This window comes from Marivita lacus (assembly GCF_014637725.1).
In the GTDB taxonomy this organism is placed as follows: domain Bacteria; phylum Pseudomonadota; class Alphaproteobacteria; order Rhodobacterales; family Rhodobacteraceae; genus Marivita; species Marivita lacus.
Window position 1 is genome coordinate 1 of sequence record NZ_BMFC01000014.1, and the last position, 54,887, is coordinate 54,887.

62 protein-coding genes and 1 other RNA gene are annotated in these 54,887 nt (G+C 61.8%); 20 read left to right on the forward strand and 43 right to left on the reverse strand.

The genetic code is table 11. The annotated features are described in order from the left end of the window. The 5 genes from IEV82_RS19135 to aat all read left to right on the forward strand — a co-directional run. Positions 1-712: AMP-binding enzyme (locus IEV82_RS19135; protein WP_188483688.1), on the forward strand; the 712-nt coding region annotated here is incomplete at its 5' end. Positions 713-864: 152 nt separating this feature from the next. Next, positions 865-1,110, forward strand: a complete 246-nt coding sequence (locus tag IEV82_RS19140; RefSeq protein ID WP_188483689.1) for a hypothetical protein — start codon at positions 865-867, stop codon at positions 1,108-1,110. A gap of 187 nt (positions 1,111-1,297) precedes the next feature. Next, positions 1,298-1,783 carry an acetyl-CoA carboxylase biotin carboxyl carrier protein gene (gene accB / locus IEV82_RS19145; RefSeq protein WP_188483690.1) on the forward strand — a complete coding sequence of 162 codons (486 nt, stop codon included), beginning with the start codon at positions 1,298-1,300 and terminating at the stop codon, positions 1,781-1,783. Positions 1,784-1,796: 13 nt separating this feature from the next. Continuing rightward, complete coding sequence (gene accC / locus IEV82_RS19150; protein WP_188483691.1) at positions 1,797-3,149, forward strand: acetyl-CoA carboxylase biotin carboxylase subunit; 1,353 nt, start codon at positions 1,797-1,799, stop codon at positions 3,147-3,149. Positions 3,150-3,195: 46 nt separating this feature from the next. Then, entirely contained in the window at positions 3,196-3,831 is a 636-nt protein-coding gene (gene aat, locus IEV82_RS19155) for a leucyl/phenylalanyl-tRNA--protein transferase (RefSeq protein WP_188483692.1), read from the forward strand. On the opposite strand, the gene IEV82_RS19160 is transcribed toward aat, so the two are convergent. The 5 genes from IEV82_RS19160 to IEV82_RS19180 all read right to left on the reverse strand — a co-directional run bounded on the left by IEV82_RS19160 (position 3,795) and on the right by IEV82_RS19180 (position 7,121). Continuing rightward, positions 3,795-4,157: a DUF2155 domain-containing protein gene (locus IEV82_RS19160; RefSeq protein WP_188483693.1), complete on the reverse strand. Its 363-nt coding sequence runs from the start codon at positions 4,155-4,157 to the stop codon at positions 3,795-3,797. The genes aat and IEV82_RS19160 overlap by 37 nt on opposite strands. A 34-nt stretch (positions 4,158-4,191) precedes the next feature. Further along, complete coding sequence (locus tag IEV82_RS19165; protein WP_188483694.1) at positions 4,192-4,575, reverse strand: NADH:ubiquinone oxidoreductase subunit NDUFA12; 384 nt, start codon at positions 4,573-4,575, stop codon at positions 4,192-4,194. A 64-nt stretch (positions 4,576-4,639) separates the two neighbouring features. Further along, positions 4,640-5,008: a RidA family protein gene (locus IEV82_RS19170; protein ID WP_188483695.1), complete on the reverse strand. Its 369-nt coding sequence runs from the start codon at positions 5,006-5,008 to the stop codon at positions 4,640-4,642. A 66-nt stretch (positions 5,009-5,074) separates the two neighbouring features. Next, positions 5,075-6,340: an ATP-dependent Clp protease ATP-binding subunit ClpX gene (gene clpX, locus IEV82_RS19175; RefSeq protein ID WP_188483696.1), complete on the reverse strand. Its 1,266-nt coding sequence runs from the start codon at positions 6,338-6,340 to the stop codon at positions 5,075-5,077. A gap of 151 nt (positions 6,341-6,491) precedes the next feature. Then, a complete protein-coding gene (locus IEV82_RS19180; protein WP_188483697.1) occupies positions 6,492-7,121 on the reverse strand; it encodes an ATP-dependent Clp protease proteolytic subunit in 630 nt (209 codons plus the stop codon). Between the two features lie 145 nt (positions 7,122-7,266). Here IEV82_RS19180 and IEV82_RS19185 point away from each other — a divergent pair, with 145 nt between their 5' ends. Beyond that, the gene (locus IEV82_RS19185; RefSeq protein ID WP_188483698.1) at positions 7,267-8,472 is read left to right on the forward strand and encodes an FAD-binding domain-containing protein; all 1,206 of its coding nucleotides are present in this window, start codon (positions 7,267-7,269) and stop codon (positions 8,470-8,472) included. Between the two features lie 143 nt (positions 8,473-8,615). Here IEV82_RS19185 and IEV82_RS19190 read toward each other — a convergent pair whose 3' ends face one another. The 11 genes from IEV82_RS19190 to IEV82_RS19240 all read right to left on the reverse strand — a co-directional run bounded on the left by IEV82_RS19190 (position 8,616) and on the right by IEV82_RS19240 (position 18,904). Next, the gene (locus IEV82_RS19190) at positions 8,616-9,881 is read right to left on the reverse strand and encodes an NAD(P)/FAD-dependent oxidoreductase (RefSeq protein WP_188483699.1); all 1,266 of its coding nucleotides are present in this window, start codon (positions 9,879-9,881) and stop codon (positions 8,616-8,618) included. Positions 9,882-9,930: 49 nt separating this feature from the next. Beyond that, complete coding sequence (locus IEV82_RS19195; RefSeq protein WP_373285251.1) at positions 9,931-10,614, reverse strand: c-type cytochrome; 684 nt, start codon at positions 10,612-10,614, stop codon at positions 9,931-9,933. A gap of 372 nt (positions 10,615-10,986) precedes the next feature. Then, positions 10,987-12,168 (reverse strand): c-type cytochrome, encoded by a 1,182-nt coding sequence (locus IEV82_RS19200; protein ID WP_188483700.1) that lies wholly within the window; start codon positions 12,166-12,168, stop codon positions 10,987-10,989. Next, the gene (gene soxC, locus IEV82_RS19205) at positions 12,152-13,426 is read right to left on the reverse strand and encodes a sulfite dehydrogenase (RefSeq protein WP_188483701.1); all 1,275 of its coding nucleotides are present in this window, start codon (positions 13,424-13,426) and stop codon (positions 12,152-12,154) included. The genes IEV82_RS19200 and soxC overlap by 17 nt, the downstream gene beginning before the upstream one ends. A 20-nt stretch (positions 13,427-13,446) precedes the next feature. Further along, positions 13,447-15,144, reverse strand: coding sequence for a thiosulfohydrolase SoxB (gene soxB / locus IEV82_RS19210; RefSeq protein ID WP_188483702.1), 1,698 nt, complete (start codon positions 15,142-15,144; stop codon positions 13,447-13,449). 95 nt (positions 15,145-15,239) lie between these two features. After that, a complete protein-coding gene (gene soxA / locus IEV82_RS19215; protein WP_188483703.1) occupies positions 15,240-16,091 on the reverse strand; it encodes a sulfur oxidation c-type cytochrome SoxA in 852 nt (283 codons plus the stop codon). Between the two features lie 59 nt (positions 16,092-16,150). Continuing rightward, complete coding sequence (gene soxZ, locus IEV82_RS19220) at positions 16,151-16,477, reverse strand: thiosulfate oxidation carrier complex protein SoxZ (protein WP_188483704.1); 327 nt, start codon at positions 16,475-16,477, stop codon at positions 16,151-16,153. 30 nt (positions 16,478-16,507) lie between these two features. Beyond that, on the reverse strand, positions 16,508-16,924 hold the full coding sequence (gene soxY / locus IEV82_RS19225; RefSeq protein ID WP_188483705.1) for a thiosulfate oxidation carrier protein SoxY: 417 nt from the start codon (positions 16,922-16,924) through the stop codon (positions 16,508-16,510). A 29-nt stretch (positions 16,925-16,953) separates the two neighbouring features. Beyond that, complete coding sequence (gene soxX, locus IEV82_RS19230) at positions 16,954-17,433, reverse strand: sulfur oxidation c-type cytochrome SoxX (protein ID WP_188483706.1); 480 nt, start codon at positions 17,431-17,433, stop codon at positions 16,954-16,956. Between the two features lie 128 nt (positions 17,434-17,561). Next, positions 17,562-18,137, reverse strand: coding sequence for a thioredoxin family protein (locus IEV82_RS19235; RefSeq protein ID WP_188483707.1), 576 nt, complete (start codon positions 18,135-18,137; stop codon positions 17,562-17,564). A gap of 29 nt (positions 18,138-18,166) precedes the next feature. Next, positions 18,167-18,904 (reverse strand): cytochrome c biogenesis CcdA family protein, encoded by a 738-nt coding sequence (locus IEV82_RS19240; RefSeq protein WP_188483708.1) that lies wholly within the window; start codon positions 18,902-18,904, stop codon positions 18,167-18,169. 69 nt (positions 18,905-18,973) lie between these two features. On the opposite strand from IEV82_RS19240, the gene IEV82_RS19245 reads away from it, so the two are divergent. The 4 genes from IEV82_RS19245 (at position 18,974) to IEV82_RS19260 (ending at position 22,092) form a co-directional block, all read left to right on the forward strand. Beyond that, complete coding sequence (locus IEV82_RS19245; protein WP_373285250.1) at positions 18,974-19,375, forward strand: thioredoxin fold domain-containing protein; 402 nt, start codon at positions 18,974-18,976, stop codon at positions 19,373-19,375. Between the two features lie 9 nt (positions 19,376-19,384). Further along, the gene (locus IEV82_RS19250; RefSeq protein ID WP_188483709.1) at positions 19,385-19,720 is read left to right on the forward strand and encodes an ArsR/SmtB family transcription factor; all 336 of its coding nucleotides are present in this window, start codon (positions 19,385-19,387) and stop codon (positions 19,718-19,720) included. An 82-nt stretch (positions 19,721-19,802) separates the two neighbouring features. Beyond that, the gene (locus IEV82_RS19255; RefSeq protein ID WP_188483710.1) at positions 19,803-20,864 is read left to right on the forward strand and encodes a YeeE/YedE family protein; all 1,062 of its coding nucleotides are present in this window, start codon (positions 19,803-19,805) and stop codon (positions 20,862-20,864) included. 163 nt (positions 20,865-21,027) lie between these two features. Further along, entirely contained in the window at positions 21,028-22,092 is a 1,065-nt protein-coding gene (locus IEV82_RS19260; protein ID WP_188483711.1) for a Hint domain-containing protein, read from the forward strand. Between the two features lie 37 nt (positions 22,093-22,129). Here IEV82_RS19260 and IEV82_RS19265 read toward each other — a convergent pair whose 3' ends face one another. Beyond that, positions 22,130-22,651, reverse strand: a complete 522-nt coding sequence (locus tag IEV82_RS19265; protein WP_188483712.1) for an SH3 domain-containing protein — start codon at positions 22,649-22,651, stop codon at positions 22,130-22,132. A gap of 118 nt (positions 22,652-22,769) precedes the next feature. Here IEV82_RS19265 and IEV82_RS19270 point away from each other — a divergent pair, with 118 nt between their 5' ends. From IEV82_RS19270 to speB, 4 genes are read left to right on the forward strand one after another with little or no spacing between them, the layout of a single operon-like run. Then, the gene (locus tag IEV82_RS19270; protein ID WP_188483713.1) at positions 22,770-23,756 is read left to right on the forward strand and encodes a 2-hydroxyacid dehydrogenase; all 987 of its coding nucleotides are present in this window, start codon (positions 22,770-22,772) and stop codon (positions 23,754-23,756) included. 51 nt (positions 23,757-23,807) lie between these two features. Beyond that, entirely contained in the window at positions 23,808-24,488 is a 681-nt protein-coding gene (pdeM, locus tag IEV82_RS19275) for a ligase-associated DNA damage response endonuclease PdeM (protein WP_188483714.1), read from the forward strand. A gap of 32 nt (positions 24,489-24,520) precedes the next feature. Then, on the forward strand, positions 24,521-24,928 hold the full coding sequence (locus tag IEV82_RS19280; protein ID WP_188483715.1) for a PaaI family thioesterase: 408 nt from the start codon (positions 24,521-24,523) through the stop codon (positions 24,926-24,928). 11 nt (positions 24,929-24,939) lie between these two features. Beyond that, positions 24,940-25,887: an agmatinase gene (gene speB, locus IEV82_RS19285; RefSeq protein WP_188483716.1), complete on the forward strand. Its 948-nt coding sequence runs from the start codon at positions 24,940-24,942 to the stop codon at positions 25,885-25,887. 38 nt (positions 25,888-25,925) lie between these two features. Here speB and folD read toward each other — a convergent pair whose 3' ends face one another. The 16 genes from folD to ruvC all read right to left on the reverse strand — a co-directional run bounded on the left by folD (position 25,926) and on the right by ruvC (position 41,479). Next, on the reverse strand, positions 25,926-26,819 hold the full coding sequence (gene folD / locus IEV82_RS19290) for a bifunctional methylenetetrahydrofolate dehydrogenase/methenyltetrahydrofolate cyclohydrolase FolD (RefSeq protein WP_188483717.1): 894 nt from the start codon (positions 26,817-26,819) through the stop codon (positions 25,926-25,928). 131 nt (positions 26,820-26,950) lie between these two features. Next, positions 26,951-28,627 carry a formate--tetrahydrofolate ligase gene (locus IEV82_RS19295; RefSeq protein WP_188483718.1) on the reverse strand — a complete coding sequence of 559 codons (1,677 nt, stop codon included), beginning with the start codon at positions 28,625-28,627 and terminating at the stop codon, positions 26,951-26,953. A gap of 148 nt (positions 28,628-28,775) precedes the next feature. Next, positions 28,776-29,372, reverse strand: coding sequence for an MOSC domain-containing protein (locus IEV82_RS19300; RefSeq protein ID WP_188483719.1), 597 nt, complete (start codon positions 29,370-29,372; stop codon positions 28,776-28,778). A 135-nt stretch (positions 29,373-29,507) separates the two neighbouring features. Next, positions 29,508-31,427: an ATP-dependent zinc metalloprotease FtsH gene (gene ftsH, locus IEV82_RS19305; protein ID WP_188483720.1), complete on the reverse strand. Its 1,920-nt coding sequence runs from the start codon at positions 31,425-31,427 to the stop codon at positions 29,508-29,510. A gap of 79 nt (positions 31,428-31,506) precedes the next feature. Beyond that, positions 31,507-32,856 carry a tRNA lysidine(34) synthetase TilS gene (gene tilS / locus IEV82_RS19310; RefSeq protein WP_229747929.1) on the reverse strand — a complete coding sequence of 450 codons (1,350 nt, stop codon included), beginning with the start codon at positions 32,854-32,856 and terminating at the stop codon, positions 31,507-31,509. Further along, positions 32,853-33,674 carry a tetratricopeptide repeat protein gene (locus IEV82_RS19315; protein WP_188483721.1) on the reverse strand — a complete coding sequence of 274 codons (822 nt, stop codon included), beginning with the start codon at positions 33,672-33,674 and terminating at the stop codon, positions 32,853-32,855. Before IEV82_RS19315 ends, tilS begins: the two co-directional genes overlap by 4 nt. An 11-nt stretch (positions 33,675-33,685) precedes the next feature. Then, positions 33,686-34,204: a peptidoglycan-associated lipoprotein Pal gene (pal, locus tag IEV82_RS19320; protein ID WP_188483722.1), complete on the reverse strand. Its 519-nt coding sequence runs from the start codon at positions 34,202-34,204 to the stop codon at positions 33,686-33,688. A gap of 135 nt (positions 34,205-34,339) precedes the next feature. Then, the gene (tolB, locus tag IEV82_RS19325; protein WP_188483723.1) at positions 34,340-35,665 is read right to left on the reverse strand and encodes a Tol-Pal system beta propeller repeat protein TolB; all 1,326 of its coding nucleotides are present in this window, start codon (positions 35,663-35,665) and stop codon (positions 34,340-34,342) included. Next, complete coding sequence (gene tolA, locus IEV82_RS19330; RefSeq protein ID WP_188483724.1) at positions 35,662-36,810, reverse strand: cell envelope integrity protein TolA; 1,149 nt, start codon at positions 36,808-36,810, stop codon at positions 35,662-35,664. The genes tolB and tolA overlap by 4 nt, the downstream gene beginning before the upstream one ends. Positions 36,811-36,818: 8 nt before the next feature. Then, a complete protein-coding gene (tolR, locus tag IEV82_RS19335; protein WP_188483725.1) occupies positions 36,819-37,289 on the reverse strand; it encodes a protein TolR in 471 nt (156 codons plus the stop codon). Between the two features lie 3 nt (positions 37,290-37,292). Beyond that, complete coding sequence (tolQ, locus tag IEV82_RS19340; RefSeq protein WP_188483726.1) at positions 37,293-37,988, reverse strand: protein TolQ; 696 nt, start codon at positions 37,986-37,988, stop codon at positions 37,293-37,295. Positions 37,989-38,105: 117 nt separating this feature from the next. Then, complete coding sequence (gene ybgC, locus IEV82_RS19345) at positions 38,106-38,495, reverse strand: tol-pal system-associated acyl-CoA thioesterase (protein ID WP_188483727.1); 390 nt, start codon at positions 38,493-38,495, stop codon at positions 38,106-38,108. Then, positions 38,495-39,133 carry a hypothetical protein gene (locus IEV82_RS19350; RefSeq protein WP_188483790.1) on the reverse strand — a complete coding sequence of 213 codons (639 nt, stop codon included), beginning with the start codon at positions 39,131-39,133 and terminating at the stop codon, positions 38,495-38,497. Before IEV82_RS19350 ends, ybgC begins: the two co-directional genes overlap by 1 nt. Positions 39,134-39,213: 80 nt before the next feature. Continuing rightward, the gene (gene ruvB / locus IEV82_RS19355) at positions 39,214-40,242 is read right to left on the reverse strand and encodes a Holliday junction branch migration DNA helicase RuvB (RefSeq protein WP_188483728.1); all 1,029 of its coding nucleotides are present in this window, start codon (positions 40,240-40,242) and stop codon (positions 39,214-39,216) included. A gap of 83 nt (positions 40,243-40,325) precedes the next feature. Continuing rightward, positions 40,326-40,994, reverse strand: coding sequence for a Holliday junction branch migration protein RuvA (ruvA, locus tag IEV82_RS19360; protein WP_188483729.1), 669 nt, complete (start codon positions 40,992-40,994; stop codon positions 40,326-40,328). Beyond that, entirely contained in the window at positions 40,991-41,479 is a 489-nt protein-coding gene (ruvC, locus tag IEV82_RS19365) for a crossover junction endodeoxyribonuclease RuvC (protein ID WP_188483730.1), read from the reverse strand. Before ruvC ends, ruvA begins: the two co-directional genes overlap by 4 nt. Before the next feature lie 313 nt (positions 41,480-41,792). On the opposite strand from ruvC, the gene IEV82_RS19370 reads away from it, so the two are divergent. Then, positions 41,793-41,984 (forward strand): DUF1127 domain-containing protein, encoded by a 192-nt coding sequence (locus tag IEV82_RS19370; protein WP_188483731.1) that lies wholly within the window; start codon positions 41,793-41,795, stop codon positions 41,982-41,984. A 90-nt stretch (positions 41,985-42,074) separates the two neighbouring features. Here the strand turns inward: IEV82_RS19370 and IEV82_RS19375 are convergent, their stop codons facing one another. The 3 genes from IEV82_RS19375 to IEV82_RS19385 all read right to left on the reverse strand — a co-directional run bounded on the left by IEV82_RS19375 (position 42,075) and on the right by IEV82_RS19385 (position 44,730). Then, complete coding sequence (locus tag IEV82_RS19375) at positions 42,075-42,422, reverse strand: hypothetical protein (protein ID WP_188483732.1); 348 nt, start codon at positions 42,420-42,422, stop codon at positions 42,075-42,077. 133 nt (positions 42,423-42,555) lie between these two features. Next, positions 42,556-43,431 (reverse strand): 50S ribosomal protein L11 methyltransferase, encoded by an 876-nt coding sequence (locus tag IEV82_RS19380; protein ID WP_188483733.1) that lies wholly within the window; start codon positions 43,429-43,431, stop codon positions 42,556-42,558. Between the two features lie 66 nt (positions 43,432-43,497). After that, entirely contained in the window at positions 43,498-44,730 is a 1,233-nt protein-coding gene (locus IEV82_RS19385; protein ID WP_188483734.1) for an MFS transporter, read from the reverse strand. 240 nt (positions 44,731-44,970) lie between these two features. Here IEV82_RS19385 and IEV82_RS19390 point away from each other — a divergent pair, with 240 nt between their 5' ends. Next, on the forward strand, positions 44,971-46,032 hold the full coding sequence (locus IEV82_RS19390) for a YeeE/YedE family protein (RefSeq protein ID WP_188483735.1): 1,062 nt from the start codon (positions 44,971-44,973) through the stop codon (positions 46,030-46,032). A gap of 143 nt (positions 46,033-46,175) precedes the next feature. After that, complete coding sequence (locus tag IEV82_RS19395; RefSeq protein WP_229747927.1) at positions 46,176-46,556, forward strand: 5-aminolevulinate synthase; 381 nt, start codon at positions 46,176-46,178, stop codon at positions 46,554-46,556. 35 nt (positions 46,557-46,591) lie between these two features. Here the strand turns inward: IEV82_RS19395 and IEV82_RS19400 are convergent, their stop codons facing one another. Both IEV82_RS19400 and IEV82_RS19405 read right to left on the reverse strand, forming a co-directional pair. Next, on the reverse strand, positions 46,592-47,353 hold the full coding sequence (locus IEV82_RS19400) for an ABC transporter permease (RefSeq protein ID WP_188483736.1): 762 nt from the start codon (positions 47,351-47,353) through the stop codon (positions 46,592-46,594). Continuing rightward, the gene (locus IEV82_RS19405) at positions 47,350-48,282 is read right to left on the reverse strand and encodes an ABC transporter ATP-binding protein (protein ID WP_188483737.1); all 933 of its coding nucleotides are present in this window, start codon (positions 48,280-48,282) and stop codon (positions 47,350-47,352) included. Before IEV82_RS19405 ends, IEV82_RS19400 begins: the two co-directional genes overlap by 4 nt. A 61-nt stretch (positions 48,283-48,343) precedes the next feature. Between IEV82_RS19405 and IEV82_RS19410 the strand changes: the two genes are divergently transcribed. Beyond that, entirely contained in the window at positions 48,344-49,411 is a 1,068-nt protein-coding gene (locus IEV82_RS19410) for a DMT family transporter (protein WP_308420463.1), read from the forward strand. A gap of 39 nt (positions 49,412-49,450) precedes the next feature. Here IEV82_RS19410 and hemE read toward each other — a convergent pair whose 3' ends face one another. Continuing rightward, the gene (hemE, locus tag IEV82_RS19415; RefSeq protein WP_188483739.1) at positions 49,451-50,485 is read right to left on the reverse strand and encodes a uroporphyrinogen decarboxylase; all 1,035 of its coding nucleotides are present in this window, start codon (positions 50,483-50,485) and stop codon (positions 49,451-49,453) included. Positions 50,486-50,586: 101 nt separating this feature from the next. Between hemE and hemC the strand changes: the two genes are divergently transcribed. Continuing rightward, positions 50,587-51,537 carry a hydroxymethylbilane synthase gene (gene hemC / locus IEV82_RS19420; protein WP_188483740.1) on the forward strand — a complete coding sequence of 317 codons (951 nt, stop codon included), beginning with the start codon at positions 50,587-50,589 and terminating at the stop codon, positions 51,535-51,537. 12 nt (positions 51,538-51,549) lie between these two features. On the opposite strand, the gene IEV82_RS19425 is transcribed toward hemC, so the two are convergent. From IEV82_RS19425 to nudC, 3 genes are read right to left on the reverse strand one after another with little or no spacing between them, the layout of a single operon-like run. Further along, positions 51,550-52,356 (reverse strand): DUF4198 domain-containing protein, encoded by an 807-nt coding sequence (locus IEV82_RS19425; RefSeq protein ID WP_188483741.1) that lies wholly within the window; start codon positions 52,354-52,356, stop codon positions 51,550-51,552. After that, on the reverse strand, positions 52,353-52,820 hold the full coding sequence (locus IEV82_RS19430; protein ID WP_188483742.1) for an SRPBCC family protein: 468 nt from the start codon (positions 52,818-52,820) through the stop codon (positions 52,353-52,355). Before IEV82_RS19430 ends, IEV82_RS19425 begins: the two co-directional genes overlap by 4 nt. Positions 52,821-52,859: 39 nt before the next feature. Further along, positions 52,860-53,828 (reverse strand): NAD(+) diphosphatase, encoded by a 969-nt coding sequence (gene nudC / locus IEV82_RS19435; protein WP_188483743.1) that lies wholly within the window; start codon positions 53,826-53,828, stop codon positions 52,860-52,862. 124 nt (positions 53,829-53,952) lie between these two features. Here nudC and ffs point away from each other — a divergent pair. Continuing rightward, positions 53,953-54,051: signal recognition particle sRNA small type (gene ffs / locus IEV82_RS19440), an RNA gene on the forward strand. An 82-nt stretch (positions 54,052-54,133) separates the two neighbouring features. Here ffs and IEV82_RS19445 read toward each other — a convergent pair. Continuing rightward, entirely contained in the window at positions 54,134-54,328 is a 195-nt protein-coding gene (locus tag IEV82_RS19445) for a hypothetical protein (RefSeq protein WP_188483744.1), read from the reverse strand. Between the last annotated feature and the right edge of the window lie 559 nt (positions 54,329-54,887).

Sequence of the window (54,887 nt, forward strand, 5' to 3'; positions counted from 1 at the left end):
GACCGAAACCGGCGGGCACCTGCTCACCCCGCTGCCCGGCGCGCATGCCACCAAGCCGGGTGCTGCGATGAAGCCGTTCTTCGGGGTGGTGCCCGTGGTGCTCGATCCGCAATCGGGCGCGGAGATACACAGCTCTCCCACCGAGGGGGTGCTGGCGATCAAGGACAGCTGGCCGGGGCAGATGCGCACCGTCTGGGGCGATCACGAGCGGTTCGAGAAAACCTATTTCTCGGACTACAAGGGCTATTACTTCTCGGGCGACGGCTGCAAGCGGGACGCCGACGGGGATTACTGGATCACCGGGCGCGTCGACGACGTGATCAACGTGTCGGGCCACCGCATGGGCACGGCCGAGGTGGAATCGGCGCTGGTGGCCCATGCCAAGGTCGCCGAGGCCGCGGTCGTGGGCTATCCGCACGCCATCAAGGGCCAGGGCATCTATTGCTACGTCACCCTGATGAACGGGGTGGAGCCCAGCGACGAGCTCACCAAGGAGCTGCGCAACTGGGTCCGCACCGAGATCGGCCCCATCGCCAGCCCGGACGTGATCCAATGGGCCCCCGGCCTGCCAAAAACCCGCTCCGGCAAGATCATGCGCCGCATCCTGCGAAAGATCGCCGAAAACGACACCGGCAGCCTGGGCGATACCTCCACACTCGCAGACCCCTCGGTCGTCGATGAACTCATCGAAAACCGGATGAACAAGGGGTGAGGATTTCCGAGACCCAAGCAAAAAGGGCGGTCCTCGGGCCGCCCTTTTTCGCTCAGGTGACCCGTTAAGCCTGTTGTCACTATGCCCGCGCATTTCGGCGTAAATTCGGGTATGATGATATCTTGGGGGCTTCGAACCGACGGAGCATGACAATGCCGATACTGCAACCAACCATGCCCGGCATGGCGTTCAAGCCGCTGTACCGGGATGACCAGGCCACGAAACCGGCAAGCCTGACGCGCCCATCCATCGCCGCACCCTTGCCCGGCACCATTGGCGACGACCGAATTGTTCCACCGGCCGCTCCGCCCTCGGCTGTCCAAATGCAGATCAAGGCGCTCATTTCCGAGCAAGCGCTGGGGTTGGAGGCCGCGAAGGAGGCACAGACCGACACCTGACAGGCGCGCCTTTCCCGCCCCTTGCGACGCTGTCATTGCCGAGATTGATCGCTGCTGCCCCTTGCCCCCGCACCGTAATCGGTGCAAGGAAAGGCATGCAAAGCGGGTGGTACCCGTAGGTAAAGCGCACCTCCGATCCATCCACTGACGGGGCCGTGCGAAGAGCAGGAAGCGGGCGAGGAACAGCATGACCAAGACCAACCATGAAGCTGACGTGGCTTTTATCGAAGCACTGGCAAAGCTGTTGCGTGAGAACGACCTGACCGAATTGCAAGTCAAACGCGAATACGGCGAAGACGACAGCCTCAATGTCCGCGTCAGCCGCATCACGCAGACCGCCCCTGCCTTCCACACCGCCATGGCAGCACCCACTGCCAGTCCGATGTCGTCCGCGCAGGTGGTACCTGCCCCCAGCGCACCAGAAGACCCCGCCTCACATCCCGGCGCAGTCACCTCGCCGATGGTCGGCACCGTCTACATGCAGGCAGAGCCCGGCTCGCCTTCCTTCATCTCGGTCGGCCAGCAGATCAATGAAGGCGACACGCTTTTGATCGTCGAGGCAATGAAGACAATGAACCACATACCGGCGCCCCGCAGCGGCACGGTGAAACGCATTCTTGTCGAAGACGGGGCACCCGTCGAATACGGTGCGCCGCTCGTGATCCTCGAGTGAACGGGACGCAGGCATGTTTGACAAAATCCTGATTGCCAACCGCGGCGAGATCGCCCTTCGCGTGATCCGCGCCTGCCGTGAAATGGGCGTGGCCAGCGTGGCCGTACATTCGACCGCCGATTCCGACGCAATGCATGTGCGCATGGCCGATGAGGCGATCTGCATCGGGCCGCCCTCGTCCACGGAAAGCTACCTGTCGATTCCGGCCATCATCTCGGCCTGCGAAATCTCGGGCGCGCAAGCGATCCATCCGGGCTACGGCTTCCTGTCGGAAAACGCGCGCTTCGTGCAGATCGTGGAAGATCACGGCCTGATCTTCATCGGCCCGACCGCCGAACATATCCGCGTCATGGGCGACAAGATCACCGCCAAGGACACGATCAAGGCGCTTGGCGTGCCCTGCGTGCCTGGCTCTGACGGTGGTGTGGCTGATCTCGCAGAGGCCAAGAAGGTCGGGGAAGAGATCGGCTATCCGGTGATCGTCAAGGCGACCGCAGGCGGCGGCGGGCGCGGCATGAAGGTGGCACATACCGCTGCCGACATGGAGCGCGCCTTTCAGACCGCGCGGTCCGAGGCCAAGGCAGCCTTTGGCAATGACGAAGTCTATATCGAGAAATACCTGACCACACCGCGCCATATCGAGGTGCAGGTCTTCGGCGATGGCAAGGGCAAGGCGGTCCATCTGGGTGAGCGCGATTGTTCGCTGCAACGCCGCCACCAGAAGGTTCTGGAAGAAGCCCCCGGCCCCTGCATCACGCCGGAAGAGCGCGCGCGGATCGGCAAGGTCTGTGCGGATGCCGTGTCAAAGATCAACTACGCCGGCGCGGGCACGATTGAATTCCTGTACGAGAACGGTGAATTCTATTTCATCGAGATGAACACCCGTCTTCAGGTCGAACACCCGGTGACCGAGGCGATCTTTGGCGTCGATCTGGTGCGCGAACAGATCCGCGTGGCCTCGGGCCTGCCGCTTTCGTTTGAACAGGATGAACTGGTCATCAACGGCCATTCCATCGAGGCCCGGATCAACGCGGAAAAACTGCCGAATTTCTCGCCTTCGCCCGGTCGGATCACTCAGTATCATGTGCCCGGTGGTCTGGGCGTGCGGATGGACAGCGCGCTGTATGATGGCTACACGATCCCGCCCTATTACGACAGCCTGATCGGCAAGCTGATCGTGCATGGAAGAGACCGGGACGAGGCATTGGCCCGGATGTCGCGAGCGCTTGGCGAGCTGATCGTGGACGGTGTGGACAGCACAGTGCCGCTGTTCCGCGACCTGCTCGAAGACCCGGACGTGCGCAGCGGCAATTACAACATCCACTGGCTCGAGCAATGGCTGGAGCGTACCTACGCGAAGCCTTGAGGTCGTTCGAGCACCCGTATTGCGCTGAAGCTCAAGGCGGTGCGCCATGACCGTGACGCCCGAGCTTTTGCTTCAGGCCTACCGCGTGGGTGTGTTTCCCATGGCGGAACATCGCGACGATCCAGAGATGTTCTGGGTCGATCCGCGCAAGCGGGGGGTGTTTCCGCTCGACAGGTTTCACATCTCGCGCAGCCTTGCCAGAGCGCTGCGGCGCGACGGGTATCGCGTCACTTTGAACACCGTTTTTGCCGAGGTGATCGACGCCTGCGCGGATCGCAGCGAGACATGGATCAATCAGGAAATCCGCGCTCTCTACGAAACGCTGCATCACCAAGGCCATGCCCATTCGATCGAGGTGTGGATGGAGGACCGTCTGGTGGGCGGTGTCTACGGCGTGACGGTGGGGGCAGCCTTCTGCGGCGAAAGCATGTTTTCGCGCGAACGGGATGCATCGAAAATCGCACTTGCCTGGCTGGTCGATCTGTTGCGCAGGTCGGGGTTCATTCTGTTCGACACGCAATTCCTGACACATCACCTTGCATCTCTTGGCGCGATCGAGATCACGCGCACGGAATATCGGGCACATCTGGCGCAGGCGCTGCAACTCGAGGCCGATCTGACACGGGTGCCCCTGGCAGCGTCAGGTCAGGACGTGGTGCAGCGCAACACCCAGACATCGTAACGCTGGTGATCCATCGCATTCAGCGCAGGCGAGGATGCGATCATCCAGCCCTGATACACTGGTGCGTCCTTGCCGATTTCCATGATGGTGAGCGACGCATAAGCCTCACCCGCGGCATTGCTCTCGGGATAGCGGCATTCATTGGCAGTGACCGTGATCCGCCCGACCGTGGCCGATTGACCGGCGGCGATCTGCAGCTCCTGCACCCTGCCCGTGATCTTGTCCAAGGCACGCACGGTGACACCGGTGCCGTTCGACGTGGCAACCTGGGCCGTGCTGACCGAGGCCAACATCAAGGGCAGGATAAAGGCGATCAGACGTGGCATCCGCACTCCGTCCCTGTTCGGCGGTAGGCCGGGATCATTCGGGGCGCCATGCCTCGTAATCCTGACGCGGCGCGGGTTCCGGACGACGGATCGAGCCAGCCGGCGCATAGGCCAGCGCCGTGCCTGTCAGGTTTTCCTGGTGCGGCTTGGACCATGCTTTTTTGGTCAGCGGGCGTTCGGTCGGCGGTTCCTTGAACGTGTGATGCAGCCAGCCGTGCCAATCCGGATCGACGCGGCTTGCCTCGGCTTCGCCGTTGAAGATGACCCAGCGCTTCTTGTCGTCCTTGCACCGGTAAAAGATGTTGCCCTGGGTGTCTTCACCGACTTTTTCGCCTTTGCGCCACGTATAGAACTGTGTGCCAAGCGTCTGCCCGTTCCACCAGGTGACAGCGCGAAGAAGGGTATTCAGAATGCCCATGGACGACTCCTCGGGGTTGGTTCAGCGCCTTATAGGGTGCTTTGCGGGCCAAGGTCCAGCGCAGCTATGACGCAGCGGGTGCCAGCGCGGTCACTTCGATCTCGATGCGGTATTTCGCGTCGATCAACCCGCATTCGATCATCGTGGCGGCAGGCGGGTTGTCGCCGAATGTCCGCGCAAGGATGTCGTGGCAGGCTTCGAATTCGTTCCGGTCCGGCAGATAGTATGTCACCCGGACCACATCGGCCAAGGACGCACCGGCCTTGGCCAGTGCGCCCGCGATCACGTCCAGCGCGCTCTGGCATTGCTCTGCCACCGTATCGCCCTGCCCGACCGTGCCCGCGACAAACACAAAGCCACCGGCCACAACGGCGCGGCAATAGCCGATCTTGGCCTCGAAAGCGCCACCCGAAGAAATGCGTGTAATCGTCATGGTTCTCGTCCCAAAAAGAAAGGCGGGCAAAATGCCCACCTTTTCAAGTTAACGCCGATGGAAGGTTCAACCCGCCTCGGCAGGTTCCTTTTTCTGATCCGCGTAGATCATCAGCGGCTTGGCGTCGGACGTCACCGCTTCTTCGTTGACCACCACCTCGACAACGTCATCCATGCCCGGCAGTTCGAACATGGTGTCGAGCAGGATGTCTTCGAGGATCGACCGCAGGCCGCGCGCCCCGGTCTTGCGCTGGATCGCCCGCTTGGCGATGGCGCTCAGCGCGTCATCGGTAAAGCTGAGCGTTGTACTCTCGATCTCGAACAGGCGCTGATACTGCTTGACCAAGGCGTTCTTTGGCTGGGTCAGAATGATGATCAGCGCGTCTTCGTCCAGATCCTCAAGCGTTGCAATCACCGGCAGACGGCCGACGAATTCAGGGATCAGGCCGAACTTCAGCAGATCCTCGGGTTCCAACGATTTGAACGTCTCGCCAATCCCCTGTTCGCTGTCGTCACGCACATCCGCACCAAAGCCCATCGCCGAGCCTTTGCCACGTTGCTTGATGATCCGGTCCAGACCCGCAAAGGCACCGCCGCAGATGAACAGGATGTTTGTCGTGTCCACCTGCAGGAACTCCTGCTGAGGATGCTTGCGCCCGCCCTGGGGCGGCACCGACGCAACCGTGCCTTCCATCAGCTTGAGCAGCGCTTGCTGCACGCCTTCGCCCGACACGTCACGGGTGATCGACGGGTTTTCCGACTTCCGCGTGATCTTGTCGACCTCGTCGATATAAACAATGCCGCGCTGCGCGCGTTCAACGTTATATTCCGACGATTGCAGCAGCTTGAGGATGATGTTCTCTACATCTTCACCCACATAACCGGCCTCGGTCAGTGTCGTTGCATCCGCCATGGTGAACGGCACATCCAGTATCCGCGCCAGCGTCTGGGCCAACAGCGTCTTGCCGCAGCCGGTTGGACCGATCAGCAGGATGTTGGACTTCGACAGTTCGATATCTGACGATTTCTGAGAATGGTTCAGGCGCTTGTAGTGGTTGTGCACAGCCACCGACAGAACACGCTTGGCCACGGATTGACCGATCACGTAATCATCAAGCACGTCGCAGATCTCGCGCGGAGTCGGCACGCCTTCCGACGACTTCAGGCCACCGCCTTTGGTTTCCTCGCGGATGATGTCCATGCACAGCTCGACGCATTCGTCGCAGATGAAGACGGTCGGCCCTGCGATCAGCTTTCGCACCTCGTGTTGGCTCTTGCCACAGAAGCTGCAGTAAAGGGTATTCTTGCTGTCGCCGCCAGAATTCGTCGCCATGTCTTTACCTTTCCTGACTCACCCAAAGGATGTGATCTTGAAAATCACTACCCTTAAGCGTGTGTCATGTTTTCTTCCAAGAACCTTAGGACAGCAAAACTTGGGCCACAACGTCAAAAACACATCCGAGACGTCGTGACCCAATCACGATTTATTCGGCCTCTGGCGTCTTGACGCGGCTTGCCACGATCTCGTCGATCAAGCCCCATTCCTTGGCCTCGTCGGGGGACATGAAGTTGTCCCGCTCGAGCGCCGCTTCGACCTTCTTGAGCGTCTGGCCGGTGTGCTTGACGTAGATTTCGTTCAGACGCGTCTTGAGCTTCTGGGTTTCCTGCGCGTGGATCATGATATCCGTCGCCTGACCCTGATAGCCACCCGAGGGTTGGTGCACCATAACGCGGCTGTTGGGCAGTGAAAAGCGCATACCGGCTTCGCCTGCCGTCAGCAGCAGCGACCCCATCGAGGCCGCCTGCCCGATGACAAGCGTGCTGACCTTGGGCTTGATGTACTGCATCGTGTCGTAGATCGACAGTCCGCTGGTCACCACGCCGCCCGGGCTGTTGATGTACATGCTGATTTCCTTGGACGGATTCTCAGCCTCGAGATGCAAAAGCTGTGCCACGATCAGCGACGACATGCCGTCATGCACCGGGCCGCTCAGAAAGATGATCCGTTCTTTCAGCAAACGCGAGAAGATGTCGTAGGCCCGTTCGCCACGGCTGGTCTGCTCGACCACCATGGGGACAAGGGTATTCATGTACGTGTCAATGGGATCTTTCATCTGTGCCTGCCTGGATGAGGAGCCCGCCGAACGGGGGCCTGGTTGCGAGTTGACCCAAGACTAGTGTTGGGTGCAGGGGGCTGCAAGGGGCAGCGGTGCGCGAACCGGCCTTGACCCTGCGCCGACCGGCGTTACTTCGCGCCGCATGTCAAACCTGTTCCCCCCGACCCGCACAGCGGCACTGGAAAAGCTGTCCACCTTCGTGCCGAAGGCTGCGCGCGACTATGCGGCGCAGCGCAACTACGATTTCGGGCCGGGGCAACACGCCGCGGTTTCGACCCTGTCGCCCTACCTGCGCCACCGGTTGATCACCGAGGCCGAGGTGCTGGAGGCCGTTCTGGGTCGCTATTCGCTGAGCAGCGCCGAGAAATTCGTACAGGAGGTGTTCTGGCGCACCTACTGGAAAGGCTGGCTGGAAATGCGCCCTGCGGTCTGGGGCGGCTACCAGCAGGGCTTGTCCCGCGCATGGGATCAGGTTCAGACCCAGTCGGGCCTGCGCGCCGAATGGGAAGCCGCCTGTCGCGGCGAAACCGGGATCGAGTGCCTTGACCACTGGGCGCGCGAACTGGTGGACACGGGCTACCTGCACAACCATGCCCGCATGTGGTTCGCGTCGATCTGGATTTTCACCCTGCGCCTGCCATGGGAACTGGGCGCGGATTTCTTCCTGCGGCATCTGTACGACGGCGACCCGGCATCGAACACGCTCAGCTGGCGCTGGGTGGCCGGGATGCAGACGGAAGACAAGAATTACGTCGCAACCGCCTCGAACATCTCGAAATACACGGACGGGCGCTTCATGCCGCTCCACCAACTGGCCTCCAACCCCGCGCCGCTCGACGGCCCGCCCCATCCTCCCCGCATGGATGCGCCCTTGGGCGACAGGCTGGACCCGTCAAAACCGTCGGTGCTGCTGCTGCACGAGGACGATCTCAGCCCCGGCTGGCTGATCGATCTGGGCCTGCAGCCCTTGGAGACCGCGACACTCGATGCAACCAGCCAGATCAGCCCGCTGCACGTCGCGCCTCAGGTCACGGCGTTCAAATCAGCACTAATGGCGGATTGCACGGCGCGCTGGTCGGCCTCGCTTGGGCGGGTCACCGATGGCCTGAGATCCGCGCAAGAGATCGAGGATTGGGCGCGTGCCGCTGGTGCGGAACAGATCGTGACGCCTTACGCGCCTGCCGGGCCCGCCGCAACGATCCTGAACGACATCCGCGCGCTGCCCCTTGTCCGCCCACTCCGCAATTTTGATCGGCGCGCCTGGCCCCATGCAACCGCCGGCTTTTTCAAGTTCAAGAAAAAGATCCCGGAACTGGTCGGCGCGATGAAAGGGCTGCAAGCGGTCTGACCTTCATCTTGCCTGATAAACTCGAGCGGGCCTTTGGGGGCTGTCACCGCGACTGATCGGATGGCGCAGCGATACCTGACACTCCCCAAAAGAAAAAGGCCGGGACAGATGCCCGGCCTCCCTCGCATACTTCGACCAAAAGATCAGCCGAACATGTCCGTCGTGATGCCTTCGTACCAGCCGATGCTTTCCTCGTAGGTCGCCTTGCGCATGGCCTCATCTTCGCCGGTCTGGCTGACGAAACTCGACACGCTGGCGATCTTCTCTTCGTTCGGCTCATAGGCCGCGCCAACCTTGACACCGTCATCGGTCGCGATCAGCGACCAGCAGGTGTTCGAGTATTTCGCCGGGAACACGCGGCTGCCGGTCAGCGCGCCGCGCACCGCCATCGCCGCAACCTTGGCCTGGCTATTGGCCGAGTAGCCCGATTTCGGCATGTCGCCCTGATTGGTGGCATCGCCCAGAATGTGGATGTTCTCATCCATCCGCGACACCATGCTCGCCCCGTCGACCGGCGCCCAGTTGCCATCGGTCAGGCCCGCCGCTTCACAGATCAGGCCCGCCTTCTGCGCCGGGATCACGTTGACCACATCGGCCTTGACCACTTCGCCGTCGATATCCACCGTCATCGCAGCCGGGTCCACAGTGACATTCCCGCCGCCGAAATCCGGACCGATCCGGGTCACCATTCCCGAATAGTGCTTTTGCCAGCCTTCCTCGAAGAGCGCCTGTTTCGAAAAGCTTTCCTTGGGGTCGGCGATGATGATCTTGGCCGTCGGATTGTTGGCCTTGAGTTGGTGCGCTACCATCGAAATGCGTTCGTACGGTCCGGGCGGGCAGCGGTACGGGTTGGGCGGGGCCACCATCACGTAGGTGCCGCCTTCGGGCATCGCCATGATCTGCGCCTTGAGCAATTCGGTCTGACTGCCCCCCTTGTAAGCATGCGGCATCGCGTTCTGCGCCGACACGTCCCAACCCGGGACAGCACCATCGACAAAATCGATGCCGGGACTGAGGATCAGCCGGTCATAGGGCACCGATCCGCCACCGGCGAGGGCAACGGTCTTTGCGTCGCGGTCCACACCCGTGGCCCAGTCATGCACCACGTTGATCCCGTAATCCGCGGCCAGCTTGCCATAGGAATGCGCAAGGTTCTCGATTTCCCAGAACCCACCGATATAGAGGTTGGAAAAGAAGCAGGTGTAGTAGCTGCGGCTGGGTTCGATCAGCGTCACGTCGATCTCACCTGCGCTGTCCTTGGCGATATAGCGCGCAGCCGTGGCACCGCCTGCGCCCCCGCCCACGACAACCACCTTGGGTTTGCCGTGCGACGCCGCATGCACCATCGGAGCGCTGAGCGTTGCCACCGCCACCCCGGTGCCCATAAAGGCGCGTCTGTTGAGTTTCATGGTCTTCCTCCCTTTTGAAACACCCCGTCCGACGCGACCTCTCCGGGCCTTATTCGGTTTGGGCAAAATACGCCGCGAGTGCGGCAATCTCTTCGTCCGACAACCGCGCTGCCATCATCTGCATCACCGGGTGCGGTCTGATCTGTCTCTTGTAGGCATGCATGGCGACCACGAAATCTTCGGTCGGCCATTGCGTGATCGCGGGGATGCCCTTGTCCGACCCATCCTGTTGGTGGCAGGTCTTGCATTCGCTGGCAAGGTATTCGCCGTAATCCGTGTCTCCCACGATCGCCAGCACCTCGGGAGCCAAATCGACCTCGCGCGGCTGGGCGGTGGGGGCCGCTTCGGGGATGTTCTGCGGGCTGGCCGAGAACTGGCGCAGATAGGCAAGAATATCAGACCGGTCCTGAGGGTCTTTCAAACCGGCAAAGTTCATCCGGGTGCGCGACACCAGCGCCTTGGGGTTTTCGAGATAGGCATCCAGAGTGTCGATCTCCCAGGTGAGACCGTCCGAGCCCATCATCTGCATGTTTTCGGAATAGCGGTAATCCGCATGCGCGCCTGCCCGGCGGCCGAAAATGCCGTTCAGATGCGGGCCGATGCGGTCGGTCGCACCCTGCCCGACCTGGTGGCAGGACCGGCATTGGCCAAACACCTGTTCGCCTTTCGCGGGGTCGCCAAAACTCGGATCACCGGCATCTGCCAGAACGGTCTCGGCGTCAGCTTCGGGCACGACGGCCGGAGCCGTTTCCGCCTGTTGCGCATCTTCGACAGCCTGCAAAGCTGTGGCCAATTCGGTTTCGAGAGTGGAAAGCCGCGCTTCAAGCGCGGTGGCCTGTTCGGCCTTGTCCGCCAAATCCGCGTTGCTGCGTTCAACTTGGGCCAGTCGTTCGGTCAAGGCATCCAGTTCTGCGATGCGATAGTCCCGCGCGGTCCAGCCATAGGCAACCCCCAGCACAAGCGCTGCGCCTCCGAGAACGGACATGAACAGACCGGACGTGTTCGCCATGTTACCTCAACAGATAATGTTGGCCGGTAGTTGTATCTCAGAATTACATTAACGGGTTTTGCGCGGCAGGGTAGATCCTTGCCGCGCAGACCGTGATTATTGGAAGCTTGCCAGATACGCGGTCACAGCCGCGATGTCGTCCTCGCTCTTGAGGCCTGCAAAGCTCATCTTGGTCCCCTTGGCGAACCCGCGAGGATCGGCAAGGAAGGCTGCAAGTGTCTCGTGCGTCCATGTCCCGCCCATTTCGGCAAGCACCTTTGAGTACTTGAACCCGTCAACCGCGCCGATATCCGCACCGATGATGCCGTTGAGATGCGGGCCAGTCCGGCTTTTCGCGCCATCCCCGACCTGGTGACAGGCCTTGCACTTGCCGAACACCTTTTCACCGGCAGCAACCAGCATCGGGTCAAGGGCGTCTGCTTCGGCAGCTGCCACGACAGCCGCTGCTTCGGCGGCAGGCGCCTCGGCAACCGGCTCTGTCACAGCTGCGGTCTGCGCCACGGCAGCTTGCGCGGCGGCCGCTTCTTCCTGCGGCGTCACATCCAGCACGGTTGCGCGCATGGTGATTTCGACACTGTCCTTGCAGTTTTCCATGCAGGGCTCGGTGCGCCAGATCGTGTATTCGGTCTCGGCACGGTCGTCGATGATGAAGCCATCGGCATTGGGCAATTCGACCTCCAGGAAGTTCTCGTTGCTCAGGACAAAATCATCCTCCACGAGGAAGTTCGAGTAGAGGATATAGGCGACGATCGCGTAGACATCATCATCGCTCAGCGTCTGGGCGTTGCCATAGGGCATGGAGCGGTTGACGTAGTCCCATGCGGTGGACAGGTGGGGCCAATAGCTGCCCACGGTCTTGACCGGGTCGTCATTGGCCAAGGTGCCTTCACCGCCCGCCAGCTTGGGCCAGTTGCCGACGCCTTCGGCAAATTCGCCATGACACACGGCGCACCCTTCGGAAAAGAGCATTTCGCCATCTTCGACCGATCCAGACCCAACCGGCAAGCCGGTGCCATCAGGACTGACATCGACATCCCATGCCGCGATTTCTTCGGGCAGTGCCACACGGCCCAGGCCGAACTTGCCCTCGCCTGCGCCGGTCGACGCGTTGGCCGCACCGATCAGGCCGCTGGACACGACAGGTGCCGCAATGGCCGTCATGACCGGCGGATTTTCCGGAAACCCGGCGATGTTGCGGTCGGCAAAGTTGACCGCCATGGTCAGCACGGCAACCGTGCCGAACGCGGCTCCGCCGAAAAGATTAAGAGACTTCGACATTTTCGGCCTCCCCGTTGGGCATGATGTGCCACGTCTGGATGCAATTGTTGTGGTAGATCGAGTTCTCGCCGCGCACCTCGCGCAGCTGATGCTTGGTCGGCTGAACGTATCCGGTTTCGTCCATCGCCCGCGACTGGATCAGCATGTCTTCGCCGTTCCATTCGGTGTCGAGATAGAAGCGCGTGAGCGCCATCTTCTCGCCCGGCTTGGCCAAGCGTGCGGTTTCCCATGTCTTGCCGCCATCCTTGGACACGTCCACGCGGGTGATCGCGCCGTGCCCCGACCAGGCCAGACCAGTGATGACCAGCGGCCCTGAGCCATGGGTGATCGGTGCCTGCGGGCTGGGCGATGTGATGACGGATTTCGCGTCCATCACCCATGTCCACTTGCGGCTTGTGCCGTCTTCCAGCGTGTCGGTGTACTTCGACGTTTCCTCGCGGCTTTCGACCGCGTTCGCCGTCACTTCGATGCGGCGGATCCACTTGACCCACATGTTGCCTTCCCAGCCGGGAACGACCAGACGCACGGGGTAGCCGTGTTCCTTGCGCAGCGCTTCGCCATTGGCCTTGAACGCGACCAGAACATCGTCCAGCGCCTTGTCCATCGGGATGGACCGCCCGTTCGAAGACGCATCCGCGCCTTCGACATAGACCCACTTGTCGGACAGGTCACCAGCCGCCTCAAGCCCGGCTTCGGTCAGCAGGGTGCGCAGCGACACGCCGGTATATTCCATGTTGTGGATCATGCCGTGGGTGAATTGCGCACCGTTCAGCTGCGCACCCGCCCATTCCATGCCGGTATTGGCGGCACATTCGCAGAAATAGACGTGGTTTTCGCGCGGGAAGCGTTCGAGATCGGCATAGGAGAACACCAGCGGTGTGTCGACCAGGCCGTTGATCATCAGGCGATAATCTTCCTTGCGCAGTTCAATCGCGCCTGAGTGATGGCGTTCAAACGCGCAACCCTGCGGTGTGATCGTACCATCCAGCGCATGGATCGGCGTGAAGTTGATCGAGCTGGTGGTGTCGGCGGTGAGCCATTCCACGTTGCGGCGGACCACGTCGCTTTCGTACTGGATCGGCAGTCCGTAGGGCGAGGCATCGACGCCATCGCCAAAGGACATGGCCCAGTCCTGCACCTCGGTGATCAGCGGATCGGGGACGTTCGCCCGCGCGGCGCCCGCAGCGGTCAGCCCCGCCGCAGCCGCGGCAGAGCCCCGCAGAAACGCGCGGCGGGAGGGTTTGAGCATATCAGACATATCTCACACTCCGGTTGAAGTTACGCGCCTACGACGGTGACGCTGTCATTGGGTTGAACGGTGACGGTGCCAAGCTTCTTGATATGCGCTTCGACCACGTCCCAGATTTGCGGACCTTCGGTGCCTTCGTTGACCGACGCCCAGCCAGCGACGACATAATTCTTCGCCGGATCAATGGCTTCGCCGGTCTTGAGCAGCACCATGTCGGTGATGCGTTCACCCTGCGGCTTGTTGACGTCAATGCGATAGCCCATGCCCCCGATGCGCACCATGTCGCCGCCCTGCTGGTAGTAGGGGTCGGGGTTGAAGATGTTGTCGGCGACGTCTTCGAGGATGATCTTGATGAATTCACCGGTCATTTCAGACCGGTACGCCTTGCCATAGCTCATCGAAGTGACATTCCAGATGTCCTCGCGGGTGATGTTGTCACCGGGGATCAGGCTTGGCCCCCAGCGCACGCCGGGCGACATGGCGATGTCGGCCTCGCGCTCGCTCAGCAGAGCGTCACAAATCAGGTCGTCCCATGTGCCGTTGAAGTTACCCCGACGGTACAGCAGGCTGTCGGTCTGGCCGATCACCTCTTCCAACTGGGCGGTGAAGGGTGCCCGCTGTTCGTCGATGAGGGCGGACATTTCGGGGTCAGGCGCGATCACGTCCGAGAAAATTGGGATCAGCTTGTGACGGAAGCCCATCATGCGGCCGTTCTGGATGTCCAGATCGACGCGGCTGACGAACTTGCCGTTGGAGCCTGACGCGATCAGGATGGTGTCGCCCACCAGCACGGGTTCCGGCAGCGCGTCATGCGTGTGACCCGTCAGGATCACGTCGATGCCGGTGACCTTGCTGGCCATGCTCTTGTCGACGTCGAAACCGTTATGGCTGAGGCAGACGACGCATTCGGCACCTTGCGCGCGCACTTCGTCAACCATGGCCTGCATGTTCTCGTCGCGGATACCAAAGGAATATTCGGGGAACATCCAGCCGGGATTGGCGATCGGCATGTAGGGAAAGGCCTGACCGATCACGGCAATCTTGACGCCGCCGCGTTCGAAGAACTTGTAGGGCGGGAACAATTCTGCGGGCTCGTCCCATTCGGCGTCGAAAATATTCTGACCCAGCGCGGCGAAGGGCAACCCCTCGACAATCTCTTGCACACGGGCGGACCCCAGCGTGAATTCCCAGTGGAAGGTCATCGCGTCGGGCTTGAGCATGTTCATCACGTTGACCATGTCCTGCCCTTCGGTGTGGTGGCAGGTGTACGAGCCATGCCACGTATCCCCACCATCCAGCAGAAGCGCATCCGGCCGATCGGCCCGGATCGCGTTGACCACAGTGGCCACGCGATCCAGTCCGCCGACGCGCCCGTAAGCCTTGGCCAGGGAGGAGAAATCGCCAGAGCTGAGCGCGTAGTGAGAAGGGCTGCCGTCGTCGATCCCGTAAAGCTTGCGGAAATCGGCACCGGTCACGTGAGGGACAGCACCCCGGTTGTCACCGACTCCGATATTCACCGACGGTTCGCGGAAATAGATCGGCTTGAGTTGCGCGTGAATGTCGGTGACGTGGATCAACGAGACATTGCCAAAGGTGTCGAACTGCAAAAGCTGGTCCTGGGTCAGCGCCTGTTGCGCGGCCAGCCGGGACCAGTTGCCGAAACCGGACGCGCCGACCAGTGCGGAGGCGGCCATGGACACCTGAAGGAAATCGCGACGTGAAATCATGGGTGAGCCTTCTTGGATTTCGGAACACACATTCGCATGTGTGAATAAGATGGACGGGGGAAAAGCCCGCACCATTCCTGGCGCGGGCCTTGAAGTTATTGACGGACCGACGGTCCTTCGACGCTCAGGCCATTGCCGCGCGACGCGACGTAGACTTCAAGCGCAACGAACTCGGGAGAGCCAACGGCAAATGTCTCGGCGCGAGTGTCGCGGATACAGCCGCGGAAGCGGTTGTGGGTCTGCACCAGACCTGCGTTCTTGAGGCGATAGGTCGGGAAACCGTTGATCTGACCCTGCGACAAGTGGTCGGCACGAATGTAGTTGCCATAATTGTCTTCATGACAATTCGCGCAGGACAGTTCGAGTTGACCGTAGCGGGTGTAGTAGATTTCCTTGCCCTTTTCGTAATATTCGGCGGCAGGGCCGTCGATTGCCACGTTCACCGGCATACCGCGCGACTGCACCGAGATCAGTGCTTCCATCGCGGTCATCTCTGCCTTTTCGTACTTGTAGGGCTCTGCACCCATCTGTTCGGTGCGGCAATTGTTGATCTGCATCGCAAGCGTCCGCATCTCACCCGCTTCGGCGTTCCACTTGGGGTACACCGCACGGACACCTCCCATGCTTTCCGGGCCTTCGTGGCAGGAAGCGCAGGACTTTTCAGCCGTGCCTTCGACGGTGTTCCACGCATCGGTCGCCTGATCCACGGCGATCATGCCGGGGTTGTCGAACGTGTCCATCTGCATGGCCTGCGTGTCGTCTTCGCGGAAATGCCAGCCCGACATGATGGTGTCGATGCCTGTTTCCGCCATATGTGCGGGCGCCGCCGTTTTCGTGATCATTTCCTGACCGTCGATCGTGAGCGTGTCGTCATCCGCACCCCCCGCGAAAAGCATCGGGGCCGAGATGGCCAGCGCGGCTAACGCGGTCATTGCCTTGAATTTCATTCTGTTCCCTCCCAAAAATATCCCTGCCCCGTGAAACCGGAACAGGGAGGAGCTTGTGCTCAGACCGTGATCGCTTTTGCGTCTTCGTAGACGGACCCGTCATCATCGTACCAGGTGAACTTGAATTCACCGGCTTCGGGCACGGTAGCCTCGAATTCGAAATACGGGTTTGTCGAAATCGCCGGTTCCATCTTCACGTCGATGACGTTCTGGCCGTTGAAGTCGCAGGTGAAGCGATTGATGATCGAGCGTGGGATCGGATTGCCGTCACCGTCCTTGCGCTGACCCGATTCCATCGGGTGGCTGATCAATGTCTTGATGACGATCCCTTCGCCTGCCGAAGCAGAACCGGGAACCTTGACGCGGGGTTTTACACCGGATGCCATGTTGTCTCTCCTGAAATCTGTGTGTGACCGTTAGCCGCCGCAGCCGCCGATGGTGACCTTCACGGTCTTGGCGCTTTGGGCAAAGCTGCCATCCGCCAGCTTGGCGATGGCGATGACGTCCTGAGTACCGGCAAGGCGCATCCGCGTGCTTGCAGTTTGCGACGCGGCCAGCGGGCCAAAGTTGAACGTCGCGACGCCGGGTGTCGGGTTGCCGGCTGCCAGAACCATGATCGCCGATGCACCGGGCGCGGAGACCGCGATCGGAACGGTGTTGCCGTTCTCGGCAATCTCGGGCGCGGTCAGCTCGACGCCTGCGTCACCGACAGCGGCACCGCCGGTGAATTCTGCGATCACGTCTTCAACCGCAGCATTGGCGCGGAATGGCAGAACGAAGGTCAGCGCGGCTGCCCCACCCAGTGCCAGGGTTTCGCGTCTTGTGAAATCCATGTCTTGTCTCCTAATTCAGTGACAGCAGCTCAGCTGCCTTTGAGCGTCATCAAGAACGCCACCACATCTTCGATTTCCTGCGCCGTCAGGATGGGCGTCAGGTCTTCTTCCTTAGCGCCTTTGCCGGTGTAGCCGTCGCCGGCACGGATAAAGCCGCTGGTCTTGTAGAAGGCGGGCATGATGCTGCCTTCGAAGGTCATCTTTGCGTTGGCAATGATGCCGCGCAGTTCTTCCGCCGTGCGGTAGTCTGCAATGCCGTCGAGTGTCGGGCCGACCTCGCCATGAAACGGCGCATCCTTGAGCGCGGTCACGGCGTGACAGGCAACGCAATTGCCCTTGGCCCGGCTGGTCATGATCTTGGCACCGCTGGCAGCGTCACCCATGGTGCCGGAAAGCGATGTCTGGATGGCACCGTATTCGTCGAATTGAACGTCACCCGGCGTGACCGGGTTGGCGATGGCTGCGGTCGCGCAAAACACGACTGCGGCGGAAATACCTGTTAGCTTCATTGTCCCTCCCTTACCGCCCGATACGTTGACCGGGCTGACATGTGGCTTTGTATACCGTAGGCCACAGACCTTGATTCACGCAACAACAAATTCACAGAAGTGAATAATTGAGTGTGAGTGTTGCAGGCTCAGTCCGTGCTGCCGTTGTTGCGCTCCTGGATCATGCGGGCATGGTAGCGTTGAAAATCTTCTTCGCTGTCAAGCAGATAGCGCTTTTCCGCGACCCATGTAAACATGTCCAGCGTCGTCCCCTTGCCAAAGGCTCCGGGCATGACGGCAACCGACGCTTCAAGCGCATTTTGACCCTCGGGCACCTCTTCGGGCAGGAAAACGATGTTCGGAGTGAACATGACCCGCCACTTCCGCGCCATGTCTTTTTCCGACAGCGTCTCGCCATCGAAATCCGTGACCTCGATGTCGCCGTGCAGGTTCATCTGCACCACGAAATAGGTCTCCCCGATGAAGTCGCTGATGCTGGGGTCCGAGAACACCTCCTCGTGCATCTTGGTGCAGTAGATGCAGCCGCGCTGTTCGAAGAACAGCACCAGCCGCTTGCCCTCGGCATTGGCCTCTTCGAGGTCCTCGCGCAGATCCTTGAACGTGTCCCGCATCCACGGTTGCTTGTGCAGACCGTCATCCCCCAGCTCTGCCGCCACGGGAAGCGCCATCATCAGCGCCAGCGCGCTACTTAGTACAAGTCTCATCTTCCGTCCTCCTCCACAAAGGTTGGCGATCATCCCAGCGATGACCAATTCGGAAACCAGCGCAACATAGCGTCCGCGATCAGGTTCACGGTATCGGTTGCGATCAACAGCGCAAACAGGATCAGCATGCCCCCCATGACCTTTTCGGCATAGCCGAGGAAACTGCGGTTGCGCGCTGTCCAGCGCAGGAACGGGCCGGAAAACAGCGCGGCAACCACGAAGGGTGCTGTCATCCCTACCCCGTACACGAAGAGCAGCAGACCGCCCTGATAGATGTCCCCCATCCCACCCGCGATCATCAGGATCGACGCCAGCGCCGGGCCGACACAAGGCGTCCAGCCAAATCCGAAGGCAAGCCCCATCACGTAAGCGCCCACAAGCGTGGTTGGTTCGGCCTTCGCTTCGACCCGCGCCTCTCGGTATAGGATCGGAATGCGCACGACGCCAAGGAAATGCAGGCCGAACGCTGCCAGAACCGCAGCCGCGACATAGCGCAGGGGTTCGTGGAAATCGGCAAAGGCCTGACCGACAGCCGTGGCTCCCATGCCGAGCAGCACGAAGATCGTCGTCACGCCCAGCGCGAACAGGCAGGCCGACAGCACGAGGTTCCACGCAATCCCGCGCGGCACATCCTCTTCGCCCTTGAGTTCGTTCATCGAGATCCCGGCCATGTAGCACAGGTAGAACGGCACCATCGGCAGGATGCAGGGGGTAAAGAAACTCAGGATCCCCGCCAGTGCCGCGCCCGCGAAAGAAATGTCGAACATGGACGGAGATTCCTTGAATTATTCACATATTCAAACTAAGTAATTTGTTGTAACTTCGTCAATTGGTGAATGATGAAAGCCATCAACGCTCTCGCACTTGCTGCTGCACTGGTTTCTCCGGCCTGGGCCGGGACAGCCTTTGCAGAGCCGCAATTGATTATGGTCGAACAGCCGGGGTGCATCTATTGCGAACGGTGGGACGCCGAGATCGGACCAGCCTATCCCAAAACGGCCGAAGGGAAATTTGCGCCACTTATTCGGGCAAATCTGCGCGAAGGCCCCCCCGAGGGCATCACTTATGCGCGCCGCGTGCTTTTCACCCCGACATTTGTTCTGGTAAACAATGGCGAGGAACAGGCCCGCATCGAAGGCTACCCCGGAGAAGATTTCTTCTGGCCGCTGCTCACACGGCTGCTGGAAGACACCACTGATTTCTCTGCGCCCGGCGCAACGGAAACGGTCAGGAACTAGAGGCACGGCATGGCACTTCCCCAGCTTGGTCCAGATCTGAACGACGAAGAGCTTGACCGGATCGTCGACAAGGCGACCGCCGCGTCCAACTTTCTCAAGGCGATCAGCCATGAAGGCCGGCTGATGATTCTGTGTCATCTCGTGACCGGCGAGAAATCCGTGACCGAACTCGAGGAACTGCTTGCGGCGCGTCAGGCGGCGGTGTCGCAACAATTGTCGCGCCTGCGGCTGGAAGGACTTGTCATTCCCCGCCGCGATGGCAAGACGATCTATTACCGGCTTGCTGATGACAAACCGCGCAAGATGCTGGAATGCGTCTACGAGTTGTTCTGCAAAGACGACTGACCCCGCGCGCTTACTCTTTTCTTGCTCTCACATCTCACTGGCCGCATACTTGATGCGGGAGCCTGTCTTGGGAGGACAGCACATGCTGGAGAGCGTTCCGGAACACATTCTTGTGGCTGGTATCGGTTTGTTTGGTGGCGTCCTGCTGGGACTTGCCGCCAGACTGGGCCGCTTCTGCACACTGGGCGCGATCGAAGACCTGCTTTATGGCGGGTCCGACACGCGGCTTCGCATGTGGGGCATTGCCATAGGCATCGCGATCATCGGCAGCTTCGCCCTCATGGGCGCGGGCTTTGTCGAGGCGGAAACCACCTATTACCTGTCGATCAACTGGCTGCCCTGGGCGTCGGTCGTCGGCGGGCTGATGTTCGGCTATGGAATGGCCCTTGCTGGCAATTGCGGCTATGGCGCGGTGGCCCGTCTTGGCGGCGGCGACCTGCGCAGTTTCGTGATCGTGCTGGTTATGGGTGTCGCGACCTATGTTGTTCTCAGCGGCCCGCTTGCGCCCCTGCGCGATATGCTGTTCCCGCAAAGCCCGGTTCTGCCCGGTGAGGTGCCACCGGGGATCGCCCATGCCACTGCTCATTGGACAGGCCTGTCGGCCAATGTCATCGGGTTGAGTATCGGCATCGCGGTCCTGATCCTGTCGGCCAGTTCACGCGCCTTCGTCGAGAAACCCAAGGCCGCGATCTGGGCCGCAGTGGTCGGCATCGCCATCATAAGCGGCTGGGCGGGCACGTCGTGGGTCGCCCAGACCGGGTTCGAAGCCCTGCCTGTCGTGTCGCACAGCTTTGCCGCCCCACTGGGCGAGAGCATCATGTGGTGGATGATAGGATCGGCGCAACCGGTCAGCTTTGCCGTCGGATCGGTTGCGGGCGTCTGGTTCGGCGCCTTCACCGGGTCACTCATCAAGGGCCATTTCCGCTGGGAAGCCTGCGAAGACCCGCGCGAATTGCGCCGTCAGATCTTTGGCGCCGCCCTGATGGGTGTGGGTGCCGTGATCGCGCTGGGATGCACTGTTGGACAGGGCATCAGCGCCTTTTCCATGCTGGCCTTCAGCGCCCCGGTGACGTTCCTTGCCATCTTCGCAGGGGCCGCCCTTGGGCTGCGGCAATTGATCGTCGGGTTCAGCCCGGCCGAATAAAGCGGCAAACCAGACGCGCCGCACGCCGATCCGTTGCCGAAGAATCACGCTGTCAAATTAATTTACCGCCACAAGGCGGTTCGGCGCGTTTTTGCCTTCTAACGTGCTCAATGCCGGTTACTCTAAAGATAAAAATAAAACTAAAGAGCAGGCACACAGGTATATGGGAACGGCTTTCAACGGCACGTTCGTCATCTCCTGGTCGCAGACAACGATAGACACGCTTCAGTCGGCTCCGGTCGATTTCCTGAAGGTCGGTGTAACATGGGGTTGGGAAGGTGAGGCCGTTCGCGTGGATGGTCCCAACGATCTGCTGCGACTGGACGATGCGGAAGGTGAAGCAGAGCGGCGCAAACGGGCCGCCCGTATGGTGCGGCGCCTTGTCGGTGCGGCCATCGACGACACCATCGATCTTGGCACAGTCTCGATTGACCACCCTATCGCGGACAAATGTTTCGTGCTCACCGACGGCAAAAGCACCTATACCGTCACCCTGATCGAGTCCGGCACGCGCAAACCGCCGCTGTTGATGTTTCTCAACACCATGCCGCCCCGCAACCGGGATCTCTGGGTCGTCCACACCGCCCTTACCAACAGTGTCACGCAAAGCGACGCGGAACATCAGGGGGCTGTGATCTGCTTCACCCCCGGCACGCGCATCCTGACACCCGATGGAATCAAGCTGATCGAAGAGCTGCGCGAAGGCGATTACGTGCAGACCAAGGACAATGGCCGGCAGCCGATCCAGTGGATGGGTCAACGCCGGATGAGCGGCGCACGGCTGTTTGCGATGCCGAAATTGCGCCCGATCCGCATTCGCGCCGGATTGTTCGGGCTGGATGAACCCGATGAGGACCTGTTGGTGTCTCCGGAACACCGGATGCTGATCAAGGGGCGCGTCGCGATGGACCTGTTCAACACGCCCGAAGTACTGGTGGCGGCGCGCGATCTGGCCGATCATGACCGCGTGTCCGTAGACCTGAACGTGCGCGAAATCACCTACGTTCACATGCTGTTGCCCCGGCACGAGATCCTCTTCGCGAACGGCGTCGAATCCGAAAGCTTCCACCCCGCCAATGCCGCGCTTTCGACTCTGGACCCGGCGGATCGGTCTCGCCTCAGGGAGGCGTTGCCGAATGTCGAATTCAACCCGCAAGCCTATGGCAGCTATGCGCGGCGCAAACTGTCATCGTCCGAGGCCGCGATCCTGACGCATCAGGCGGCCTGAACCGAGCATTGCCGGGTCCTGCTTTGCGGGTTTCGGCTCAGTCGAACACGTCCTGCGGCTCGACACCCCAATACGCGCCCTTGCGTGCCCAGCCTCTGTAGCCACCGGCAGTCAGTTCGCACCATTCCAACTGGCACTCGCGCAATTCGGCCACCACACCCATCGACAATTGCGCAGTGACCTGCGCCGAAGGATCGGGCCGGGCGTGCAGGTTGAGCAACTCCACCTCGACAATCGCGGTGCGCACGCCTGACAGCAGCGAGTAATGCACCCAGCCGCCCGCGCCGTCACGGTCCTGCACGCGCCGCCAGTGGCCATGTTCGGCGGTGATCTGCAAAGGCATGCTGCGGCGTTTGTAGACCCAGTCGATTCGATGCGACAGCGACGGTCCACGCCGCACATTGCCCTCGTTCGCCTTCATCGAGACAAAGCGCGGCAGGGGCAGATTGGTCACCGATCCCTTTTCAGCCGACATCGCGGGCACGGAATTCAGAATCCCCACGATCAATGCGACGGACAGGGATTTTACCGTCAACGCCCGGAACGAATGCCAGCTCATGTGATGCGCCTCAATTTGCTTGGGTTTTTTGTTTTTGACGGCAGGTTCTTGTACCTGCCGCGCCTTTGGGACACTCTGCCAAAACCTGACACGCCGGGGAAGTAGCGGGAGCACGTCCATGCCATCAAAACGTCTGAGTGTTGTCGTGACGCGACGTTTGCCTGACGCCGTCGAGACGCGCCTGAAGGAGCTGTTCGACGTCCGACTGCGAGACAGCGACGCACCGATGACACAGGCCGAACTCACCGAGGCGGTCAAATCGGCAGATGTCCTCGTTCCGACCGTGACAGACCGTATCGACGCTGGCCTGATAGGACAGGCCGGAGACCGCCTGCGCCTGATCGCCAATTTCGGTGCCGGTGTCGATCACATCGATGTCGACACAGCCCGCAGCCGCGGCATTCTCGTGTCGAACACGCCCGGTGTCGTCACCGAAGACACCGCCGACATGGTGCTTGCCCTGATGCTGAGCGTAACGCGCCGCATCCAGGAAGGCCTCAACGTCATGCAGAGCGGCGATTGGGAAGGCTGGGCTCCCACCGCGTTTCTGGGAGGACGTCTGGGCGGACGCCGCCTTGGCATTCTCGGCATGGGTCGCATCGGTCAGGCTGTCGCCCGCCGCGCCCGCGCATTCGGCATGCAGATCCATTACCACAACCGCCGCCGCCTGCGTCCGGAAACCGAAGACGCGCTCGAGGCGACCTATTGGGAAAGCCTCGACCAGATGGTCGCGCGCATGGACATCCTGTCGGTGAACTGCCCACACACGCCATCCACCTTCCACCTGCTGAATGCGCGGAGGTTGAAACTGCTCAAACCCAGCGCGGTGATCGTGAACACCTCCCGCGGAGAGGTGATCGACGAAAACGCCCTGACCCGAATGCTCAAGGCGGGTGACCTGGCCGGTGCGGGACTTGACGTCTACGAACATGGCCATCGCGGCAATCCCGAATTGCGCAACATGCCGAATGTCGTGATGCTGCCACATATGGGGTCGGCTACGCAGGAAGGCCGCCTCGAGATGGGCGAGAAAGTCATCATCAACGTCAAGACCTTTGCCGATGGTCACCGCCCACCGGATCAGGTGGTGCCCGCCATGCTGTGACAGGGGCGTTCTGCCCTTGCCTTCAGCATATGTCTGAGCGATGAACAAAGCATGAACGCGCTCGAATTTTCTTTCCAGGATCAAACCCTGTACGCTTTGCCGACCGGCGGGCTATTCTGGCCGTCCCAAGACCTTCTTGTCGTGTCCGACCTGCACCTTGGCAAATCCGCCCGCGCGGCGCGGTTCGGCGGCGCGCAATTGCCCCCCTACGAGACGACGGAAACGCTGACACGGCTGGCAAGTGACCTGCACTCGACAGGCGCGCGCCGCGTGATCTGCCTCGGCGACAGTTTTGACGCACCAATGCTGCAAGGCGCGCTGCCCGAATCCGACCTTCTGACCCTGACCACTCTGCAAGCGGGCCTTGACTGGGTCTGGATCGAAGGCAACCACGATCCCGGCCCCGTCGAACTGGGCGGCACCCATCGTCGCAGTCTCGCACTTGGCCCCCTGCACTTCCGCCACATCGCCGAAACCACCACGACGCCGGGCGAGGTAAGCGGGCACTACCACCCCAAGGCCACGCTGTCGCTTCGCGGTCGGGCGCTGACACGGCCCTGTTTCCTCTTTGACGACACGCGTCTGATCCTGCCCGCTTACGGGGCCTTTACCGGCGGGTTGCACTGTCATGACCCGGCGTTGACACGGCTGATGTCGCGTGGCGCGCAGGCGATCCTGACAGGCGCGCGCCCCTGCAAAATCCCGATGCCGGGGCTCGCCCCCTTGTCTTGACCCGCGCGGCATGCTCACTGGTTGACATGACCATGAACCCGCGCATCCAGGCCAGTTTCGACCGCCAGTCCATGATGGCGACGCTGGGCGCGCAGCTCGTCGAAACCGGCGATGGCACAGCGACCATCACCGCGCCGATCCTGCCCGGTGCGCGGCAACAACAGGGTTTTGGCCATGCAGGCCTGACCTTTTCCATCGGGGACAGCGCGGCGGGGTACGCGGCCCTGACCCTGATCCCCGACACGCAGGAAATCGTGACCGCCGAGATAAAGATCAACCTGCTGGCCCCGGCCATCGGCGACCGCCTGATCGCCCGTGGTCGCGTGATCAAACCCGGGCGCCGACTGATTGTCGTGACCTCGGATGTCTATGCGGAAACCAATGGCACAGAACGCCATATCGCCTGCCTCATGGGCACGATGATACCGGTGGATCTCTGAAGGAGACGTAAATGCCGACATACAACCAGCCCCTTGGCGGCAATACATCGCCGCGATTTTCCGGCCCCAACACGATGATGCGCCTGCCGACGCAGATCACGGCCGAAGGGCTGGACGCCTGTTTCGTCGGCATCCCGATGGATCACGGCGCATCGAACCGCCCCGGGACACGGCTTGGCCCGCGCCAGATTCGCGAAGAAAGCCGGATGATCCGCCCCTACAACATGGCCACGGGTGCAGCCCCGTTCGAGTGCATGCAAGTGGCCGATATCGGCGATGTTGCAGTAAATACATTCGATTTGAAGAAAACCATCGGCATTATCGCAGATCATTACCGCAACATCCTCAAACACGGCACCATCCCGCTGACACTGGGTGGCGACCACACGCTGACCTGGCCGATCCTGCGGGCGATCAAGGAAAAACATGGCCCCGTCGCCCTGATCCATGTCGATGCCCATGCCGACACGAGCGACGAGATGTTCGGCGAAAAAGAAGCCCATGGCACCCCGTTCCGCCGCGCCTGGGAGGAAGGCTGCCTGATCAACGACAAGGTCTGGCAGATCGGCCTGCGCGGTTCAGGCTATTCCCCGGACGACTGGAACTGGGCGCGCGATCAGGGCTGGACGGTGATCCCGGCCGAACAATGCTGGTACACATCGCTGGCCCCGCTGATGGCGGACATCCGCGCGCGGATCGGCGATGCGCCGGTCTATCTCAGCTATGACATCGACAGCCTGGACCCGGCTTTCGCGCCCGGCACCGGCACGGTCGAAATGGGCGGTCTCAGCACATGGCAGGCGCTGGAAATCGTGCGTGGCTGCGCGGGCCTCAACCTTGTCGGCGGTGATCTGGTCGAGGTCTCTCCACCGTTCGACACCACCGGCACGACCGCGTTGATCGCATCGAACCTGCTGTTCGAGATGCTTTGCGCGCTTCCCAAGGCACAGAAAAGGTAAAGCCGGGCAAACGCCCGGCCTACGTGTCGTCGACGTGCTCAGGCGGTCAAACCCTCGGGCTCTGCCACGCCATTGGCCCTGCAACAGGCTGTCACGGTATTCGCCAAAAGGCACGCAATGGTCATCGGCCCAACGCCACCCGGCACCGGCGTGATCGCGCCTGCGACCTCGGCACAGCTGTCATAGTCGCAATCACCGACAAGCCGCGTTTTGCTCTCGCCAGCATCGACCCGATTGATGCCGACGTCGATCACCGTCGCACCTGGCTTGATCCAGTCGCCCGGCACCATCTCCGGGCGCCCGACGGCAGCCACCACGATATCCGCGCGGCGCACCACGTCCGGCAAATCCCTGGTCCGCGAATGCGCAATCGTCACGGTGCAACTGTCGCCCAGCAGCAACTGCGCCATCGGCTTGCCGACGATGTTCGACCGACCGATCACAACCGCATCCATGCCAGACAGGCTGCCATGATACTCACGCAGCATCATCAGGCAGCCCAGCGGCGTACAGGGCACCATCGACTTCTGCCCGGTGCCCAACAGTCCCACATTCGAGATATGAAACCCGTCGACATCCTTGGCCGGATCGATCGAATTGATCACCAGATCCTCATCCAGATGTTTTGGCAAGGGCAGCTGCACCAAAATGCCATGCACCTCCGGATCAGTGTTCAACTGCGCGATCAGCGCCAGCAAATCGGCCTCGGACGTGTCCGGATCAAGCTTGTGCTCGTAGGAATTCATCCCCACTTCGACGGTCATCTTGCCCTTTGAACGCACGTAGACCTGGCTTGCCGGGTCTTCACCCACCAGCACCACTGCCAGACCCGGCGTGATGCCGTGATCCGACTTCAACCGCGCGACATGGTCGGCCACCTGACCGCGCACCTTTGCGGCAAAGGCCTTTCCGTCGATGATCTGAGCGCCCATGATCCGTCCTTCTTCTTTTTCCAAATATGCAAATGCACCCTAGGCCATTCGCAAGCAAGCGGCTGTCAGATACCCCTTGCGGGATGGCGGGTGGGGCGATGGGCAAAGCCCGAGCCCCACCCGCCATCAGTTCAAAACAGTCCTTCGATCTGGCCTGCATCATTGAGGTGGATGCTCTCGGCTGACGGCACGCGCGGCAAGCCCGGCATGGTCATGATCTCACCGCAGACCACCACGACAAACCCCGCACCGGCGGACAGGCGCACTTCGCGGACCGGGACGCTGAACCCTGTGGGCGCGCCACGCTGGTTCGGATCGGTCGAGAAGCTGTACTGCGTCTTCGCCATACAGACCGGCAGGTGGCCGTATCCCTGGTCTTCCCAAATCTTGAGCTGATCGAGGATCTTCTGGTCCATGACCGCCTGATCCGCGCGGTAGATGTTCTTGGCAATGGTCTGAACCTTGTCCGCCAGAGACATCTCGTCCGGATAGATCGGTGCGAAATTCGCCAGCCCCGCCTCGGCAACCTCGGCCACCTTGCGCGCCAGATCGGCCGACCCTTTCGATCCCAGTTCCCAATGCCGCGACAGAACCGCCTCGGCGTCGTGCCCGGCCACGAAATCCTTGATCGCCTGCACTTCGGCCTCGGTGTCGGTCACGAAATGGTTGATCGCCACGACAACCGGCACACCGAAGGATTTGAGGTTCTCGATGTGACGACCAAGGTTCGGGCAGCCTGCCTTGACTGCGTCGACATTCTCGATCCCCAGATCGGCCTTGGCGATGCCGCCGTTCATCTTCATCGCGCGCACCGTGGCCACGCAGACCACCACCGACGGGGCGATGCCCGCCTTGCGGCACTTGATGTTCATGAACTTCTCGGCACCCAGATCAGCGCCAAAGCCCGCTTCGGTCACCACGTAATCCGCCAACTTGAGCGCCGTGGTGGTCGCGATCACCGAATTGCAGCCATGTGCGATATTCGCGAACGGACCACCATGCACGAAGGCCGGGTTGTTTTCCAGCGTCTGCACGAGGTTCGGTTGCATTGCATCCTTGAGCAGCACCGTCATCGCGCCTTCGGCCTTGATGTCGCGGCAGAACACCGGGCTCCGGTCACGCTTGTAAGCGACGATCATGTCGCCAAGGCGCTTTTCGAGATCCTTGAGATCCTTCGCCAGACACAGGATCGCCATGACTTCGGACGCCACGGTGATGTCATAGCCCGCTTCGCGCGGGAACCCGTTGGCGACACCACCCAATGAGCAGGTGATCTGCCGCAGCGCGCGGTCGTTCATGTCGACCACGCGGCGCCAGACGACGCGGCGGGTGTCGATATCCAGCTCGTTGCCCCAGTAGATGTGGTTGTCGAGCATCGCCGACAGCAGGCTGTGCGCACTTGTGATGGCGTGGAAATCGCCTGTGAAGTGCAGGTTCATGTCCTCCATGGGCACAACCTGCGAATAGCCACCACCCGCAGCGCCGCCCTTCATGCCGAAGTTCGGCCCGAGCGACGCTTCGCGGATGCAGACCATCGCCTTCTTGCCGATATGGTTCAGGCCGTCCCCCAGACCGACCGTCGTCGTGGTCTTGCCCTCACCCGCAGGCGTGGGGTTGATCGCGGTGACAAGGATCAGCTTGCCGTTCGGGCGATCCTGCACCGAGTTGATGAAGGACTGGCTGACCTTGGCCTTGTCATGGCCGTAGGGCAGCAGGTCTTCCGACCCGATCCCGATTTTCTCACCGATCTCCATGATGGGGCGCTTTTGCGCCTCACGGGCGATCTCGATATCCGATTTGTACGACATGAAAGGGCTCCCCTGTTCGGAACGACATTTGCCCAACGCATACCTTTGTGCACCAGAGGGCTGTCACGGTGAAACCGACACTTCCGCGACAAACTGCGGCGGGATCGAAATCACGCCGTCGCCGATCGGAAACACAACACCGTTTGCGTCACGCGCGGGCAGCGTCCTGATGCGGCCAGACCGGCTGATCCGGCACATGCAAACGCAGGATATCCCCCAGACCAAGCGTTCCGGGCCGCTCGACCCAAGCGGTAACACCCCGGCGATTCTGCGCAGCGGATTTGAATGCCTTGCCCTTGCCGGGATGGATGGCGTCGATCTCGCGCGCCGGAAGATGACAGGGACGGTTCTCCATGTCGACGATCAGCGTCACACCGCCCGGCCCCTGCAGCCGCGACGACGGTGGGACCCATGTGAAATTTGGGATACCCTCGATCACGAGGGTGGCACCCAGCCAGACCGGATCGATCGCATCAAGCCCCATGGCGGTGGCGATGGCCGTCAGTTCTTCTGTCGAGAGGACCGACAGTTGCCGCACATTCGCGATCTCGGTGCCGCGCGGATACTGTGTCGTGACCCGGCTGCACGAGGGCCGCGTGCGCCCGGAGTGACGTTCCCCCATTGGCCCGTCAAAGCCGAGTTCCAATCGGTCGGCAGCGGCCGACAGGATCGCCGCGCCCTCGAGCGGAACGCGGCCGATCCAACGGACGGTCGCGGTGAAATCGGTGGGTTTCAATGCGGGCATCACTCTTGCTCCAAAACTGTCCGGCGCAAGGAACCTCGGCAGGTTTGGAAGGACAAGCCGAAAATTGAAGGTCTGCCAAAAGAAAACCCCGGCATCATGAGGATGCCGGGGTTTTTATTCGCAAACGTCGCGGACTCAGACGCTCGGTTCAGGCTCCAGATCGCCATCATCCTTGGGCGCTTTTGCCTTCGGCTTGGTCTTGGGGATCGCCGTGATGCTGGGTGTCTCGGGCACACCGCCCGATGCATCGTCGTCGCCGGAATGCGGCGACTCGCCCCGCATCACGCGCTTGATCTCTTCGCCGGTCAGGGTTTCGTACTCAAGCAACCCCTGCGCCAGACGTTCCCATTCGTCCTTGCGCTCGGAAAGGATCGCAAAGGCTCGGTCATAGGCGTTCTGGATGAAGCTTTTGACTTCTTGCTCGATCATTTCCTTGGTGTTTGCAGACACCGAGAACCCTGCCGTGTTGCCGCTATAGCCTTCGGCCGCTTCGCGGTAATCGATGTTGCCCACCTTGTCGGACATGCCCCACTGAAGCACCATCGCGCGGGCAAGTGCGGATGCCTGCTGAATATCGCCTGCCGGTCCGTTCGAGACGTTCTCGGGACCGTACTTGATGATCTCGGCCGCCTTGCCCGCCATGGTCATGGCCAGCTTTTCTTCGCATTCCGACTTGTGCCAGTTCAGCCGGTCGATTTCCGGCAGTGAGACCACCATGCCCAACGCGCCGCCGCGTGGAATGATCGTTGCCTTGTAGACCGGATCGCATTGCGGCAGCGCCATGCCGACCACGGCATGGCCTGCTTCGTGATAGGCGGTCTTTTCCTTTTGATCGGCGGTCAGAACCATGGAGCGGCGTTCCGCACCCATCATGACCTTGTCCTTGGCGTTCTCAAAATCTTCCATCGTCACGAAACGACGTCCGACACGCGCCGCCATCAAGGCAGCCTCGTTCACCAAGTTCGCCAGATCGGCGCCCGAGAAACCGGGCGTGCCACGCGCGATGATGCGCAAATCCACATCCGGGCCCAGCGGTGTCTTGCGGGCATGCACGCCCAGGATCTTTTCACGCCCCTTGATGTCCGGGTTGGGCACGGTCACCTGACGGTCGAAACGACCGGGGCGCAGCAGCGCGGGGTCCAGAACGTCGCGACGGTTGGTCGCGGCGACGATGATCACGCCTTCATTGGCCTCGAACCCGTCCATTTCGACCAGAAGCTGGTTTAGCGTCTGTTCGCGCTCATCGTTGCCACCACCGTAACCGGCCCCACGGGCGCGGCCCACAGCGTCGATTTCGTCGATGAACACGATGCAGGGCGCATTCTTCTTGGCCTGCTCGAACATGTCACGGACACGGCTTGCGCCGACACCCACAAACATTTCCACGAAGTCGGAGCCCGAGATGGTGAAGAACGGCACACCCGCCTCGCCCGCAATGGCGCGCGCGAGCAGCGTCTTACCGGTGCCCGGAGGCCCGACAAGCAGCGCACCCTTGGGGATCTTGCCGCCGAGCCGCGAGAACCGCTGCGGATTGCGCAGGAATTCGACGATCTCTTCCAGCTCTTCCTTGGCCTCGTCGATGCCTGCCACGTCGTCAAAGGTAACGCGACCATGCTTTTCGGTGAGCAGCTTGGCCTTGGATTTGCCAAAGCCCATCGCTCCGCCTTTGCCGCCGCCCTGCATCCGGTTCATGAAGTAAATCCAGACACCGATCAGCAGAAGGAACGGAAGCAGGCTCAACAGGAAGGACTGGAAGCCCGATTGCTGCTGCTGTTCGGCGCGGATCGGCACGTTGTTGTCGATCAACAGATCGGTGACAGTCGCGTCTTCGGGTTTGATCGCAACATAGTCCTGCCCGTCCGTGCTGCGGAACCGAAGTTGTTCACCGTCGAGGGTGACCGAACTGACCGTGTTGCTCTCCACTGCCGAGACGAAATCCGAATAACTGATCTCACGGCTCTGGAGCGTATTGCCGCCACCAGAGAAAATATTGAAAAGCGCGAGGATCAGCAGGAATAGGACGACCCAAAAGGCTATATTTCGTGCATTGCCCAAGAAAATTTCTCCTGAATCTGACAGGGGGCGGAACAGCCCTCGTCTATTGGTTCATAACATAGACATGCGCAGGCTGGGTTCAATGCGAAAGACAAAATGCCTCGAATCCGGTGTCCCGCCGCCCAAGCACGAACCGGCATGCCTCGATCTGCGGCCCGATGCCCAGAGATGGACAGGCCATCAGGTCCGTGCCCAACCAGACCGATGGCAGGGCGATTGCAGCCCTGAAAGGCACCGCAAGCGCCGATCGATCCGCAATCTGGCGCCACCCCTCTTCGCCAAGGGCGCGAACACGCGCACCCTGGGGCATTTTGTCTTCGGGATCGGACACAAGCCATTGACCATCCCAGAGCGTGCCCAGCGGGGTCTCCTCATCGCTCACGGCAGACGTTTCACGCACGATCCTCAGATGCGCCTTTTCGACCAGCACTTCGGCACCGTGCAAGGTGCCGCCTGCGCCGGACAGCACCCGCTCCAGCAGCGCCTCGCTGGATGCGACGCGCGGACGGTATTCAGCACCAGCCACATAACTCAGGCCAGCGGTGAGCAGGCGCAGGCGCGTTTCGTCGTCAAGCGCGGCAAAGCCATCCCGGTCCATCCGCACCTGCCCCAAGGGCGCATCCGAACAGAGCTGGCGCACCGCGCCAACCATCCGGGCCGTCAAACCGTCGCGCGCACGGGCCATGCGACGCGCCGTGTCGGACAGCACCGACGACGTGAGTCCTTCTTCGCCCAGAAGTCTTAACAATTGGCGAATACGAACACGATCGAAGTCGCGGTTTTCGTTGCTGGGATCATCTACCCAACGCCCCTTGAGAACCGTCAGGTAATGCCGAAGCGCATCGCGCTCCATATCGAGACAGGGCCGCACAACGCGGTATCCAGGCGTTCCCCCCTGCCGTGGAGGAGCCGCTCCCGTTATCTCGCCACCTCCCAGCACGCGCACGATCCCGGCATGCGGTGCGACATCCCGCACGGCGCGCATGCCCGACAGACCGTCGACCCCGGAACCACGGGCCAGACGCATCAGGAACGTTTCCGCCTGATCATCCTGCGTGTGAGCAAATAAAACATGGCGCACAGTCCCGCGCCATCGGTCGATCAGCGCCAGGCGCGCACGGCGCGCGGCATCCTGCACATTGCCGCGCCCGTCCCACTGCCAGAGCAAAGTTGCATGTGGCCAACCGAGAGAAGCGCACTCTTCGGCCACCATCGCAGCCTCTGCCGCACTTTCGGCGCGCAGACCGTGATCAACGGTCACCACCCAGAGCCGGACGCCATAGTCCCGTGTCCAGTTATGCGCGAGATACAGCATCGCCATGCTGTCGCCGCCACCAGACACTGCAAGGGCGATATCAGAGGGGAATTCGGGGCCAAGAAGCTGGCCCATCGCGTCGGCGAACCGCTGCGCGAGCGGCCTTTCGGTCACTGGCAATTGAACTGTGCTTTGGCCGCTTCCGCCTGCGCGATGGCGTCGCTGCTGCCCGGATAGCGCCCAGACACCTCGTTCAGCGTCACGCAGGCCTCAGCCACATTGCCGAGTTCACCCAGAGCCGCACCCAGCCGCCACAGCGCCTCGGGACCTGCGGCATCGTCGGGATACCCGGCATAGGCATCAAGGTAGCGCCGCGCGGCATCACGGGTGTTGCCCAGTCCTTCGAGAGCCTGTCCTTCGGCGACAAGCGCCTGCGCCTCTAGCGGTCCGCCCGGATAGGTCTGGCGAAAGGTCGCAAACTGGTCAGCGGCGGATTGAAAGTCACCGCTGGCGAGCGCCTCCCCGGCTCGCCGAAAGTCTGTCTCTTCTCCAACGGCAAGCTGAGTGCCGCCTGCCTGAGGGGCCGTAGACGAGGGCGCGGGGGCCGTGGGAGCATCGGGAACGCCGCCAAGGGTCGGCACTTGCCCCAATGAACCGATGTCACATCCCGGCTCGATCTCGCAAAACCGGAATTCCAGGTCACCCAAACGGCGCGCCCCGTCTTCAGCCACGCGACTGACCCGAAACTCAAGTTCTTCGGTCTTGGCCGTCATGCGCTGCAACTCGCTCTCGATCGCATCGAGCCGGTCCAGAACACCCGACGGCAGAGTGACTGATGATCCGCCGGTCGTGCTCAATTCGCGCTTGAGCCGCTGCAGCTCGACCGAGAGGATCGACATGTCCTGACGGATATCGGCAAGCGTTTCCTGAGCCTGCCCGGCAATCGGGACAAACACCAAGGCAAGACCCAGAACGATACCCGTCAGTCGCATGTAACTCTCCGTCAGCCTGTCAATCCGGCCGAGATGATCGTCACGGCGCGGCGGTTCTTGGCATAACATGCCTCTTCCGAACACAGCTCGATCGGGCGTTCCTTGCCGAAGCTGACAAAGCGTAGCCGGTTGGACGGAATGCCCTGGGCAACAAGATATTCCATCACCGCGTTCGCGCGGCGTGCACCAAGCGCAAGGTTGTAGGCCCGCGTGCCCTGCTCGTCGGCGTGACCTTCGATCACGGCGTTGTAGTCGGAGTTGGTCAGCAACCACTGCACCTGACCATCAAGCGTGGCCCGCGCTTCGGGGCTGAGCGAGGATTGGTCCACGGCGAACAGCACCCGGTCCCCGACCGTCTGCTGGAAATAGGCGGGTGACCGGGGATCGCTGGCGCTGCCCGGCAGGATGCCACCGGCATTGCCCGTCGCGGCGTTCAGATCAACCGCACCGTTGTCGAACCGGTTTGCGTTGGTACAGGCTGACACGGCCAGAACGGCGATCAGCATCGTGATTTTTGCGGTAAGTCGCATTGGGTATCCTGCTTTCTTATGATTGATCCGAAATTACCACAGCCGTTTCGCTGCGCCTAGTCCTCTGCGGAGCCTCAGAATTTTCGTACGAAAATTCTAAATGCCCCGCATTAATTTTTGGTGGACGCACGCGGGTCACTGGAGCGGACCCCAGCTGGGGTCCGATGCACCCTCGGGTGTGCGCACCCGCTTGAGGTTCCGCCCCGAGATGTCCACGGTATAAAGGGACGACGACCCCTGCGCACCCTGGGTTTCACGGGCGAACATGATCACCCGGCCATTGGGCGCCCAGGTCGGGCCCTCATCCAGGAACGACGCGGTGAGCAGGCGTTCTTCGGACCCGTCGGTGCGCATCACGCCAATATGGAACCGCCCCGCGTTCTGCTTGGTAAAGGCGATCATGTCGCCCCGCGGCGACCATACGGGCGTCGAATAGCGTCCCTGACCGAAACTGATCCGCCGCGCCTCGCCGCCCGAGGCCGACATGACGTACAATTGCTGCGTGCCGGACCGATCGCTCTCGAACACGATCTGGCTGCCATCCGGCGAATAGCTCGGTGCGGTTTCGATCGACGGCGCGCTGGTCAACTGACGTGTCCCGCCGCTGCCGATGTCCATCGCCCAGATATCGGTGTTCGACCCCTGCGTCAGCGAATAGACCACTGTCTGACCATTCGGAGCAAAGCGGGGCGCAAAGCTCATCACACCGTCCTGCCCCTGCAGGATGCGGCTTTGGACCGTCCCCACCTCGAGGACATGCACCCGCGGCATGCCCGTCTCGTAGCTGGTATAGAGCACCCGCTGGCCGTTTTCCGAAAACCGGGGCGCGAGGACAAGCGCATTGCCCCCGGTCAGGTACTGCACGTTGGCGCCGTCGTAATCCATGACCGCCAAGCGCTTGGCACGCTGATCCTTGGGTCCGCTTTCCGACACGAAGACCACGCGGCTGTCGAAATAGCCACTTTCGCCAGTGATCCGACTGTAGACTTGGTCCGCCACCTTGTGCGCCATGCGCCGCCAGCCATCGGGCGTTCCGGCAAATTGCATGCCCTCGCCCAGTTCGGTGCCCGCGAACACGTCCCAGACCCGGAACTTGACCACGATGCGCCCGCCCTCGGAGCTCACCGCTCCAGTGATCAGCGCCTGCGCGTTGATCGCCTTCCAGTCGGCGAACTGCACCGGGCTGCCAAAACTCGTGATCTGGCTGATATGCGCCTCGCGCGGCACTTCGCGGAACAGGCCCGTGCCGGTCAAATCCTCTGCCACGACCCGCGCGATCTGCTGCGCAAGCTGCTGTGCGGCAGCCGTTTCGCCCACAAAGTCGGGCACGGCGTAGGGCAAAGGCTCGATCACCCCTTCGGTGATCTCGATCCTGAGGGGCCCATTTTGCGCCAAAGCTACACCCGGCGTGCTGACCGCCCATACCATTACAGCCAACAACGACGCGACGAACTGTTTCATCGGACCCTCATGCTTTCCGGGTTGAACGTCATCTCGACGGTCTTCCACTGATCAAATTTTTCTGGCGGCAGGGTATACCCATCGCCCTGACAGCGCAAAATCGCGCGGCGCGCCGCCTGGAACGCCGTTTCCGCAGCCGCACCATCGCCACCGCTTGCCGCCAGCATCTGCAGACTTGAACTCACGACCCGCCCGGATCGATCCATGTCGAAACCGACGGTCACCGTAACGCTCGAGGCTTGTGACCCCACATCGACCACCCAGCAATCCTGCACCGCGATACGGAATCCATCGGTTTCGCCCTGCGTGAGGGGCGGACCGCTTTCCGCGCTGCCGGTGCTGGCACCGGACAACGCCTCTTCCAACGCGCCGGCAATCGCCGAAGCGGTGGCGTCGCTCGTATCCGGTTGCGGCGCAGGCGTCGGTTCGGCAGCCGGCGCTGGTGTTGGGTCTGGCGGCGATTCTGCCGTTTGCGGTGGCGTCGGGGCCGGAGCCGGACGGTTCGGCCGCGCCTGCGGGCGCACCGATGCGCTCGGCGCCCGGGCGGGCTCTTCGGCTTCGGTCACGATCTCGGTGGCCGCCGCTTCGGGGGCGGTGGCCTGCTGTTCCTCGGAATCGGTCACATCGGGCGCATCCGACGGCTCGACCGTTTCCTGCACATCGGGGGCCACCTCGGCCTCCGGCGCAGGCTCGGGCACCGCTTCGGGCGCAACACGCGGCGCGGGGCGCGGGATCGGACGCAGGGCCACCTCGGGCGCATCCACTTCAGGCACCGGCTCGGGTGCGGGCGGCTGCGGAGGCGTCTCGGCCACCTCGGGTTCGGGTGTGGGCAGAACGGGCTGCGGCACCGGATCAGGCTCCGCCGCCTGCGGTTCGACCGGGTCAGGAGGCGTTACAGGCTGTGTCTCTTCGACCGGGGGCGTGGGCACCGGTTCCGCCACCTCCGGCTCGGGCAAGGCAGAAGGTTCCGACCCAAGAACCGGGGCCGCCTGCGGTTGCGTCATGGCCGCGAACTCCGCCTCGGAAATCACCGAGACATCAGCCACCTGCACCTCTGGTGGATCACTGCGGAACATGCCGCCGAAGAGCGCCCAGAGGATCAGAATCCCATGGGCACCTCCCGAGATATATTGGCCGGTATGCACTTCGCGCCTCAGCCATCCGACCCGTCAAGCGCCGGGCCACCGATATCCGTGACCAGCCCGATGGAATTGAACCCACCGGCATTCAGCGCGCCCATGATCTGCGCGACCACCTCGTAGGCGACAGTGCCATCGGCCCGCAGGAACACCCGGTCATCCGACCGTTCGACGGCAATCGCCCGCAGGCGGGGCACCAGTTCGGCGCGGGGCACCTCGGTGTTCATGATCGACACGGACCCATCCGCAGCAATCGTGACGGACAGGGGCTCTTCGGTCTCGGACGGCAGGGCCGACGCGGCGGTCTTGGGCAATTCGACGGGCACACCCACGGTCAAAAGAGGCGCCGCCACCATGAAGATGATCAGCAGCACCATCATCACATCCACGAACGGCGTGACGTTGATTTCCGACATCGGCATGGCGCGGCCCTTGCGCCGCCTGCGCCCGCCGCCTCCGCCTGATCTGACCACGCCACCCCCCATAGCTCAGCTGTCCAACTGGCGGCTGAGGATGGTCGAGAATTCATCGGCAAAAGATTCGTACCCGGCAAGAATACGGTCACTGTCGGCCGACAGCTTGTTGTAGAAGATCACGGCCGGGATCGCCGCCAAAAGCCCAAGGCCGGTTGCCAGAAGTGCCTCGGCAATACCGGGTGCCACGACGACCAGAGACGTGTTCTGCTGCTGCGCAATCTCGACGAACGCGTGCATGATACCCCAGACGGTCCCGAACAGACCGACAAACGGCGTCACCGAGCCAACAGTGGCCAACACGGCGAGATTGCTTTGCAAATCCTCGGCTTCCTTCTGGATCGCCACGTCCATGGACCGGTCGATGCGCGCATGCGCCCCGGCGATCAGGCCGCCATCATCCCGGTGAGAGCGGCGCCATTCCGTCATGCCCGCGGCAAACACCTTCTTGGCGCGCCCGTCAGGTTCCGGTCCGATCTGATCGAACAGTTCGTCAAGGGGCTCGCCCGACCAGAACGCCCGGTCGAACTCGGCCGCTTCGGCCCGCGCCTTGCGATAGGCGATCAACTTTTCGAAAATGATGCCCCACGCCCAGAAGGACGACAGGATCAACATGACCATGACGATCTTCACCGTAAGGGTGGCGCGCGCGAAAAGTCCCCACATGGAGAAATCAATCTCCTGCGCAAGCGCAAGTGTCTCTGCTTCCATCTGCCTGCTCTATAGCCGATTGGCCCCGGTTCGTCGGGCTCTGATTGCCAGTATCATTAACGCAATTGCAGGGGAAACGCCAACACAATGGCGTCAGATCATGCAGTTTCCGGCGCGCTAGTGGATCCGACGGCGGATATTTGCCGGCAGACGCGCCGGCGCACCGTCCGCGCGGATGCAAACCACCGTCACCTCCGCCCGGAACAGCAGATCCGCACCGCGCAAAACCTCCTGGCCCATGATCAGCCGTACCCCGGTGACGGCCTTGACGACCGTGCGGACCAGCAATGCGTCGTCGAATTTCGCAGGCTTGAGGTAATCCGCCTCGACCCGGCGCACCACAAAGACCACGCCGTCGCCTTCGCGCATCGCGTTCTGGTCAACACCCAGCGTCCGAACCCAGTCCGAGCGCGCGCGCTCGATATACCGCAGGTAATTGGCGTAATAGACGATCCCGCCCATATCGGTGTCTTCGTAATAGACCCGGACCGGAAATTCGTGGACCATCAATGCGCCCCTCCCTGCGCCGCTTGCAGACGCGCGGCAAGGCGCAGGGCGTGGCTCGGATCATCGGCCATCGCGGGCAGCACCTGATCATAGCCCGCACGGATCAAGGCGCCGATCTCGGGCCGCAGCACCACGTGCCCATCCTCCAACGCGCCCAGCGGCGACCGGTCGGTGAAGGCCAGATCGGACCAAAGCAGTACCGACTGCACCACCTGGCTGAGCGCGAGAGTCTCGGCAGGCTGCGCCGACAACACGGAATCCATCCGCAGGAAGATGAAACAGGCCTTGATCGCGCCCGCCTCGTCGAACCGGAACACCCGGTACTGGTTCGCCTCTGCCTCGGTGAGCCGGGCCACCAAGGGCACCAACCCGTTGATCAACCGATCAAGGTCACGAACCTCCAGCAGTTCCGCCCAGTCACGGAAGAAAAACACCATCACGTTGGCGCCAAGTTCGGGATCGGTTTCGGCCATCTGGTGCCCAGCCATGGCGCAGACCGCCTCCAGCGCGCCTTTGACCACGCCAAGCGTTGCGTCTTCGACCCCGAACACGATCGGCGCGATCGGCCGCCCCCATCGGGCAAACAGGTACGTCCCGTCCGACCGCGTGAAAAACCGCTCGACCTCGGCCGCATCCATCATGAGGCACCGCCCCCCTGCTTCTTCTTTTTCCAAATATGCAATCACGACCTTTGGCACAGCGCGCCCGGTCGGGCAAGTCAGGCAGGTCCGAACAGGTCCGACTGCCCCGGCGGGCGCGGTGCCGTCATGCCCAGATGCGTCCACGCCTTCTGTGCGAGCATCCGCCCGCGGGGCGTGCGCTGAATCAGACCCTGCTGCAAGAGATAGGGCTCGATCACCTCTTCCAGGGCATCGCGGCTTTCCGACAGCGCCGCCGACAGCGTCTCGATCCCCACCGGACCACCCTGATAGTTCTCTGCGATCAGCCGCAGGTACCGCCGGTCCGCACCATCAAGGCCAAGGCGGTCCACCCCCAACCGGGTCAGTGCGCCGTCGGCCAATTCCTTGCTCACCACGCCATTGCCCTCGACCACGGCGAAATCCACCACGCGACGCAACAACCGCCCGGCGATCCGCGGCGTGCCGCGCGACCGGCGCGCGATCTCGCGCGCACCTTCAGAGGCCGCCTCGACCCCAAGCTTGACCGCATTGCGCGACACGATCGCGTGCAGCTCGTCCTCGGTATAGAAATTGAGCCGCGTGGGAATTCCGAAACGGTCGCGCAGCGGCGTCGTCAAGAGCCCAAGCCGCGTCGTCGCCCCGACCAGTGTGAAGGGCTGCAATTCGATCCGCACGGTCCGCGCCGCCGGTCCCTCGCCGATCACGAGATCCAGCTCATAATCCTCGAGCGCCGGATAGAGCACCTCTTCGACCGCCGGGTTCAGCCGGTGGATCTCGTCGATGAAAAGCACGTCGCGCGCCTCGAGATTGGTCAGGATCGCCGCCAGATCGCCCGCCTTTGCCAGCACCGGACCCGAAGTCATGCGGAACCCGACCCCCAATTCGCGCGCCATGATCTGCGCCAGCGTCGTCTTGCCAAGTCCCGGCGGCCCGTGGAAGAGCGTGTGGTCCATCGCCTCGCCGCGCTGGCGTGCAGACTGGATGAACACCCGCAAGTTGGCACGCGCCTCGGCCTGCCCCACGAAATCGTCCAGCATTTGCGGACGCAGGGCGCGGTCACGGTCCTCGGGCAAGGGCTCGGGACGCATGATCGGATCAGTAGACATGGCCGCTCCTCAAGCCCTGACGGGGGTTCGTCGCAGGACCAGGGCGAAGAGGCCTGCAAGGGCCGATGAGCGTCCCCATGCCGCTACCCTTTCGGTGCCAGAAGCTTCAACGCCGCCCGGATCAGCGCGGGCGTATCAGCGTCGGATGCCAGTGCGGCGGCCTGCGCCACGGCTCCGGCTGCCTCACCCGGCGCATAACCCAGATTGCTCAACGCCGACAGCGCCTCGGCCTGGGCGGAAGCCGTCATCACCGGAGCGGGCGCGGTTGCCGCAGACAGCACTGCTTCGATCACCGCATCGTCTTCGGATGGTGTGGCTGCGACCGACGCGGCCCCTCCCATCGCCATCACGCCATGCGCCTTGTCCTTGAGCTCGTTGACCACCCGCTGCGCGGTTTTCGGCCCGATGCCCCGCGCCGCCTTGACCGAGTTCCAGTCGCCCAGCGCAATTGCGCGGCTGACCCCGTCCGGCCCAAGTGCGCCGAGGATGGCCAAAGACGCCTTCGCGCCGACCCCCTGCACCGACATCAGCAAGCGGTGCCATTCCTTTTCCACCAGCGTCGGAAAGCCGAAAAGCTGCAGGATATCCTCGCGCACCAGAAGATCGGTATAAAGCGCCGCCGCCTCGCCCGGCCGCCCGATCTGCGACAGCACCCGGTCCGAGCAATAGACCACATAGCCCACGCCACGCACGTCGATCAGCACGTGATCGTCCGCCTTGTATTCGATCCGCCCCGCGATCCGCCCGATCATGCCCGCATCCTCATTCCCGGCCCGGTCATGTGATGCGCGTGACAAATCGCGATCGCAAGCGCATCCGCCGCGTCGGAACCGTGGATCTGCGCGCCAGGCAATTGCATCTTGACCATGTGCTCGACCTGCCGCTTGTCCGCGTGGCCCACGCCGACAACCGTCTTCTTGACCGAATTCGGAGAATACTCCCCGATCTCAAGCCCGAACTGCGCCGGAACCAGCAAGGCCACACCGCGCGCCTGGCCCAGCTTGAGTGTCCCGACAGCGTCCTTGTTCACGAATGTCTTCTCGATGGCGACCGTATCGGGCTGATACTGCTGGAACACGTCGGTCAACGCGCTGTGCAAGGCCAAGAGCCGCACCGCCAATTCGCCCGTACCCGACAGGCAGACCCCGTTTGCAACATGGCGCAAACGACTGCCTTCGGCCTCGATCACGCCCCAGCCAAGGAAACGCAGACCCGGATCGATCCCCAATACACGCATTCTGCTCGCGCCTTTGTTGCTTTTAAATCACGGCTAGCACGAAACGCGAACAAACGCCAAGCATTCAAAACAAATATGCCAAAGGAAAGCCGGTGTCGAAAACACTCTACAGAAGGTCGACTTTGAACCCCGCAAGCACAAAACGACGCCCAAATTGTCGCTTTCGTCGTATTTCTGCGCCGCAGAAAAGCCGTGCCAACAGCCATGCACAAACCGCATAAAAACTATGCGAAAACGACAATTGAAGACGCGAAACTCCGCAACTAGATGCCTGTCAGTAGATTTTTCCCCCATTCACCCAAGGAACATGGCCATGGCCGCTTTTGACACATCCCGCCCGACTTACACTGCAAGCCCGAAAGGCTTCGGCGGACTCGCAACATCCCTGATCACCGCGTTCACCGCGTGGAACGACTCCCGCCAGACACGCACCGCTCTGAGCCAGCTCAGCGATCACGAACTCGAAGACATCGGCCTGACACGGGGCGACATCAACTCGTTCTGAGCCTGCCGATCAGACCACATGAAAAAGCCGTGTCAGCGACCCTGACACGGCTTTTCTCATTTCAAACCGACACGTCCGCGTCCGGCGAATTCAGCCCATGATATAGGTCAGAAGTCGCGACAACGGCGCGGTGATCGGATCGATCTGCATGAACACGGCCCCCATCTGTTCCACGAAACCGCCCTCGCGCAAAAGATCGACCTGCTGGCGGTATCCATCCTCGCCCAGAACCGTCACGATCGCGGCCTTGAGCACGAACAGAATGCCGAAGGGCAACAGCAATGCCGAGAACGACACCGCCTCGCGCACATGGCGGATCGGTTTGTGCACGATCACGCCGGTTTTCTCGATTTTTGTGACATAGCCACGCGACAATTGGCGGTGGCGCTTGAGGACGCGGCGGTACCGTTCGTCAAACATGTCCTGCTGTTTGGTCATGTGAAGCAGCCTTTGTTCCGGCCCCCACCGGATGTGTCCGAGATAGGGGTGGAATGTGGCAAGAATTGGGCAAACAGGGCAAATCCGCTCGAAATGCGGCAAAATTCCGCAAAAACCTGAAATTGCGGCGCGATTAAGAAGCGGTTTTTTGCAGCGTCAACGTCGTCCAGTCACCAATCTCTTCGCGGTGCCAGGCATTGATGCCGTTTTGCGCATAAGCCTCTGCCACTTCGTCGCCTTGTTCGTTCAGCAGGCCCGACAGGATCACGAAACCACCCGGAGCCAGGTGGCTGGCCATGTCCGGTGCCAGATCGATCAAGGGCTGCTTGAGGATATTCGCAAAGACCAGATCGAAGGGTGCCGTGTCGTGCAATTGCGGATGCTCGAACCCCAGCGCCTCGAGACAGATGACCCGACCGGTCAGGTCATTCGCGGTCACGTTCGCCTCTGCCACGTCAACCGCCACCTCGTCCATGTCGCTTGCCAACACGGTTTCGGGCCAGACCCGCGCCGCGGCCATCGCCAGAACGGCCGTGCCACAGCCGATATCGGCCACGTTGTGACAGGTCACACCCGCCTCGATCAGACGGTCCAGCGCGCGCAGACAGCCTTGGGTCGTACCGTGATGCCCGGTGCCAAAGGCCATCGCCGCCTCGATCAACAGCGGCTCCACTCCGTCGGGCACCGTGTCGGCGTCATGGCTGCCGTAGACATAGAACCGGCCCGCAGCGACGGGCACCAGTTCGCGTCGCACCTTTGCCACCCAATCAGTCTCGGGCAGTTCCGAGACGACAAAGGTTTTCGCCCCGTGCGCTGCCGCCAGAAGCGCCAGTTCAACATCATCGGGGGCCTGCATGAAATACCCGCCCACTTCCCACATGCCGCTGCCATCCTCGATCTCGAAGACGCCTACGCCATAGGGTTCGGGTTCCAGGTCCTCGAGCGCCTCGCCCAACGCCTCGGCCATGGAACTGTCGGACAGGGTGGTGAAGGCGGTGAAGGTGGTCATGGTACTCAACTTTCTGGAACTGCGGCGATGCTGTCCCTCTGCCACGAAGGCCCCCCTGCCGCAAGCTTACTCCGCCGGGGCGGGAACATAGACCGAGAAAACGGTCTCGTTTCCCGGTTCTGGATGGCGCGGAATCATCAGCGCCAGAATCAGCGACACCAGCGCCATGGCCGCTGCCAGCCCGAACACCGCGCCGGGCGAGACAAGCCAGAGATAGCCCAACACCGCGGGCAGGAACACCGCCGCGATGTGGTTGATCGTGAACGCCACCGCCGCCGTCGGTGCGATATCGCCCGGATCGGCGATCTTCTGGAAATAGGTCTTGAGCGCCAGCGCCAGCGCAAAGAAGATGTTGTTCACGATGTAAAGCACCGTCGCCAGCATCACCCCCCAGCCGAACCAGTAGATCCCGCCATACAGGACAAAGACCACAACCAGCCCGGCATATTCCACCGCCATCGCGTTGCGCTCCCCGAACCGGTGCACGATCTGCCCCAGCACCGGGGCCAGCACCATGTTGGCCATGAGAGTCACCAGCATCAGCTTGGTGATTTCATCCACTCCCAAACCGAACCGTTCGACCATCATGAAGGCTGCAAAGACCACGAAGATCTGCCGCCGCGCGCCGGACATGAACTGCAACGCGTAGTAAAGCCAATAGCGCTTGCGCAGGATGAACTTCTTGACTTGCGGATTGGGCGCTTCGAAATGCGGCATCATCAGCACGCAATAGGCCACGATGATCAGCGTCAGCGCACCCGACACCATGTAGACGAAATTGTAGCTCAGGTCATAGGCGCGCCACGTCACCACGATCACGCCATAGGCCACAAGCGTCGCCGCAGAGGCCGCCGAGACCAGCAAACCCAGCATTTGCGGCGCGCGGTCCTTGGGCAGCCATTGAAGCTGCAACGACTGGTTCACCGTTTCGTAGTAGTGAAACCCGATCGAACTGATCAACGTGACGAACAGCAGCCCGCCCATGGACGGGAAATAAGCGGTCATCCCCGTGGCGATCCCCAGCATTGCCAGCGAGATCATCGCCAGCGTCTGTTCCCGCACGAACAGGATCACGGCGATCACGCCAATGGCCAGAAAGCCCGGAATCTCGCGCACGGTGTGCAGCCAGCCGATGTCTGCTCCGTCGAACTGCGCCACCTCGATCACGAAATTATTCAGCAGCGCCGACCATGTCGCAAATGACAGGGGCATGGCAATCGCCATCAGGAACAGCAGCGTGACGGGCCGTTTGTGGATCGGCAGATCACGCGCGTCAGCAAGGGGAACAACGCGCTTCATCGTTTTCCTTTACGCCCGCTTTTTCCCTTTGGCGAGGGTCTAGCGACGCCTGGCCTACCCGTTTTCAGGATGTCACATCATCCGCACGCAGCTTTGAAAATCGCGTTGATCCGTTTGCCCATTGCCAGAGTGTCCGAAATTCCCTGCGATTCTGTTAAATGCCTTGCACAAATCTGATCCACATCAAGGCGCACACATTCACACCTGCGCATACATGGCGAACTCAGGACGGAGAGCGCCATGGATCTTGTCACACTTGTGGACCGCATCGGCGAAGCGCCCACAGCCGCGCTGTTCGGCCTGCTCACCGGCATCGTCTTCGGCATCGCTGCCCAGCGCTCGCGGTTCTGCCTGCGCGCGGCCACCGTCGAATTCGCCCGCGGCATGATGCAGGACAAGGTCGCAGTCTGGTTGCTGACCTTTTCAACCGCCGTCGTCTGGGTGCAGGCGGCGCAGATGTTCGGCCTGATCGACACCACCGAGGCCCGCATGATGGCCGTTCCGGGAAGCTGGTCCGGTGCCATCATCGGTGGGCTGATGTTCGGCGCGGGAATGGTCCTGGCGCGCGGATGTTCGGGGCGGCTGCTGGTGCTGGCCGCCACCGGAAACCTGCGGTCGGTCGTGTCGGGCCTGATCTTTGCCGTGGTCGCCCAGATGAGCCTGACCGGTTGGCTGGCCCCGATCCGCGATAATCTCGCCGCAATGTGGATCACCTCGGGCGGGCGCAACATGAACCTGTTGACCACCCTGCACCTGCCAGAAGGCTCCGGTCTTGTCTTTGGCCTTGCCACTGCGCTGCTGGCGCTCGAACTCTCGCGGCGCAACCAGATCGGCTGGCAACGGCTTGTCTTTGCCTCGGGCGTCGGCTTTGCCGTGGCGATGGGCTGGGCCTTGACCTACGCGCTCAGCCTTGTCGCCTTCGACCCGGTGCAGATCGAAAGCGCCACGTTTACCGGCCCCTCGGCCAACACGCTGATGTTCTTTCTCGACCGCTCATCGATCCTCGAATTCGACATCGGACTGGTGCCGGGCGTTGTGATCGGGTCGTTTCTTGCCGCCTTCTTTGCAGGAGAGTTGAAATTCCAGGGCTTCGAAGGCTCGACCCCGATGCGCAACGCGATGATCGGCGCGGCACTGATGGGGTTCGGCGGGATGCTTGCGGGTGGCTGCGCCATCGGTGCAGGGGTGACCGGCGGGTCGATATTTGCCGGCACCGCCTGGCTTGCACTCTTTTGCATGTGGATCGGCGGCATGAGCATGGATCTGGTCATGGGAGGCCGGGGCCAGCCGGCACCGATCTGACCAAGCGTCTGAGCAGCGTCACAGAAACCGCTTTCCTCCCCAACCAGATCGCGACAAGAACCGGGGGCATCAGGCGGAATTCTTAAGCGGGAATTCAGTGTGAATTCCGACTCTCACGTATTTGAAAACAAGCCATCCATGGTATGGGTGCCCATTGGATTTTTCCCAAAGAACATTTTCAAACGGTAAAACAGATGCTTGTTGTCGATCTTTTTTCGAACAAGACCTTTTTGGTCATCGCCGCTGGTTTAGGCTACGCAGTCGCGACAATTCTCATGAAAATCGCATCCCACGAAACAACAACGGTCCTGATCGGAACGATTGCGATCGTCCTGGCAGCCGTTGTCACCGCCGAGATCCTGCTGCTGCGGCAGGTCGATCTGGGCCTTGCCTATATCGCCATTATGGCCACCGAGACGCTTCTGGTGCTCGGGGCAGCTTATTTCGTCGGTCAACCCTTGTCAGGCCGCGAGCTTGCAGGCGGCGCACTGGTATTGGCGGGCGTGGCCATCGTCAGCTTCTGACAACCCGCCACCGCCCGCTTGTCGAACCGGTCTCGTCATTGCCGGATGCGCCAGCCTGTCTTGAAGATCCACCAGATCACCGCAAGGCACAGCATTGTAAACGCCCCAATTGCCAGCAGGCTCAGCCCGATGGGCACATCCGCCAGCCCGAAGAACGACCAGCGGAATCCCGACACGAGGTAGACCACCGGGTTGAAGAACGAGATTGTCTGCCACACCGGCGGCAGCATCGAGATCGAATAGAACGACCCGCCGAGGAACACCAAGGGCGTCACGATCAGCAGTGGAACCAGTTGCAGCTGTTCGAAATTGCCCGCCCAGATGCCGATGATGAAGCCCAACAGGGAAAAGCTCAGGCAGGTCAGCACCAGAAACAGGAGCATCGCGAAGGGGTGCTGGATCGACAGGTCCACGAACAGCGCCGATGTGCCAAGGATGACCACACCGATGAACAGCGCCTTGGTGGCCGCAGCCCCGACATAGCCCATGACGATCTCGAGAAAGTTGATCGGGGCCGACAGCAGTTCATAGATCGTGCCGATGAATTTCGGGAAATAGATGCCGAAGCTCGCATTCGAGATCGCCTGCGTCATCACCGACAGCATGATCAACCCCGGCACGATGAACGCGCCGTAGGATATGCCATCGACCTGGTCGATGCGGCTGCCGATGGCGGCACCGAAGACCACGAAATAGAGCGAGGTCGAAATCACCGGCGACACGAAGCTTTGCAGAAGCGTTCGGAAGAACCGCGACATCTCAAAAACATAGATCGCGCGAATGGCCTGCCAGTTCATGCTGCATCCTCCTGTTTCGTCACCAGCCCGACAAAGATGTCCTCAAGCGAGTTTTGCCGCGTCTGCAGGTCGCGCAGGACCAGTCCCGCCTCGCTGATATCGCGGATCAGCGTGGCAATCCCGGTTCGGTCCTTCGACGTGTCGTACGTGTAGACAAGCACCTGTCCGTCTTCCTCGATCCGCAAACCGCGATCTGCAAGGGCTGTTGGCAACGCTGTCACCGGCTCGTGCAATTCGATCCGCAATTCCTTTTGCCCCAAACGCGTCATGAGCGCGGTCTTTTCCTCGACCAGCAGGATCTCGCCCGCGTTGATCACGCCGATCCGGTCTGCAATCGCCTCGGCCTCTTCGATGTAATGCGTGGTCAGGATGATTGTCACACCGGACTGTTTCAGCCCCGCCACGATGTCCCACATATCGCGGCGCAGCTCCACATCGACGCCCGCGGTCGGTTCATCCAGGAACAGCACGCGCGGTTCATGCGCCAGCGCCTTGGCGATCAGCACGCGGCGTTTCATGCCGCCGGACAATTCCATGATCTTGTTGTCGCGCTTGTCCCACAGCGACAACTGCCGCAGGATGCGCTCCAGCAGCGCGTCATCCTTGGGTTTGCCGAACAACCCGCGCGAGAACCGCACCGTGTTCATCACCCGCTCGAAAGGTTCGAGGTTGATCTCCTGTGGCACCAGCCCGACCAGCGACCGCGCCCCGCGATAGGCCGTGACAACATCATGCCCGCCCACGGTGATCGTGCCGGATGTGGGCTGCGTGATGCCGCAGATCGTCGAAATCAGCGTTGTCTTGCCCGCGCCGTTCGGCCCGAGCAGCGCGAGGATTTCACCCTCGTGGATGTCCAGCGACACGCCCTTCAGCGCCTCGAACCCGGTGGCATAGGCTTTGCGCACGTTCGTGATCCGAACCATCGGCATCAGGCATCCCTCCTCTTCATGCAGGCAAAGTGCACACCTAATACAGCGCTGCGCAGACGCAATGCCGAAACACGTGCGCCAGAACGCATGGCCTGTGCAGGTCGCTTTTTGGCCTGACCTTTCGGGCCACCCGGCCTATGCCTGCATCATGACCACCTTGACCGACTCCCATATCGCGCGCGGCATCACGCTTGTCTGCATCGGCGTCTTCGCCATTTCGATCAATGACATGCTGATCAAGATGCTGTCGGACGGCTATCCGCTGCACCAGATCGTGTTCACCCGCACAGCCATCGGGATCATCCTGTCCTTCGTGATGCTGCATCTCGAAGGCGGGCTGTCGCTCTTGCGCACCAACCGCCCCAGCCTGCACATCCTGCGCGGGTTGACGCTGGTGGCGGCCAACATGACCTTCTTCGCCTCGCTGGCGGTGCTGCCGCTGGGGCTGACCACGGCGCTCTTCTTTGTCGGCCCGCTGTTCATCACGCTGTTCAGCTTTCTCTTCCTTGGGGAAAAGGTCGGCCCCCTGCGGCTGGGCGCGATCGTGTTCGGGTTCATGGGCGTGATCGTCATGCAGGAACCCTGGAGCGACGGGTCGGAATACGGCCCGCCCTGGCTTTTTGCGCTGCCGGTGATCGCGGCGTCACTTTACGCGGCGATGGCCGTGATGACCCGTGCACTGGGCGTCAAAAGCACCGCGGCCGCGCTCACCATCTACAATCAGGTGATGTTTCTCGTGGTCTCGAGCCTGTTCTACCTTCTTGTCGGACAGGGTCAGGCCGATCCCGGCCCAGACGCGCCCAGCTTGCATTTCCTGTTGCGCGCATGGACATGGCCCAGCCAGCAGGACTGGCCACTGTTCATCCTGACGGGGGTCTGCAACGGCATCATCGCCTATTGCATCACGGCAGCCTACCGCATGGCGCCTTCGGCCAGCATCGCGCCGTTTGAATATATCGGATTGCCGCTGGCGATCTTCTGGGGCTGGCTTTTCTTTGCCGAATGGCCAACGCCCTCGATCTGGACGGGCTGCGCGATGATTCTTGGCGCGGGCCTCTTCGTGTTCCTGCGCGAACGCCGCAAGGGCAAGGTCATCGTGCCAAAACGCCCCGGCGGCCATATGCGCTGACACCTCCCGTATGGGAGATGCCAAGGCTGGTGTGGAGACTCAGGCGCTGCGCACCGTGTCGATCATCAGCTGCACGTTCTCGGGATCCGCATCCGGCGTGATCCCGTGCCCGAGGTTGAAGATATGTGGCCCGTTCCTGAGCGCATCCACAACCTTGCGGGTCTCATCGACCAATTCCTGACCGCCAGTCACCATGTGACGCGAGGCAAGGTTGCCCTGCACACAGCCACCGGGCTGCACATGCTTGGCCACCCATTCCGGGCTGACGCTGTCATCGACCGCGACGCAATCCGCACCGGTCTCGGCATGGAAGCCGATATACTTGTCGCCGGCCTGACGCGGGAAGGCGATGACCGGAATGCCCGGATGCCGGCGCTTGAGTTCCTCGGTGATGACACGGGCGGGTTGGAGCGCATAGCGATTGAAATCCTCGCCCTGAAGCGATCCCGCCCAGCTGTCGAAGATCTTGACCACTTCGGCACCGGCGTCGATCTGCGCCGAGAGGTAATCAATCGTGCTTTCGGTCAACCGCTCGAGGATCGCTTCGAAGAGCGCGCGGTTCTCGTATTTCAGCGCATGCGCCGGGCCTTGGTCGGGCGTGCCGCGCCCGGCGATCATGTAGGTCGCCACGGTCCATGGCGCACCCGCAAAGCCTATCAGCGTGGTCTCTTCCGGCAGTTCGCGCCGCAGGATGCGGATGGTCTCGTAGACCGGGTTCAGCGTGTCGTGGATCATCTCGCCACGACCCAGCTTGTCGAACTCGGCCTGCGTTGTGATCGTGGACAGGCGCGGGCCTTCACCCGTGACGAACCACAGATCCGCTCCCAGCGCCTGCGGCAGCAGCAGGATATCGGCAAACAGGATCGCCGCATCGAACCCGTAGCGCCGGATCGGCTGCAAGGTGACTTCGGCGGCAAGCTCCGGATTATAGCAGAGCGACAGGAAATCCCCGGCCTGCGCACGGGTCGCGCGATACTCGGGCAGATACCTGCCAGCCTGACGCATCATCCAGATCGGCGGGGTCGGAAGAGTTTCGCCCGCGAGGGCACGGAGGATGGTTTTTGTCTGGCTCATCAGGTCTTTCCTTGTCTATTGCCTTCGGATCAACCGTAGAAAAGCATATGTCAAGACAAGCATGGTTGTCAGGACAAGTTTACATGCATAAAGATCGATTCATGACGATTGACTTGCCCACACCCGCCAAACCCCTGAACATCGGCACGCGCGGATCCCCGCTCGCTTTGGCTCAGGCCCACGAAACCCGCGAACGACTGGCCAAGGCCTTCGATTTGCCCTTTGAGGCCTTCACCATCGTCGTCATCAAGACGACAGGTGACAGGATCATCGACCGCCCGCTGAAAGAAATCGGCGGCAAGGGTCTGTTCACCCGCGAAATCGAAGACGACATGCTCTCGGGCAAGATCGACATCGCGGTCCATTCGATGAAGGACATGCCCGTTCTGCAACCCGGCGGGCTGCTGCTTGACACCTACCTGCCACGCGAAGACGTGCGGGACGCATTCATCTCGCCGGAATTCACCGGCATCGCGCAACTTCCCGAAGCGGCCATTGTCGGCACGTCGTCGCTGCGCCGCCGCGCGCAATTGCTCAACCGGCGGCCTGACCTGAACGTGGTCGAATTCCGCGGCAACCTGCAAACCCGGTTGAAGAAACTGGATGACGGCGTGGCCTCCTGCACCTTCCTCGCGATGGCCGGTCTGAACCGCCTGCGCATGGACGAGGTGCCGAAAACCGCCATCGACTCGACCGACATGCTGCCCGCCATCGCACAAGGCGCCATCGGCATCGAACGCCGCGCCAACGACATGCGCGCCGCCGAGATGCTGGCGGCGATCCACGACACGCAGACGGGCCAACGCCTTGCCGCCGAACGCGCCTTTCTGGCCGAACTCGACGGCTCCTGCGAAACGCCGATTGCCGGTCTGGCCGAATTGGACGGCGACACGCTGCACCTGCGCGGCGAAGTGCTCCGTCCGGACGGGTCGGTTTCACATGCCGATCAGATCAGCGGCCCGATTTCAGACGGTGCCACGATGGGCAAGGCGCTGGCCCGCACGCTTCTGGATCGCGCGGGTCCCGGCTTTTTCGACTGGCATACGAATTGAACGCTGTGCCGGTTACTCCGGCACGGCAAAGGTCAGTGATGCCCAGAGGCTTTCCCACACGGGGTCGTTTTCCGCCCGCGGCTCAAGCGGCCGCAGCACCACCGCATCGGCAAGATAGGCATAACCCGGCTGCACCGGCAGGGTGACGCGACCGTTGGCATCCGTGCGATGCAGCGTCACCGTGACCTTGCCCGAAGGCGGTCTTGCGAACAGTTCGACCTGCGCATCGGCACGCGGCGCACCGTTGTAGAGCACTCGAATCGGCAAACCACCCGCCATGTTGTCGGTATAGGGGTTCGCCTCGGCCACGATCTCGGTCAAAAGCCCGACCTTTGCATCCTTGCCTGCGCCATCGCCCACCGCGATCAGACTCTTGGCATAGCGGCTGTAAAGCTCGACAAACCCAGTTTCGGGCAAGCCACGTGCCGCATGGTCGGCCAGAACACGGTCGAAATCCTTGTGCTCGACGAAATTCACGAATTTCTGCCATTCGTCATAGGTCAGCGTGTAATCGGTGGTCTGGTGGATGATCACGCACAACCCGTCCTGCGGCGCTGCGACATTCAACGCGGGACGATCCCCCGCGCGGCCCGGCACGGCATCCAAGTCACCGGCGCATCGCATGTCGAACCGCTCGAAACTGCGTTCAAGATAGGGTTGCTCTGCCCCGGCAAAATTCTCTCCAACGCGCAGGGCCGCCACCAGGGTGCCATCCGACGCCACGGTATAATCGACGGGATCAATCCAGAACTCGTGCGCCGACAGTGAGACCGGCAAGCTGGCAAGTGCCACCACGCTCAGGATATTCGAAAATTTCATGCGGTTTTTTCCAGCTTATGTTCGATGCCGCGTGCGAAATCGGTCATGCGTTTCTTGAACCTCTTGTTGATGTTCGACCGCGCCAGCTTGAGCGATTGCACCAGAAGCCGGGCCGACAGCGTCTTGGGTGTCATCTTGAACACCACGTTCACCCGCGTCCGATTGGGCGACATTGGCACCAGCTCGATCAGCGTATTGGTCTCGAGCCCACCGGACGCGCCCTCGAATTGCACCATATTGGGCGCATCGCAGGCCGCAAGGATGATCTTGGCAGTTCGCTCCTTGCCGCGAAACCGAAAGGTCGATTCCCAGCCTTCGCCAATCGTGGGCTCGGCCCCGCGAAACTGTCGCCGCACGTCAATGCCGCGCCGCATGGCCTGCCGCTCCAACGCGTCGAATGCCGTCAATTCCGCGAAGACATGCTCAATCGGTGCAGCCACATCCTCGGTTCCCGTCACTTGCATCGGCTCGCCCCCGTTCGATACAGTTGGACTAGACTTGCCTCATTCCAGCGTATCGGCAAGCCAGTTGCGCAATAAAAAATGCGCGATGGCGCCTTTGCGCGCAGGCAACAGCCCTGTTCTCAGCCCCGCGACCGCATCCATCACCTCTTCACGGCTGACCCAAAGCGCGTCTTCGATCTCGTTTGGATCAATCGTGATCTCTTCGCTGGTCGCGATGCCGTGGCACCCGAACATGAGCGACGCGGGAAACGGCCAGGGCTGACTGGACAGGTAACGCACCTCGCCAACCCGCACACCCGCCTCTTCCCAGACCTCGCGGCGCACCGCCGCCTCGATGGCCTCGCCCGGTTCAACAAAGCCAGCGAGGCAGGAATACATCCCCTCGGGCCAGCCCGGCGAGCGGCCCAGCAGAACCTTGTTGCCGTGAGTGATCAGCATGATGACCACCGGGTCGGTGCGCGGGAAATGGCTGCCTCCGCAGGCCTGACACACCCGTTGCCAGCCCGCCTGCGTCACATCGCTGGGCGCACCGCAGCGGGCGCAAAACCCATGTGTCTCGTGCCAGCCCATGATCGCCTTGGCGGTCGCCGCCAGTTCCGCGTCACGCGTACTCAGCACCGTCATGACACCGCGCAGTTCGGCAAAGCCGTGATCCGCAGGCAGTGTCGGATGGGTCTGCACGCTCTTGTCGACAAAGGCGCCGATCTGGCTCAGATCCGTGTCCGGAACCCAGTCCGAAATGTCATGCGCAAACCGCGCGGCGCCGTCCTCGCGGCCCAACAGGATCGGCATGCTGCGCGCCTCTTTCAAAATCGGATGATCCAGCGGCAATCGAACCAGCGCGCACGCCCCATCCGACTGGGCGACAAGCGGCTTGCCCTTCCACATCAGAATCGTCCGGGTCGCAGCATCCTGCAACAGCGCGGCAATCGCCGGGATATCTCCCCTGAGTTCCGCCGCTCGATCCAGCCCCGAGCCGCCAAAAGTCACCTGTTCCGCGCTGCGCATTGCGTCTCACCCTTGCTGTCACGGATTGCGCTTGCCACGCGGGGACGAAAAGAACAATGCACACAGCAGGATTTGCCGCGCTCGACGGGTTGCAATCCGGGCGGGCCTCTACTATCTGGATCGTTGAGAGGTTGGCGCGGGCGAGCACCTCGCCAACCCGGTCAGGTCCGGAAGGAAGCAGCCGTAACGAGCCCCGCTTGGGTCGTTGTCCAGCCTCTCACCTACTCCAATATCATCATTCCTGAATGCCTTTGAAGTTGGCCAAACGCGCCGTTGCGCGTTGGCCATCCCCGAGACCAAGGTGGCTACCCCTGCAGCCACATGGTCAGCGCCGTTCCGATCAGCAGGAGCAATGCAACGGCCCCCGTGATCTTGGTTTCCATGCCAAGGTGATTTTCGCTCTGGTCGGTCGCCTGATGGCGCCAGATTTCGCGCAGCAAAACCAAGAGAAGCACCGAAAGCGGCAGGAAGAACAAAACCGCAAACGTGTTTTCCATCATTTGGGGTCGTCCCCCGGTGCACCGAGCGCACCCAAGGCTGCGCGGGAACATCCCGTCTCACGCGGTGACTGAGCGAGAGCGACAAAACCCGGCAAGTTTGGTGGAGTTAAGAGGAAACCAAACCGCACTTTCGGGTTGGTCGGAACAGGTGCGGGAATAGCCCAGTCGCCAAGCGAGTGAACAAGAACCTCATGCCTTTGCGGCGTCACGATCAAAGTCTCCAAGCCCGGATGCGCCGGGCGCGGTTCGCCACTGACCCATGCAAGATGACGCCCCCATCAGACGACAGGCCGGCGCCATTGCATGTCTGGCTTCGCTGAGATCATGCCGGAAACCATCCCGCACAAGGGCCGGTCGCAAATAAATATTCCGCACACTCGCGCTTGACTGCAAACGGCCAATCGCCGCGTCCACACAGCGCGAGTTCCGGGTCCCCGACACGCATCATGCAGCGGTGCAAGGCTGCACCTTTGCGCTGCTCAGGAACTTCTGAACACCAGCCGGGAACCGGAACGGTGCCTTCCAGAGTTGACTGTCAGAGACACACAGAAAGCCATTC

Coding starts and splice junctions, on each gene's coding strand:
- IEV82_RS19395 (WP_229747927.1), top strand. CDS start 46,176: ATGGGTGCCCATTGGATTTTTCCCAAAGAACATTTTCAAACGGTAAAA.
- IEV82_RS19270 (WP_188483713.1), top strand. CDS start 22,770: ATGCCATCAAAACGTCTGAGTGTTGTCGTGACGCGACGTTTGCCTGAC.
- IEV82_RS19375 (WP_188483732.1), bottom strand. CDS start 42,422: ATGACCAAACAGCAGGACATGTTTGACGAACGGTACCGCCGCGTCCTC.
- speB (WP_188483716.1), top strand. CDS start 24,940: ATGCCGACATACAACCAGCCCCTTGGCGGCAATACATCGCCGCGATTT.
- hemC (WP_188483740.1), top strand. CDS start 50,587: ATGACGATTGACTTGCCCACACCCGCCAAACCCCTGAACATCGGCACG.
- IEV82_RS19170 (WP_188483695.1), bottom strand. CDS start 5,008: ATGACGATTACACGCATTTCTTCGGGTGGCGCTTTCGAGGCCAAGATC.
- IEV82_RS19370 (WP_188483731.1), top strand. CDS start 41,793: ATGGCCGCTTTTGACACATCCCGCCCGACTTACACTGCAAGCCCGAAA.
- IEV82_RS19350 (WP_188483790.1), bottom strand. CDS start 39,133: ATGGATGCGGCCGAGGTCGAGCGGTTTTTCACGCGGTCGGACGGGACG.
- soxY (WP_188483705.1), bottom strand. CDS start 16,924: ATGGATTTCACAAGACGCGAAACCCTGGCACTGGGTGGGGCAGCCGCG.
- IEV82_RS19260 (WP_188483711.1), top strand. CDS start 21,028: ATGGGAACGGCTTTCAACGGCACGTTCGTCATCTCCTGGTCGCAGACA.
- IEV82_RS19200 (WP_188483700.1), bottom strand. CDS start 12,168: ATGTCGAAGTCTCTTAATCTTTTCGGCGGAGCCGCGTTCGGCACGGTT.
- pdeM (WP_188483714.1), top strand. CDS start 23,808: ATGAACGCGCTCGAATTTTCTTTCCAGGATCAAACCCTGTACGCTTTG.
- IEV82_RS19165 (WP_188483694.1), bottom strand. CDS start 4,575: ATGGGCATTCTGAATACCCTTCTTCGCGCTGTCACCTGGTGGAACGGG.
- IEV82_RS19250 (WP_188483709.1), top strand. CDS start 19,385: ATGGCACTTCCCCAGCTTGGTCCAGATCTGAACGACGAAGAGCTTGAC.
- soxB (WP_188483702.1), bottom strand. CDS start 15,144: ATGATTTCACGTCGCGATTTCCTTCAGGTGTCCATGGCCGCCTCCGCA.
- IEV82_RS19160 (WP_188483693.1), bottom strand. CDS start 4,157: ATGCCACGTCTGATCGCCTTTATCCTGCCCTTGATGTTGGCCTCGGTC.
- IEV82_RS19405 (WP_188483737.1), bottom strand. CDS start 48,282: ATGCCGATGGTTCGGATCACGAACGTGCGCAAAGCCTATGCCACCGGG.
- hemE (WP_188483739.1), bottom strand. CDS start 50,485: ATGAGCCAGACAAAAACCATCCTCCGTGCCCTCGCGGGCGAAACTCTT.
- pal (WP_188483722.1), bottom strand. CDS start 34,204: ATGCGACTTACCGCAAAAATCACGATGCTGATCGCCGTTCTGGCCGTG.
- soxC (WP_188483701.1), bottom strand. CDS start 13,426: ATGTCTGATATGCTCAAACCCTCCCGCCGCGCGTTTCTGCGGGGCTCT.
- soxA (WP_188483703.1), bottom strand. CDS start 16,091: ATGAAATTCAAGGCAATGACCGCGTTAGCCGCGCTGGCCATCTCGGCC.
- IEV82_RS19185 (WP_188483698.1), top strand. CDS start 7,267: ATGTCAAACCTGTTCCCCCCGACCCGCACAGCGGCACTGGAAAAGCTG.
- IEV82_RS19255 (WP_188483710.1), top strand. CDS start 19,803: ATGCTGGAGAGCGTTCCGGAACACATTCTTGTGGCTGGTATCGGTTTG.
- IEV82_RS19180 (WP_188483697.1), bottom strand. CDS start 7,121: ATGAAAGATCCCATTGACACGTACATGAATACCCTTGTCCCCATGGTG.
- tolB (WP_188483723.1), bottom strand. CDS start 35,665: ATGAAACAGTTCGTCGCGTCGTTGTTGGCTGTAATGGTATGGGCGGTC.
- IEV82_RS19280 (WP_188483715.1), top strand. CDS start 24,521: ATGAACCCGCGCATCCAGGCCAGTTTCGACCGCCAGTCCATGATGGCG.
- ybgC (WP_188483727.1), bottom strand. CDS start 38,495: ATGGTCCACGAATTTCCGGTCCGGGTCTATTACGAAGACACCGATATG.
- IEV82_RS19390 (WP_188483735.1), top strand. CDS start 44,971: ATGGATCTTGTCACACTTGTGGACCGCATCGGCGAAGCGCCCACAGCC.
- aat (WP_188483692.1), top strand. CDS start 3,196: ATGACCGTGACGCCCGAGCTTTTGCTTCAGGCCTACCGCGTGGGTGTG.
- IEV82_RS19400 (WP_188483736.1), bottom strand. CDS start 47,353: ATGAACTGGCAGGCCATTCGCGCGATCTATGTTTTTGAGATGTCGCGG.
- IEV82_RS19430 (WP_188483742.1), bottom strand. CDS start 52,820: ATGCAAGTGACGGGAACCGAGGATGTGGCTGCACCGATTGAGCATGTC.
- folD (WP_188483717.1), bottom strand. CDS start 26,819: ATGGGCGCTCAGATCATCGACGGAAAGGCCTTTGCCGCAAAGGTGCGC.
- IEV82_RS19315 (WP_188483721.1), bottom strand. CDS start 33,674: ATGCGACTGACGGGTATCGTTCTGGGTCTTGCCTTGGTGTTTGTCCCG.
- soxZ (WP_188483704.1), bottom strand. CDS start 16,477: ATGGCATCCGGTGTAAAACCCCGCGTCAAGGTTCCCGGTTCTGCTTCG.
- IEV82_RS19240 (WP_188483708.1), bottom strand. CDS start 18,904: ATGTTCGACATTTCTTTCGCGGGCGCGGCACTGGCGGGGATCCTGAGT.
- IEV82_RS19235 (WP_188483707.1), bottom strand. CDS start 18,137: ATGAGACTTGTACTAAGTAGCGCGCTGGCGCTGATGATGGCGCTTCCC.
- IEV82_RS19385 (WP_188483734.1), bottom strand. CDS start 44,730: ATGAAGCGCGTTGTTCCCCTTGCTGACGCGCGTGATCTGCCGATCCAC.
- ruvC (WP_188483730.1), bottom strand. CDS start 41,479: ATGCGTGTATTGGGGATCGATCCGGGTCTGCGTTTCCTTGGCTGGGGC.
- IEV82_RS19410 (WP_308420463.1), top strand. CDS start 48,344: ATGCCGAAACACGTGCGCCAGAACGCATGGCCTGTGCAGGTCGCTTTT.
- soxX (WP_188483706.1), bottom strand. CDS start 17,433: ATGAAGCTAACAGGTATTTCCGCCGCAGTCGTGTTTTGCGCGACCGCA.
- tolQ (WP_188483726.1), bottom strand. CDS start 37,988: ATGGAAGCAGAGACACTTGCGCTTGCGCAGGAGATTGATTTCTCCATG.
- clpX (WP_188483696.1), bottom strand. CDS start 6,340: ATGGCGACGAATTCTGGCGGCGACAGCAAGAATACCCTTTACTGCAGC.
- IEV82_RS19245 (WP_373285250.1), top strand. CDS start 18,974: ATGATGAAAGCCATCAACGCTCTCGCACTTGCTGCTGCACTGGTTTCT.
- IEV82_RS19380 (WP_188483733.1), bottom strand. CDS start 43,431: ATGACCACCTTCACCGCCTTCACCACCCTGTCCGACAGTTCCATGGCC.
- nudC (WP_188483743.1), bottom strand. CDS start 53,828: ATGCGCAGCGCGGAACAGGTGACTTTTGGCGGCTCGGGGCTGGATCGA.
- accB (WP_188483690.1), top strand. CDS start 1,298: ATGACCAAGACCAACCATGAAGCTGACGTGGCTTTTATCGAAGCACTG.
- IEV82_RS19425 (WP_188483741.1), bottom strand. CDS start 52,356: ATGAAATTTTCGAATATCCTGAGCGTGGTGGCACTTGCCAGCTTGCCG.
- ruvA (WP_188483729.1), bottom strand. CDS start 40,994: ATGATCGGGCGGATCGCGGGGCGGATCGAATACAAGGCGGACGATCAC.
- IEV82_RS19265 (WP_188483712.1), bottom strand. CDS start 22,651: ATGAGCTGGCATTCGTTCCGGGCGTTGACGGTAAAATCCCTGTCCGTC.
- IEV82_RS19190 (WP_188483699.1), bottom strand. CDS start 9,881: ATGAAACTCAACAGACGCGCCTTTATGGGCACCGGGGTGGCGGTGGCA.
- IEV82_RS19295 (WP_188483718.1), bottom strand. CDS start 28,627: ATGTCGTACAAATCGGATATCGAGATCGCCCGTGAGGCGCAAAAGCGC.
- IEV82_RS19140 (WP_188483689.1), top strand. CDS start 865: ATGCCGATACTGCAACCAACCATGCCCGGCATGGCGTTCAAGCCGCTG.
- tolR (WP_188483725.1), bottom strand. CDS start 37,289: ATGGGGGGTGGCGTGGTCAGATCAGGCGGAGGCGGCGGGCGCAGGCGG.
- ruvB (WP_188483728.1), bottom strand. CDS start 40,242: ATGTCTACTGATCCGATCATGCGTCCCGAGCCCTTGCCCGAGGACCGT.
- IEV82_RS19300 (WP_188483719.1), bottom strand. CDS start 29,372: ATGCCCGCATTGAAACCCACCGATTTCACCGCGACCGTCCGTTGGATC.
- accC (WP_188483691.1), top strand. CDS start 1,797: ATGTTTGACAAAATCCTGATTGCCAACCGCGGCGAGATCGCCCTTCGC.
- IEV82_RS19445 (WP_188483744.1), bottom strand. CDS start 54,328: ATGATGGAAAACACGTTTGCGGTTTTGTTCTTCCTGCCGCTTTCGGTG.